Source organism: Microcoleus sp. D3_18a_C4, from assembly GCF_036702415.1.
In the GTDB taxonomy this organism is placed as follows: Bacteria; Cyanobacteriota; Cyanobacteriia; order Cyanobacteriales; family Microcoleaceae; genus Microcoleus.
Window position 1 is genome coordinate 1 of sequence record NZ_JAUBTI010000049.1, and the last position, 47,798, is coordinate 47,798.

Consider the following 47,798-nt stretch of genomic DNA (forward strand, 5'->3'; position numbering starts at 1 on the left):
GGGCGTCCCGCCCGTCCTTTTTGGACGGGCGGGACGCCCATCCCACAATAACAATTAAAATTGTAAGTTATTTAATTTGCGATCCTAAATAACTTTAATTGTTAGCGAGCTTTCAGTAGGGTGCGTCAGCTAGTTAAATGGTGAAGTAGGAGCGAAAAACTGAGAACTACTGACGCAGCCTAAGCTGTTGCGTGTTTAAATTGCATATTCGGGACGGGCTAGAAGCCCATCCCACAATAATTTGAGTGATTTTTGACACACAATTTAAATGGAGAACAGCTTACTGTAATTTAATTAATTAGGTTCTCTGCCCGAAGCACTGAGCCTCTCGCGGGCAAAACTCTTCCAAATACTTAATTCTGGAAGTTTCCACGCCACACCTTCTTGTTGTTGGCCTTGTGTCGAGCAATTAAGGCATTTTTGCCAGCAAGAAAGAGCTGCTGTTGTATCCCCTTTTGCTTCGAGAACTTGTGCTAGCAAGCAGTGTGCTACAGTATAGGATTTATCTAATTCAATTGCTTTTTGCAAGTGAGTCTCGGCGTCACTGTAAAGTTGCAGCCCTAGATAAGCCCATCCCAAATTTTTGTGGAGCGTGACTTGCACCATTTTGTCATTAACTTTTGGCAAAATGGAGAGAATTAGCTCTACCGCTATGTCAAAATTTTCGCTCAGAATTTCCAATCGCGCTAAATTATTGACAGCAGCACCGGCAGCGCGACTGTTTTTATATTCTGCTGCTTTTTTGTAGTGCTGGCGAGCGTTGGACAAATCTTCGAGTTTTTCGTAGGTTGACCCTAAATTGTAGTTAGCTGCTGGCAGTTCTGGATTGTAGCGAAGGGTTTGTGTTAAATAACATTTTGCCGTCTGTAACTCACTCTCTAAGTATTTCTTGTAACCAATTTGATTCAGGTATTTAGCGATTAATTGATGGGTGACAAATAGCCTAGCCTGCGGGCTGACTGTCAGGCGTTCTTCCCCAGACTCGGTGAGGGCTTGCAGGAGCGATCGCTCGATTAGAATTTCTACAGCCAGTTTCAATTCTGATAAGTCTTCAGCAAATAGTAGACTCGATTGCAACTCGCTAAGGGTGGCGGGTTTATTGCTCGCCAAACAAGACAATACTTTTACTTCTAATTCATGAAAATCCTGAAATTTCTCCTCAAAATAATCTCGGACAATGCCCTCAATAACCGACGGAGTTTTTTTGACGAGTTGTGCTAAATTGCCCGCTAACATATCTTGAGCGTGAGTGACGGCTATTTTTAATAGGAGGGGATTACCGCCATATAGGTAAATGAGTTCTGATAGTAAATTACTCTCTGAAGTAGAAACGTGGGGGGCGGATAAAATGATTTCTTTGGCATCCTTTTCAGGTAATTCTCTCAGTTCTAAATCTCGACAATGTAAGGTTCTTTCTGCTAAATTATCGAGTTCTATAGGGTGAGTCCAACTGATGAGAAGCAGGCAACTTTGGTGAGAGGTTTGTGCTATTTGTTGGAAGAGTTCCCCGTAACTTTCGTATCCGGGACGGTATTGTCCTGGTAGCTGTCCGCTTTCGAGGATAGTTTCGACTTCATCGAAGACTAATAAACAGCGGGTTAAACGCAAATATTCTATTAACTGGGAGATGAGTGAGTTGCTGGGTTTGGGAATGTCGATTTCTGAATGATGAGAGAGGAATTGCAAGATGTCTGGCAATAGTTTTTCAAGGGGGCCAGATGTGGCGATATTTCGCCAGATTATGGTTTGAAATTCCCCTTGAATTTGTTGTAGAGTTTGGGTAGCTAATGCTGTTTTGCCAATCCCTCCCATGCCACAAATTGTGACTACTCGACAACGGTTTGTCACTATCCATTTTTTGAGAGTTTCTATTTCGTAATGCCGCCCGTAGAAAGGTTCTTTAGCTGGGACTTCTTCCCAATCAATACGCGGTGAGAATTGAGGGATAGTTGTGTCTTGGAAGCGGGTATTCTCTACGACGGTTGGATAAACTTCGCGGTCGGTTGTAGCATCGTGACGGTTATTGGCAACTTGTTTCTGGTATTCAGTTACGAGAATTTGCTGGAGTTTGGCTAATTTTCCAGGCCCGGCACCTTGAACTTCAAATTTTTTATATACTTCTCCCAGGCGTTTTTGTAAGGCATCTTTGCGAACGCGAAGCTGGTCTGAAATATCAGACATGGATTCGCCTTTGATTGCTCTTGATAAGACCTCAAATTCGTTTTCGGAAATGCCAACTTTAGTGGCTAAAGTTATTAAAAAATCTTCGGGAAGTTTCATACTACGTTGAATACAGGTATTACAAAGCGGGCGGTTCTATTCAAAGATAGCTGGGAAAGGACGGGGCGATCGCGCGAAATCAGCGAACACAGAAATTTTGGCATTGGAAACAGAGGTTTCTGGGCTGTAACTTGATTATATGGGCTTTTTTCTCACTTAGAACGCGATAAACGAGATAGACAACAGAAGAAATGAGGGGTGGGGCCAACCAAGACTTCTGGGCTGTAACTTGATTATATGGGCTTTTTTCTCACTTAGGACGAGGTAAACGAGATAGACAACAGAATCATTGAGGGGCGATCGGCTGAAATTTGGAGCAGTTGCTCGATCGGGATACTTGATTGGTGGAGGTTTAGAGCTTGTTTCAGTTGCCGTTAGAGGCAGGACTGTTTCATTCTCCTGTAGGGGCAAACCCCCCGTGGTTGCCCCGATCGCTGAAATGCCCAATTTATCCTGTCTGGGTCAGGGCGGGCACGGGGGCTGGGCGGGCACGGGCCTGGGCGGGCACGGGCCTGGGCGGGCACGGGGCAGGGCGGGCACGGGCCTGGGCGGGCACGGGGCAGGGCGGGCACGGGGGCACCGCCCCTACAAAATCCTGGTTTTTCTGAGAAACCGCCCTGCCATTAGTGGGGCTAGAGCCTTTTGAAATCGACTTTTGAGGGTTTTATCTCACTTAATGAGATGTTTTTGAGCATTAGCTTGACAAACTAGAACTTAGCTTGATACATTAATCTCAGTTAGGCGCGGTGGATGTTTCAGAAAGTCGGCGCAGCCGGAGAGCTTTCTGAGTTCAGCGAACCTGAATACAGTTTCCCCCTCAGCTTTGCATAATTTTTGGGTTTGACCCTGGTTAATCAGTAGATGTCGAAACCAGATTTACCTGTGAAAACTGCTGGACTAAAACAAATGATGAGTATCGTTACTCGATTGGAGAGTAAAAAGCCATGTTTAGGTGCGTCAAGTTGATAACCGCTTTACCGACGATCGCGCTTCTGTCTCTTTTCAATCTGTTCCCGAGGGCGATCGCCCAAGAGTATCCGGGGTGTTTTCAGTTGAATTCTCAAAGAAAACAGTATCAATCTCTCGATGAGCTTTGTCGATTTCCCAAACCACCTGAAAACACGCGGAAGCCAGACCCTTTTAGGGTTCAGCTCGTGAATGGACTGGAGTTAACTGGATTAGCGATGGAAAATACAGGAACTCAGCGATTTCTTGTAGGGCGGTTAACCAACAAGCAAAGTAAGACGGCTAAAGTTCGGTCTATCAGCGTTCAATTTATCGATAAACGAGACGGAGCAGTAGTCGAATTTTTGACTGTTCGGCTTGGCGGTGTATTAGCTCGCAATCAGGGTTATGAATTCAGGAGCATCATGGACAATGCTCTTCAACTAGGCGATCGCAGTAACAATGATTTGTCAATCAAGTTTTTGGAGTGGGACTAGGTAAGATCCTAGAGATCAAACTTAAACCCATACCAAATCATTCAATAAATTAGAAAAAATTAATGAAATGAGTAAATAAATTTTTGGGCTGGTTTCATTGAATCCCTTTGTTAAACGGAAGTCAAGACCCAAAAACCCAATTCTCTGATTTTTAATTCCTCTATATACAGACTAGGAGCGACATTATGGACGAGTTTGTTAGGAAAGCTGCTGGACTAGGATTGCCTGTAATTTTACTTCTAATTGTGATGGCAACTACAGGTTTTGCAGGAGCGGCCGCAATTACGACGGCTTTGGCAATGTTAGGTGGGCCAGCAGGAATGTTCGGTGGCATTGCTTTGCTAGGCATCATCGGTTTAGCGACAGAAATGTTATCTAAGTACGGTCTTGAAGCGCTGTTAATTGGAATTTACAGGCAGCGCATTCAAAATGGAGAATCTCATGCTGCAATTTGCAAAGAAATCCGCCAATTACCACTATCTGGAGATTTGAGGCGGAGACTTGGGGAAGAGTTTGGCTTTTAGTAAACATGAGATGAGCAATTGTATTTGTAAATTGCCCAAGATAGATCGCTGCTAATTGCTTAGAGAATCAAATAGGAGGAACAGATGGAGAGCGAATTGATTGGAGAGGTTAGATTACGCAACTGCCACCTAGTCTACCGTGAAGGCTCAAACTATCGAGTAGATGTGATTAAGGATCAAAGACCTACAATCGTATTTACAAAAAACATTACTTGTGAAGTAGTGGAGTATTTGTACAATCAACTCAAGGGACATCAAGTTAATAAAGATGAAGCAGCAGATGTCCTCAAACCAGTTGCCAGCAAGTTAGATTTACCTTACAGCTATGGCCATCAGCTTGCCTATTATACGCAGGAGGTTTTAGTGGTACTTGTGGCGATAGGTAGAGCAAGTTTGAGTCAACAAATAGGTCGAGGTTGTTGTTATACAATTTTTCGGACGTGCTAAATCCTAAAAGGAGGCGATCTAATAGCTTTTCCGAACCGCCAATAGACAATAAATATGAAATCTAATCAACTCATCCAAATCAGCGGTACACCTGGTCAAATTGTGGGGATTGTTCCCGTTCAAAGTAATGGCACAATTACGGTTAAATTGGCTGGCGAAATGTTACAAATCAGCTCGGAATCTTTTTTCGGATTAGAAACAAAAGAGGTGTTTATTCCGATTGAGGATGTTAGAGCGATTGAAACAGGAGAGGGTTGTACTTGGTGGCTGTTTTGGTTAGGAATTCCGACTCTCAGTATTTTTATCGGTGTTGTCTTTATTATTCTTGCCTTCATTGTCAAACAGCGGTATCTGACTATTTACAGCAGTCGGGTTAATGTGATAGTATTTCACAGGAAGGGAGAAAAAGTGGCTCAGTTTAGAACTGGTGTTTTAGAGGCTCGCTATTCTAAGTCTCTGGCGATCGCTAAACCGCCCATGCCACCACCGCCATCACGTCCTTTGAATATTTGATTCAAGAGAGTAGATATCATATCAAATCCGCGCTTGATCGTCGGGCGTAAAATCGAGTAGACCTCTTGCAAAAATCCTTTCATCAATTAATGGGACGGGCAAGATGCCCGTCCCACAAGAGTTATTTTTCTTGTGGGATGGGCATCTTGCCCGTCCTAATTATTTTTGCAAGAGGTCTAGTCAACATTCAACACTCAACCATCATTGAGTTTTGCGACCCCGATTTAACAGTTAACAATTAACAGTCAACTATTATGAGGAGTGCAACCGGAATTGATATCATAATCCAAATGTCCTGAGTTTATGGTGCTCAGCAAAATAAAAATGCTCGTGGTGCGGGCCCCATATCCCGGATGAGGAAGACGCTTATACTCTCATTTCTACCACAAATCCAGGAGAGCCAATCTTTTATAAAAAACCGGATTTTTTAGAGTAAGTCTTATTTAAATTAACAAAACTACGCCTGCTGTTGCTAGCAATAACAGAATTCCGGCTGCACCTGCTAGCGGTTTCGCTGCTATTCCTGTAATCCATTCTGGTACGGTAGAAGTAGGTTTAATTGCGCCTTCTGTATCTACGGTAGTTATACCCCAAATCCAAGCTGCGTGAATGCCGATCGCCAATCCTAAACTGCCATTGTCGGCGATGCGGGCTAATGTTAAAACCATCCCCATCAGCCACAATCCTGGCAGTTGCGGTAGAGTTTCTTTGGCGGCCCAAATTAGGTGGGCGATCGCGAAAATGAAACTGGCGATCGCTGCTGCGATTAGCACTGAGTAATCTTGCTGGAGGATTGTTTGCAAGCAGCCGCGAAAGATTAACTCTTCTGTGGCGCTAATCCACAGTCCTAATAACAGAGTCAGCAGACTAGCAGGGTTAAAAATTAAAGTCCAAACATTAATTTTTTGTTCGCCTGTTTCTGTGGAAGTTTCGCTTTTTTTTAGCTCGACCCAGCCTGCGGTTAATTGCAGACCGAATAAAATTACTAAGCTGATTATTCCTAATCCTAATCCCCGCATTAATGACATCAAAACTGCGGGTTTCCAATCCCAACCCCAGTGGGCAAAAGATGCGTTTTCGATCCAACTTGTCGCCCATAAAATGAAGGGGACAATCACGTAGAGGGAAGCTAGTAAAGGTAGTTTTTTGTTCCCCAGGGGTTGGGGTGGATGCCATTTGAGGGCGATCGCCAGCACAATCGCTGCGGGAAGCCACACAACAATCCAAGTCGAGAAAAAGAAGATTATTTTAACAAGGGCTGGTATTGACGGCGACATCAATTGCAGGTTGTTTATACTATTCCACATTTAAGGAGTTGCAACTATACTACTGTTGGCTGTTGGCTGTTGGCTGTTAACTGTTAACTAATGACTGTTAACTAATGACTACTGCCAACTGCCAACTGCCAACTGACTACTGCCAATTGACTACCGATCGAGCTTGCGCTGAATTTGCCTCAGAGACTGGTACATTTCCGGCAAGCGGTTGTAGACGGCTGCGGCTTTGAGAAATAGTTTGTGGGGAATTGCTGGAACGCCCGTCACGATCGCACCTGCGGGCACGTCGCTGTGAATTCCGGCTTTAGCAGTGGCGATCGCCCCATCTCCGATTTTGGCTTGATTAGCAATTCCTACTTGACCTGCCAAAATTACATTGTTGCCAATTTTTACTCCGCCAGCCATGCCAACGTGAGCGGCAAACGCGCAATTTTTCCCGACTTGACAGCCATGACCTACCTGCACTAAATTGTCGATTTTTGTATTCTGGCCGATGCGGGTTTCTCCGACAGCGGGCCTGTCGATCGTGCTGTTGCAGCCAACCTCAACGCCCTCTTCTAATACAGTGCAGCCAGACTGCTCCATTTTCACCCATCCTGTGCCTGTCGGCACGAACCCAAAACCTTCGGAACCGATCGCCGCACCGCTGTGAATCACGCAATTTGCCCCGATGCGAGTACGTTCGTGAATGACACAATTAGCGTGTAAAACAGTGCCTGCGCCTATTTCCGCATCAGGGTAAATTACGACATTTGGATGAATGCAAACGTTGCTGCCAATTTTGACTTTTGCTTGAATAACGACGTGGGGGCCGATATAGACATTTTCACCAATTTCTGCTGAGGGGTGAACGACGGCTGAGGGATGAATTTCCGATGCTGGGCGAAACGGTTGATAGAAAAGGGCGATCGTTTGAGCAAACAGCAATCGCGGATCTGCGGCGGCAATCCAAGCGATATTGCGATCGGTACATTGAGCTTGGAGGCTTTCATCTAAGGGTAAAATTAAAGCCGAAGCATTTGTAGTGGCTGTATGAGGGGCAAATTTAGCACCTTCTATGTAACTGATTGTGCCGGATGCAGCTTCATCAACAGGGGCCGCGCCTGTAATTTCTGGATCGGTAGCAACCGACGCTGTGAGGGTGCGACTGGTGGCTAAGTTAAGTTTTTGTACTATTTCGCTAAACTTCATCTATAAAAATTTTTTGTTAACACAGATGGATCATAGTTAAAATTACCAGCTTTAGAGCACGATCTGAGCAGTTGCCATTGAAAAAACAAAAACCCCGATTTCTGTAAGAAGTCGGGGTTGTAGCGATCGATTATTTTTGGCAATTATTTTACAGAAACAGCATCTACGTCAACGGTGCTGCCTTTGGCTTCAGAATAAGGGGCACCGGTGGCTTCGGATGCTGAAGCTGTCTCTGTTTGACGAGATTTAAAGTAGTCGATCGCCATTTGGGATACTTCGGAAATCAGCAACACAGCAATTGCCACATCGTCAATTTGTCCGATGACGGGGAGAAAGTCTGGGGCTATGTCGATCGGGCTTACCAGATATGCCAGGGTTCCCAGAATAATCCACCAGCGGTATTTGGGGTTGCGGAGGGTGTCGCGATACCAGTTGTAAACAGATTGTATAGAAAAGTTCATGCGGTTGTCCTCTACTTATATTTTCAATCTTGACAAATTCTCGCTCGAAATGCTTGTGGAGATATCCCCCCTAGGGTTGGCAAGAGACTTCTACCTGGGAGTATAGGGAATTGGGCTGGAGGGATTTGTCAAGCTGTGTCGGAAGGGCGGGGACTCTTGACAACGCCCCTACAGAAACCTGACAGATGAAAGCTGATGGAATTTATCTGTGTTTATCTGCGTTGATTTGCGGTTGCAAAAAACATTCATATTGTTGACGGTAGATTCGGCATCTATTACTTGTATATCGTGATTAAAGCAAGTTACTTAAATTGGGATTTTTTCACCGCAGATGTCAGCAGATAAACACAGATGAACGCTGATGGGATTTATCTGTGTTTATCTGCTGTTTCAAATAACTTCATATTTTTATCTCACGAATTTTGAAAGATCCATTTTTGGTCGCCGATCGCAATTTCGCAGCCATTTGGTAGCCAAAAAGGCTCGTTAGCAGCCAGCCTCTGCCCACCCACAAAAGTGCCGTTGGAACTGCCGCTATCGACAAGCTGATACCGCTGTTTGCCAATTTCGTCAGTGGCCCGGCGGATTTGAGCGTGGTAGCGCGAACTTTGCGGATCTTGCAATACTAAAGTGTTGGTTGGTTCGCGTCCAATTGTAAAGGGATTGGCTGTTAGGGCGATCGCTTCTCCAGAAAGTTTGTAGATTAAATATGCGGTTGTTTGCCGATCGCTGCTTGCGAGTACGGTTGGTGCAAGTTGGGGAGGATTTCTGTCAGGAGGGAGGCTGTTTTGAGCAAGTTGTTGTGTTAGTTGTTGTAAATCGCGATCGAAACCCGCTGCTGTGTCTGAAGCTGGAAGACTCGCAGGAGAATTACCTGAAATTAAGTTTAACTGCTGTACGGGAGATTGAGGAACAATCGGACGGCCTGCTTCGGCAATTCTCATTTGCAGGGCGGCGGCATTTTCTGCTTCCTGTCGGGCACTCATTCCCTCAACTTGGCGAATAACTCCGTTGGTTTCGGGAAAGCTGACATCGCCAATTCGCACGTCTTCTAAGTTAAAACCTAGGGTATAAAAATCTTGGACGCGATCGAGCAAATTTTGGCGCAGCAACAGCCGTCCTTGACTGATAAGCTGTTGTAGGGGTATTTGCCCGATCGCTAATCCCATACAATCCTTAACTGCACTTGCTAAAACAGCTAAAGGATCGGACAATTCCAAAGCTACTCGTTTCGGATCTATAACTTGATAAATAACAGTCAGAGTGGCATCAATTAAAAACCGATCCTTAGACAAAAAATCTCCGTGCGACTGTACATCCAAATTGCGGAGTTTGGTGTCTACGATGACAATTTGACACTGTTCCAACAGGGGAAGGGCGAAGCTGAAATGCCGCCCGGATTTCAGGGTACGCACGGCGCGGCCGTTTTTGACCAACAAACCCGTGTAACCCGCCCCTATAAAGTCCATACTAAACCCGGCCCAGCGTTCTGGAGTTATCGTTTGAATCAGGGGAGAAGCGTTGTTCATGGGAGGGAGTTGAGGGAGGGGAGATTCTATTTTTAGGGTAACAAATTGCTGCGGGCGAGCGATCGGGCGGTGTGCCGGTTCCGCAACCTCTATTCTATACTTCTGGACTCCCCACGATTCAGGCCGGACTGGATCTAGCTTGCATCTAGTTGATGGTGGGGGCGATCGAAATACTGTTTGTAGGGTGCGTCTGATCCTTCCAACCTGTTGAAATCGAAAGAATTAATGTCTAACGCACCCTACAATTTGCTGCAACTGTGACTATTTGTGCTAATATTAAAGAGCTTAAACATTACTGATTAAGAGCATTTAACTAAGATGTCTAAGGAATCAGTCATCACAGAACATATCGAAATTACGCCTGGGGTACTTGGTGGTAAGCCACGCATTGCTGGCCATCGAATTGCTGTAGCACACATCGCCGAAATGGATCTGAAAATGGGAATTTCTATAGAAGAAATTGCCGGCAAGTATGACTTACCACTTGCCTCTGTTCATGCTGCAATGACCTATTATTACGATCGTCGAGAAGAAATCGATCGTCACACTGCTGAAAGTCGAGCTATTGTGGAAGAATTAAAGCGTAATAGTCCACCATCTCCGTTACAAGACAAATTGAGGGCAATTAGAGGTGAGTGAGCAAATTCGTTTTCATGTAGACGAACATATTGACTCTAATATTGCGCGCGGTTTACGTCGTTACGGGATAGATGTGACGACAACAGTTGATGCAGGGTTGCGTACTAAAAGCGATGAGTCACACCTAGCCTTTATTCGCGAATAGCAGCGCGTGATATTAACTCACGATGATGATTTTATAATTATGGCAAGTTATACCACCGATTATCCGGGAATTGTCTATTGTCCTCCTAATTCTCGTTCTGTTGGCGAGATTATCCGTAGTTTGATTTTAATTTATGAAGTCTATACACCTGAAGAAATGATCGGGAGGATTGAATATATTTGACATTATTGTAACGCGATCGCACTTTCGGAAAATAAGGGCGATCGTACTTTAAGATTGAGGAGGGGAGAGGGGCGATCGCATCTCGATTTGCTCACTGCTTGTTAACGCCAGCCTAGCTCGTACTTCTACTGCTGAAAAGGTTTTTGTTTGTTGTCCGCGCTCGTTGATAAATGCCATCAAATCTTAATTCTAGCGAGTTAGTTCAATTTGTTGATCAAAGTTATTAATTTCTGTGCGCTTCGCTTTAGTTTTCATTAACTTCTCTGCCTTCCAAATTTTCAACTATTTTAGCAATCAGTGGACGATAAATGGTGTTATCTAAGTGTCCCTTGTACCACTCCTTATAATCTCCACTATTATATAAATGTTCTTCAATCAGTCGAGCCTCTTCCAGTAGAATCCACAAGTTATGAGTAGCTCGATTACAAAAACCTTCCATACCACTTATTTTAAGTCCATTTAATTTATACTGACGACAAGCTGGACAGAGACATTCCTCTAGTTTTTTTTCCTCTTCTTGACTGACTTTACGACCTCTCCAGTTTCCTAAAGGAGCGACAATTCGCTCTCCGGTTCCAGGCAATTGTATCATCCCCCGCGCCGCCCGACTGCGCCAACCGCTTGAGTCTACTGAGTTAATGCTCAATAAAGCGGCTAAATGTATAGTTGCTGTCCCACCAATGCCAAAAACATGAAGTTTTGTATTTTTAAATTCTTCGCGTATATGTTGAATGCTAGATAGAATTTTCTGATAAGGTATTGCTTTAGGAGCGCGTAGTAAATTTGGTACAATGCCACCCAACGCAATATATGGTTTTGCTAAGAATTCCTGATGTGCTTTGATTTCATTTACATAATCTTCAAGCAATTCGCTAATGTGAATAACAGGAATGTATGATGGATGGTCTTTATAAGCCAGATTCATTTCCATTGTCCGCTTAAAACATTGTTTCTGCTCCTTAAATGTCATTTTGGGAGTAGGAATAAAGTCTTGAGGAATTGGATACCAGTCTGGTTTAGCTTTTTCTACAAACTCTTCATACTCTTTTCTTGGCGTTTCACCATCACGTTTTATAAAGTAAAAAGCACCGTTATCAAGATAAATTTGAACCTGAGTAGGAATACCCAGAGATTCGTGCAGTCCCTTTTCCATTGCCTCACGCCTGCGTTTAGGCATTTTGTGAAAATCCGCGTAGGAAATCATTACCGCGTGTAGCTGGGGAAGGTAATACTCTGAGGTTCTATCCCATACACGCGGTTTGATCCCTTTTAAACTGATGCCAGCGACAATTTCCAAATAGTTTATCCCTTTGTCTGTTTGGAAGATTTTGCTTTTTTGGAAGTTTCCGCGTGGGCTTCCTCCAAAGCATCGAAAGCATCTTTTTCTTCTCGTTCGCCTTTGGAAGCAGGTTCTTTTATTTTTACCAGGACAGGAAAGCTCGTAAGTTGTCCAGATAGAATTGCTTCACCATTTTCTAAATCTGGAAGCATCTTTACTTCTTCCTCACCTAAACTTTCAATTACCCTACGGACAAAATTTTGGTCAGCAGGGTTAACCATACGCATGATGATGTATGAGTTACACATGGCGAGAGTGGTTTCATCCAGTCGGGAAGGGCGCTGACTAATTAAAATCAAACCAACACCAAACTTCCGTCCTTCTTGAGCAATCTGTCTGGTAACATTAATAGATCGTTGTTGTGCTGGTGTATTGGCTTTTCCAGGGGCAAAGTTATGAGCTTCTTCAAGTAGTAGAAGCACTGGTAATTTCAGCTCATCTCTTACCCTTGAATCAAAAATGTTGTCAGAGATAATACTGTAAATTGTTGCTTGAAATTCCTCTGTATAGCCAGCTAAAGAAACCACACTTATTTGACCATATTTAACTAATTCTTTTCGGTCAGTTGGTAACGGTTCAGCACCAGTACGAGCTATTTTTTGATTTGTTTGTTCCATACGTCGTAAAGCCCCTGCTGCTGCATAAGTGCGCTTTTTAATTGCTTCTAGTGTGCGTATGTCATTTTTTGAATAGCTTGTGAATCCATTCCAACCCCAGTCTTCTAATTGTTGTCTATCATTTTCACCATCATTGTCACGCAATGCTGCTTCACCGGCTTCTGCCATCTGAGCAATTAACCACAAATTAGGTTGCACACCATATTGCTTTAAATCAGGTTTGTTAATGCGTGTAGCCAACCAATCGACTCGCTCAATCATCTCTTGTGATTTGTCTTTTATATAAAAAGACTTAGCTACCTGAAAGACATCGCTAAAACGAGTCAGCATGGTAGACGTTAGTTCATATCCAAGATTACTCACAATTTGAGCTACTGTATCGCTGTCTTCTTCAAAAATAGGAAACTGTGCGTAGTAGCGATGCACTCGTTCTTTAAATTCTGGAACATCTGCTAAACCCGTGTAATCTCCATGAGGGTCAAATATTACTATGGGATAATTTTTCGCAGCCAACTGCTCGATAACTCGCCTCGCTGCCCAACTCTTGCCAGCACCAGTCATGGCTAAAATTGCTAGGTGACGGGTGACAATGGCATGACCATCTACTGTGACATTTACTTCAGAACGGTTGGAAAGAGTAGCAATGTCTAAAGCTCGATTTTTCTTGTCTTGCAGTTCCCCAAGAACCACGCGAGCAATGTCTACTGATTCAGGCCGGTAAGCAGTGGAAGCCGGTTTAGGAGGATAACGAAGTTTATTTAGCTTACCACCTCCCCTACGATCCGCAGGTTCAGCACCTAATACTTGACAAACCGCTGTCACCATTTCCACAGTTAATGAAAGCACTGTATCTAATGGATTTGTCCGGGTAGCAGCCAACTCATGTCCTGCTTCAGTTGGGAAAAGAGGATTTATCCGTTCAATCGTTTGAACTTTAGCCCAAATACGAATTTGTTCTACAGTGGAATTATTTTCTGATTGACGCAATTCAGCATCTACAGCGATGATGTCTTGTTCGCGGACAGATTCAGGTGTTACAGCTAGTCGAAACTCGCGACTTGTACTTTCGCCTACCAACGTCCCGACCGAACGATTAGGTGCGACAGAATTAGGAGATGAATTGTTGGGTTGCGGTGTTTTTTTTGCAGATGTTGCCATAAGTTTTGTTCTCTTCTAAACGTTAGGACGGAATAACCAATCCCGCTTGGTCATGTAAATTGACTGAACTATGATGCGTCGCATTTGAGCGTCAGTAATCTGTCCATTTTGCAAGCTAACACTCAAATGATACTTGATTAGCTTACTATAAGACTCAGTTAGCCAGTTGGGAATCTTAGCGTATTTGTCAGCAATGTCTAATCCTACGGGAAAAGCATATCCAGGCAGCACGCGAGCATACAAATAAGCGCGTCGAGCAGCTTCTATAATCTGGTCTTTACCTAAATCAGCAAAAACTTCTACTCTAAATGGTTCAGTAGTTTCAGAAACTTTTACATAGCACCCTTGAACTTTAGGAAATCCAATTTTATTAGATGATTTCAGGCAACTCCAATCTGCATCGGTTGTATAAGACTCATCAGGTAAGGAAATTTTACCTTTAGTTAGTCCGGCATATTTATTTTTGATGTCCCAAGGTTCTGAAAACTGACCGGGTTCCAACAACATAGATAGCAGGAGAGCATCTGTATAGCCTAGTCTGTCCAACAAAGCTTTCTCTGATGTTATATCTTTACGCTCATATAAATTATTAAAGTAATTTTCATTTCCTTTATCTCGTAAATTTCGGAAGATTCTTTTAAGCAAAATGGTTTCACTGAATTCTCTTAATTCTCCCCCTCGTTCAACTACGCCAACAATAATTGTTTTGGGTTTTCGTTTCCTGGCTTCTTCAATTAATTGACGATACAGAAATGCCATCCATGACAAAGGTTCAAATAGTCTTCTTTTTACCCAATCATTAGATCGGTCTGGCGCAATTTGTGAATAAATATCTAATTTTGCTTCTCGCATAAACTTTTCCTTAAGCTCAATAGCTAATTCAGGTTGTGCGTAGTGGCTCAAAAAAAGGTCAATGTCTTTTTCCGTAAAAGGAGTATGTCCAGCATAGGCACTCATCATGTAAATCAGCGGGCCATGAAACATTAAAACTCGTAAATCAGGTGTCCGTTTTAAAGCTGATAGACCCCCTAAAAGTTCGGCAGTAATTCGGACAATATCAGGGAAATCTTTGCGTTCTTTACTACCACCTTCTAAATCGCCAAAAATAACGGGATAATAACCAAACTGTTCGCGTTCAGCCAGATTACGTTCCCCAGTTCGTACACGATAAGAACCTACTCGTAGAAGAACAGGAACAGGACTTGACATTTGAACCTGACCTAGACCCCCATCAATAAAGGTGACAACTTCACCCTGAACCTTCTCCCAATTTAGATCGTTGATGGCTTTAGCATTAAGTATTTGCTCTCTTGTTCCTAAATCCGCCTCGCGCATTGCTCGTCGCAAGTGTGTGACAAATTTTGCAGTATTTGCAAAATAGTGATCCCGCAAACTCTCCGCAACAAGAAGCGCATTTTCCTGTAACTTAATCATCAAGTGAGGCTGACTTTGTAAATCTGCTCTCACGCCTTCCTCAGTTAAACGATAATCTGGGCTATCTGGTTGATTCATTCACTTCTCACTTCAATACCTAACTGGATTAGCATTCGCCTAGCCGCACTTGAATGAAAATCACTGACAGGCAATCCTGTCAAGAGACTTACCACCCACTTCGGCGATACTCGTTGATCGCCAACTAACACATACCACGACTGGTAACAACCAGGGTTGCCCTTGCCTTCCACCAACGCTTGACGCACTAAATCAAGCACTTTTCCTGGTGTCAAAACAACCTCAATCCCTTTAAGACTTGCTTTCCCTTGGGGGACAACAGCCTGTCTACTAGCTAGTTCCGGGGGCTTCCCGTACAGCCAATCATGCAAGGTTGCCAGCTTTTTACCCAAAGAGCCTGTAGCAATTCGCACAGCTAATCCTGATTTAATTAGCATATCGTATTTATCCAGTGCAAGGAAATAATCTTGACCTAGACAAATGCAAAGTTTCTGGTATGACTTTGCGCTGAGGATATCTTCAAATTTAGCAATGACCTCTGGCTGCAATTGACGCGATCGCATTTTTGTCATTCGTTGGTCATAATTTGGAATCTGATAGTCACTGGGTATCAAGCCAAACTTCGCTGACAAAATATATATCTCTAACCGTGCTGATGGTTGTTTCCGCAGAAAACGACGCAGCAAACGGAATGTTGGGCCATCATAGCGCTCAATAGCAGGCAGCGAATCAGCATCCGAACGTTTACGCTGCGAGCAAGCCAAAATTAGCAGATGTCGCAAATTCAGAACTCACTATATGTTATTCATGTTATTTACCACATTATTCTATTTCTTGCTTTACAACTAGCGTGATGAAGTAGAGGTAGCAGATGCGATCGCCCTTTCATTCCCTAAAAGCGATCGCCCTTGTGACAAGACATTATAAGTGCGATCGCCACATCCTAAGCAACACCATAGCTCGTAAACTGCCTTGCATAGGGAGGCTGAAGCCCCAAAACAATATCCTCCCGCGCCACACCCATCAGCACTAACTCCTCAGCAATCAGTTCATCGGTTTGATTGCGTTGAATCCAGACTTTCCCATCTTTGATGTCTAAGTGGATCGGGCAACTATAAATCCGATTGTGACCGTCCCAACCTAAATCTAATATCTGATAATGGTCATGTTCGGTGTCAAACAAAACCTGGATTTCTATGTCACCATTGATGGGTTTACTTTTGCTATATTCCATCAGAAAATTGCGAACAATCTGCCGATATTTAGTTAATCTATCCATTCCACAATCACCTCATTAGTAGGGTCATATAGCAAAACCATTTGATTTGTAAACAATGGATTCAATCATCACAAGCGTTTCAGGTTTTTCTACATTGACGACTCAAATAGACTTGCTATATACTAACAACTTTAAATCGTACTCAGCTATGGCCGCTTGGGGCAAAGCACGAGAGAAAAATGAATTATAAGCAGCGATCGGAACTGCCAAATAGAGCGATCGATCTGGCTCCAAATTTCTGAGTGCTAGTCGATAATTCAAAAATTGACCGAGGGCTAGGTGGAAATCAAACATAGCTGATTCGCTCAGAAAGCTTTTAACCTCCACCGCAATCTTCTGCACACCTCGCTCTGCGGCTAAAAGCTGTTCCGCCCCCAAGTCAATCCTGAGCCGATCGTCTTCGCTAAACTTTAGCTTCAGCGGATCGTGGGTAATTACCCAATTATCCTTCAGGAGAGCGGATTTCACAGACTCATGGAAAACATCCCTAGCCGACATAGACTTTACTCAAATACCTAGTTTCCATTCTATCCAAACCCACGCACTTAGGAACTTATACCAATTTTTTATGAGGCTGCATAGAATCCGATCCCCCCTAGCCCCCCTTAACAAGGGGGGGACAAGATTCCGATCAAAGTCCCCCTTCTTAAGGGGGATTTAGGGGGATCGAGATATGTGCAACTTCACATTAAATTGGTATTAGCACAAATAGTATTATAACACTCAACCAAAATGCCAAGAATCAAATAAGCGCGATCGCCCTTTCATTCCCAAAAACCGATCGCCCTTTCATTCACCTGACCAAAAAAGCCGCACACTCAACATGAGAAGTCTGAGGAAAGAAATCCGCCGGCTGCACTCGCGCTAACTTATAATCCCCATTTTCGCACAAAATCTTCAGGTCGCGAGCCAAAGTAGCAGGCTTGCAGCTAACATAAACAATGCGATTTGGCTTGATTTCCTTGATAGCTTCCAAAACCGCGCGATCGCACCCTTTCCTCGGCGGATCTAGCAGCACAATATCCGGTGTCAATCCCAAGGAAGGCAGCAAACTCTCTACAGTTCCCGCCTGAAACTCGACATTTCTCACGTCATTTAACTCAGCATTTAATTGGGCTTGTTCGATCGCCGCCAGTTGCACTTCTAAACCTATGGCTATTTTTACTTGTTTTGCCAGGGGTAAAGTAAAAGTACCAATGCCACAGTAAGCATCAACCAAAACCTCGTTTCCCTGCAAATTCAATTCCCCTACCATCACCTCTAACAACGCTTCAGCAGCCTCTGTATTTACCTGAAAAAAAGTATCGGCCCTTAGCTGAAATTTCAAACCAGCAAAGCTTTCTCGCAGATAAGAACGACCCGCAATGCAGCGAGTTTCTGCACCAAAAATCACATTAGTTTGAGCGGGATTTATATTCAAACAAACCCCTGCAAGTTGAGGATATTGTTTCAGCCACTCTGATGCTTGCTCTTCGATCCCCGGCAAGTCTCCAGTGCGAACTATTAAAGTTAGCAGCATCTCGCTGGTGCGCCGTCCGATCCGCAAGGACAAGTGACGCAATTCTCCTGTATGTTTCTTTTCGTCGTAGACTTGCCAATCCCGCCAGTGGATGTCTTCTTTGACTTCTTTTAACAAAGGATTGAGGCGCGGATCTTGCACCGGACACTGATTGAGATTGACTAATTTGTGGGTGCTTTTTTGATAGTAACCTGCTTGGACTTGACCTGTTGCAGATATGGCCACGGGATAAGTCGCTTTGTTGCGGTATCCCAAAAATTGGGGAAATCCCTCGATTTTTCCCGTTAAAATTTCATCCACTTGGGGATTGCTAAATCCGCCAATCCGTTCTAAGGCTTGAATGATTTGATTTTGCTTGGCTGCAAGCTGATATTGATAGTCTACGTGCTGCCACTGACAGCCGCCGCACTTGTCGGCGACAATGCAGTTAGCTCGGATGCGGTGTTCGGATGCTTCCAGAAGTGTGTCCAGCTTGCCTGTAGCATAGGTGGATTTGACTTGCACGAGGCGGACAAGGACTCGATCGCCCGTCACGGTATCGGGCACAAACACTACTAACTCACCAAAACGACCAACTCCGTCGCCGGTGTCTGTCAAGTCGGTAATCTCTATCTCAATCAGTTGACCTTGCTGGCAAGGGTTTGCCAATTTCGTCGAGTTTGGGGTCGGGAATTTAGATTTGGTCACAAGTAGTCGTGGTAGGATTTAATATGGTAATGCAATATCGCTCTCTCTTTCCTGAGATAAGTCGTAGCGAAGCGGGGCTCCATCCATCGCACTCAAGCTCAATAGCAGCCCGTATTCCTGCTGCTGAACGTCTTGCTGCTAAAGCCAAGCTTCAACCTGCAAGTCAAGCCTGCCGTGAGTTGTCTCGATCGAGCCTGTGCGATATGCTGTTGGGGCGAGCTAGCAAAAACTCGTTAAACAGTCAAAGTGTCTGCCGACATCAAAACTCTCAATCGCAGTTTTTGAGTTTTTCTCGCCGTACCCTGGAACACAGGGAAACTGGCTTGAACATCAAGCATAACGTTTGCGGAGATTTACCCGCTACTTCTAATGTTGATAAATGTTAGAAGCAAAGTAAATCGCCCAACCAAGAATCTCATCTTTAACGGATGAGAATGTCAATTAATCTTACTCTCAAATATCCTCAATTTTTTTGAATAACAATGAGCGTAGTTAGCCAACTAATTCTCCAAGCCGACGACGAACTTCGCTATCCCAGTACCGGCGAACTTCAAAGCATCAAAGATTTTTTTAAAACCGGAGAACAGCGGGTGCGTATTGCTACTGCGCTGTCTGACAGTGAGAAAAAAATTGTTGAAGAAGCTAGCAAAAAACTCTGGAAAAAACGCCCTGACTTTATCTCCCCCGGAGGTAATGCTTACGGCCAACGCGAACGGGCTTTGTGTCTGCGCGACTACGGCTGGTACTTGCGCCTGATTACCTACGGTATCTTGGCGGGTGACAAGGAGCCGATCGAAAGCATCGGTTTGATTGGCGTTCGGGAAATGTATAATTCTCTCGGCGTTCCTGTTCCTGGCATGGTCGAAGCTATCCGCTGTTTGAAGGAAGCTTCTTTGGCTTTGCTCAATCAGGATGATGCTAAGGAAGCAGCTCCTTATTTTGATTATATCGCTCAGGCAATGTCTTAATTGCTTTGGCGATCGCTTTCATGAATGTGGCGGAGCATTCGCGGGTGATTTTTGGGGTGATTTTATCTCGCAATTGCTCGCAAATGTTTCGCTTCTGTTTTTTAGCAAGGAAGAGTTGACAGTTGACAGTTGACAGTTGACAGTTGACAGAATCAAAGGCAAGGGTTTGAGCAATTAACAGCGTCCTCACGGTTGGGTGCGGTTGCTAGTGTTAGGAAATCTGCTTGATTTCGGCTAGGAAGCAATGCTGTTTAAGCTTTCCCAGATGTTGAGTTCGTCTTGTTTTTCAATGCACATTTGATTTAAAAAGTCAAGTGTTTTTGGGAGATATTGTTTTTTGAATTTCCGGCTGTCGTACTGAATGGATGTTTTGAGCTGCGAGAGTTCTCCAAGGGTGGGGCAGGTTTGGATATGATGGGCGATCGCATTTTGCCATTCTTCCAGCCTGCGGTAGCTGACAAACAGGCCGCCTCTATCCCGATGGTGGACGAAAACCACGAAAGCCCATGATTCGACTCGCTTAATCAGGTTTTGGCTGATTTTGAGCATTTGGGCGATCGACCTGACGGTGATGCGGAGCTTTTTCGAGGGTTGGATGCGGCGAAATAGTGGTGTCATGGCTGTATACTCAGGGCTTGAGAGGCAAGTTCTGTTTAGACTCAATTACATCTTACTCTATATCAGATTCTTATCTCACTTGTGCAACAATATTTAATGGAAACTCAGATGTTGTTCGTACAACCCTCAATCATTGATGCTGTGCTAGTTTGAGAGTTAATGTAGGTGGAAAAAATGTCAGCACTCTCTAACAACGCTGTGGTAGACAATCGGCAGGAATTGCGTCCCGTTCGCTTCACGGAGACGGGGCGGATGCGTTTGGGCAAGATGTTAAAGGCTGCAAGACAGACAATAGGTTGGTCTGTTAGCGAAACACAGTTCAAAACAAGGGGGTACGAAGAGGCGCTGTTCACAGCGACAAATCAACCCGTCCCCAAAGATGTGGGTATCAGTGCCGCAACAGTCAACCGTTACGAACGTGGGAAGCTGGATAATTTGGATTGGCGATCGCTCTCTCTGTTATGCTTTGTCCTCAAGCCGATCGATCCGGTGACTGGGGAAGCCCTGGAACCGACAAATGCGCTTTACATCGCGTGCGAACATCCGCCCTACAACGATGCGAAGCTCTACGACTAGATTATTTGCAGATAGGTGATGACTGATGGTGCTAGCAGAAGCTAAGCCAGAAAAAGAATACTTGAGACGGAGATTTACTGATACCGGGCTGCGGCGGTTGGGTAAATTCCTGCGATCGTGGCGGGAAGCTAGGGGCTGGAGCGTTCACGAACTGAGCGAAAAGACCAAGCAGCATGAGGCTCAATTTTATAATCTAGGGGGAGAGCGTTTGCCGAAAGTTTTGGGGGTCAGCATTGCAGGCATTTCGAGAATCGAAAATGGCTATTACAACAAGCCTGCACCCGATATTTTGTGGCTGTTCCTCGATGTTCTCGAACCAGTTCACCCGGTTGAAAAGCGGTTGGTTACTCTAGAAGACTTACTGTTGATCGGAACAGAATTTTGGAACCCAAACGTCGAGGCGTAGGATTGACTTAAGAGTTAAATTGGATCTGTAAAATGCCGGGATTTCTTGACTTTAAGGCTGTCGTCGATCAGGAAAAACTGCGCCCTGTGCGATTTACGGATACGGGACGCGGTAGATTGGGCAAACTTCTGAAAGCAGCTAGAGAGATTCGCGGCTGGTCAATTATTGAAACAGAAATGGTCACAAAAGAATACGAGGCCGCTCTGTTTCGGACAGCCGGAGATCCTGTACCAAAAGATGTCGGTATTAGTAATGCTACTGTTAGTCGCTACGAACGCGGGAAGTTAGAAAGTTTGGATTGGCGATCGCTCAGTCTGTTATGCTTTGTCCTCAAGCCGATCGATCCGGTGACTGGGGAAGCCCTGGAACCGACAAATGCGCTTTACATCGCGTGCGAACATCCCCCATACAACGATGCGAAGCTTTACGAGTAGTTGATTGCTGACATCTGGCAGTATTGTTAATCAGCTTTTCAGGGCGGGCTAGAAGCCCAACCCCTACTCCCCACAAGCAAAATATTGAGTTGTTGTGGAACAGGCATCTTGCCTGTTCTTAACAATAGTGCGGGCTAGAAGCCCAACCCCTACTCCCCACAAGCAAAATATTGAGTTGTTGTGGAACAGGCATCTTGCCTGTTCTTAACAATAGTGCGGGCTAGAAGCCCAACCCCTACTCCCCACAAGCAAAATATTGAGTTGTTGTGGAACAGGCATCTTGCCTGTTCTTAACAATAGTGCGGGCTAGAAGCCCAACCCCTACTCCCCACAAGAGGAATATGGAGTTGTTGTGGAACAGGCATCTTGCCTGTTCTTAACAATAGTGATCGGGAATGAGTTATTACCGATCGCCCTTTTGTTTAGCTATTAAAGCTTTAGCTTGCTGCCACAGAGATTCTAACTCTTCTGCGGCATAATCCGACAAAGGTCGATCGCACGCAGCCTCTACCTTCGCAAACCGCTGCACGAAGCGATCGTTTGTTCCTTGCAAAGCAGCCGACGGATCTAAATCGTACCAGCGAGCTAATTGAATCAACACAAACATAATATCTCCCAATTCTGACTGCTGCGCTGCCTTATCCTCGTGTTTGAGAGCGTGTTCAAATTCTGCCATTTCTTCGTGAAATTTATCCCAAACGCCGTCTACACTGTCCCAATCAAAACTCACTTCCGCAGCTTTTTGAGAGATTTTCATCCCGGCGGCGATCGGCGGCAAAGTGCTGGCATAACGGCTCATTTTCGAGGCTAAAGTTGCGGGCTTTTCCGAAGTTGTGCCTTTTTCTGCTGCTTTGATTTTTTCCCAGTTTTCGTTGACTTCATCGACGCTGTTGAGTTCGACATCGCCAAAGACGTGGGGATGTCGCCGAATTAGTTTTTCTGTGATGCCCGCAGCTATTTCGGCGAAGGTAAACTGATTGGATTCGCTCCCAATTTGAGCTTGCAGAATTACCTGTAACAGTAAGTCGCCCAATTCTTCGAAGATCGCATCTTTATCTCCTTTGCGAATCGCGTCGGCGGTTTCATAAGCTTCTTCGATGATGTGGGGAATTAGAGTTTGGGGAGTTTGAGCTAAATCCCAAGGACATCCGCCGTCGGGCGATCGCAATTTAGCCACAACTTCTATAAGTTCTTTTAATGCTGTGAGCGATCGACTTTCAGAATTAGACATAATAATTTACCTTTTATATCAACCGCCAAGACGGTTATAACGTTGTTACTCCAACTATTGATTTTATTACATCTTCCTTCTTCTTCCTTCTTCCTTCTTCCTTCTTCCTTCTTCCTTCTTCCTTCTATCCTTTACATCCGTTACATCCGTTACAGAATCCGTTGCCGAACTTCCTTCTGCCTTCTTCCTTCTGCCTTCTGCTATAGATTTGCTAGATGTGCGAGTGGGAGCTTTGATTTTGGGCCTCTTAATTGTCTTAGGAGGGCGCAACCCGCTCAATCCTTTCTTTTTGAATCTTTTGTAAGCCGAGCCGCCCCAATCGCTCAGATAGTGGCTCATCGCGCCCAATTCTAGACCGATGTAAACGGCTAAAATTTCGATGTGGTGTTCCCAGATCGATCGCCCGTAACTCAACACCACATCCTGCCAATTCCAGCCGAAGTTTCCGACTTTTTGGGCAATTGCCAATCCCACGATTCCGAGAACCGCGATCCAGATAGCGAGGTACAAGATTCGCAAAGCAGTGCCGATCAGAGGGCCGTGGGACAAAAAAGAGCGGTGGCGCAGGCTTTTTTGGTACGGGAGCCAAATCAGTTTGAACCATCCCCAGCGCTGATACTGGCAGGAGTAGATATCCAAGTCGGGGCCAAACATCAGCCCGCCGAATAAGAAACTGCCGGAAACGAGCAAAGTCAGGTTGCTGCTCTGAGTCTGGCCAAAGGTGAGGGCTGCCACCAGGGGCAAACTCCACATGGTTATTTGATCGTGGGTGCGGCCAGAGGGCATTTAAAGTTTAGGATTTTTTTTACTTGATCTTTCTGAGTTACTGTGATATGATAAATCCCGGTGAGTGCAATTGGGTGATTAGCTCAGTGGTAGAGCGCCTGCTTTACACGCAGGATGCCGTAGGTTCAAATCCTACATTACCCATCCGATAACTCAATATCAACAGTTTCAGCCGTTTTTAGCAGTCAAGCCGAGAACGGCTGTTGCTTTTGACGGTTAACTGTTGAATGGGGTGACGACTAAATTTAACATTCTGTGGCGAATGTCTCAAAAGTTGGCACCCAATGCTAGAAAATTAATTTATTGATTTTCTTTTTTAGAACCGTGTATATGAAGCCTAAGATAACTAGCCCGATCGCGTGGCAGCAAGCTGAACTGCTTATGCAGCCAGCGATGATCCGAGTGATCGACAACATCCGCAAACAATTAGAGGAGTCTGTTTGGACGGGTACTTATCAAGAAGTCCAGATTCCCATTCCGGGCTATCAACTACTTTTAGAGCTTCAAGGCGAGCAAAGATGTATCGATATTTGGGAACTTTGCTATCGAGTCTGCTTTGTCAACTACCAGCCCGCCCACAGTCAAATCCAAAGCCAAGAAGTTGTAATTGATACTAGCTTGATTGAGGATGACACTGGCGATGTGGATTGGAATCGTCTTGATGCCAAAGCCAGTCAATTAATACAAGAAATATTCGCCAATTTGGGCAAATAGTCAGTTGTCAGTTGACAGGAAAGCAGTAGTTAACAGTCAACAGTCATCAGTCATCAGTCAATAGTCAACACTCAACAGTCAACAAAATTTTATGCTGATTCAAGAATTGCACGACATTCAAGCAGCGACAGGTGCTACTTTTGCAGAGTTAACAACCAAAGAAATTGTCCCAGTCAGTTTTGGTAACGACGCAGAAGCGATCGCAGCAACGAAACAAGGTGCGGCTTTGTACGATCGCACTCACTGGGGACGCATTCAAATCTCAGACAGCGATCGCCTGCGGTTCTTGCACAATCAAAGTACCAATAACTTTAATATACTCAAACCCGGTCAAGGTTGCGACACCGTTTTCGTCACATCCACCGCCCGGACGATCGACCTCGCCACCGCTTACGCTACAGAAGATGCCGTACTGCTGCTAGTTTCAGCCAACCGCCGCCGCCAACTGCTGGAATTGCTCGATCGCTATATTTTCCCAATGGATCGCGTCGAGTTAACAGATTTAACCGATACAACTGTTGCTTTCAGTGTCCTCGGCCCGGAAAGCACTCAACTATTAGAAAAAATCGGAGTTACCGAACTTCAAAATCAACCTTACGCTACTCACAAATTGATAAAAACCCCCCCTCTTTCCCCCCCTTACCAAGGGGGGGATGAAGGGGGGGTTCGAGTTGCGGTTGGTAGCGGTTTAGCAACTCCCGGCTACACGTTAATTGCGCCAGCCAGCGATGCAGCCAACTTGTGGCAGGAATTAGTCAAAGCTGGGGCCGTACCGATGGGCGATCGAGTTTGGGAACAACTGCGAATCGAACAAGGACGCCCCGCACCCGATTTTGAACTCACAGACGATTACAACCCCCTAGAAGCCCGTCTTTTACACACGATTACCTATGACAAAGGCTGCTACATCGGTCAAGAAACAATTGCCCGGTTGAACACCTACAAAGGAGTCAAACAGCAACTTTGGGGCGTGCATTTGAGCGGTGCGGTTGAACCCGGAACAGCAGTCACCATCGGAGAAGAAAAAGTCGGCAAACTCACCAGTTTTACGGAAACTGAATCCGGCTTTTTTGGTCTTGCTTACATCCGCACAAAAGCGGGCGGCGAAGGACTGAAAGTGCAAGTCGGATCGGTGTCAGGGGAAGTAGTAAATGTACCTTTCTTGAGTTCGTAGTTGCGATCGGTCGCGTGGTGGCGCCGCAGCGCCAAAAACTTTTTTGTTGAGGTTGATTTGGGAAGGATGCTAACACCATAAATTGACACCAAGTCCTATCTTTAGATAGATTTGCAAACCAACAACAGCAATTATTGTGTATAACAGTCGTCACAGAAAAAAACAGAGTTTTTCAATGAAAAAGTTTACATCGCGCTTAGTTACAACTTGCCTGCGAGTAGGAATAATCTTGGCTGTAGGAATAGCGCTAATTTTTAGCTCAGAATTGGAATTTTCGGGCAACAAAATGCAAGCGATCGCTACACATTTAACCCCTGAAGCTAAATCTTACGAAGTTGCCAGTCCCGATCGCCCGCTAACAACCGATACAGAGAAGGATGCCAAGGGTGTACTTGGCAATATCCGAGAAAAGCTGAATCTCGATCAACCCATTGCCCCCAGTACCAAAAAATTTGTAAAATCGGTAAAAGATAACGTGGGCGAAGCAGTTACGCCGGCACGGGAAGCACTAGAAAAAGCTACAGATCGAGGTAGCAGCGATCGAGCCAACTAATTCCATCGCATCCAGTTTTCAAATATCAAATTCTTAGTCCATCTCTGCTGGGACGAAAGTTTGTGTAGTAGCGATTTCAAGCCGAATCATGGAAGCGATAACGAACCCGGATTTGATTGTTCATATTGGCACTTCAGGTTGGAGTTACGACCATTGGGAAGGTGTGCTTTATCCCCACCAGCTACCGCCTCGCTCTAGGCTCGATCGCTACATCCAGCACTATCAAACCGTCGAAGTTAATAGCACCTACTACCGCTGGCCACCAAACACTACCTTTGCTAGCTGGCGAGAGCGCCTCCCCCAAGGATTTCTGATGACCGTAAAAGCCCCCCGTGGTCTAACGCACTCCAAGCGCCTTTACTCGCCAGAAAAGTGGTTGGAACGCATGAGTCAGGGACTTCAATGCTTGGGCGATCGACTCGGTATTCTGCTCGTCCAACTCCCTCCCCAGTTCGGCTGCGATTTGGCTCGCCTAGCTTACTTTCTAGAGCAGGTGCCCTCCTGGATCAAAGTAGCTGTGGAATTCCGAAACCCAAGCTGGCACACAGAAGAGGTATTTTCGCTGCTGGAACGCGAAGGAGCGGCTTACTGCGTGATGAGCGGCGCCCACCTTCCGTGTATCCTGCGAGCAACAGGCTCATTCGTCTATGTGCGCCTCCACGGCCCCGACGCCAACAATCTCTACGGCGGCTCCTACTCGGATGATGATTTGCATTGGTGGGCCGATCGCATCCATGAGTGGAAAAGCCAGGGGCGAAGCGTGTTCGTCTACTTCAACAATGACGGAGAGGGAAATGCAGTTCGCAACGCTTCAAAGCTAAAAACTTTTGTGGAGAACGGTACTTCCTGACCGACTCTGATTGAGACTGTTTCCATTTTTTTGGGCCCATTCAAAAACGCTCCGCAGTTCCCTGAAGCTGAATTAGAAATCGCAGGTGGCGTTCGTCTAGGTTATTGTTTGACGATCGCACTCACCCCGAACCCGCACATCCCACTCAACATCACCCAGCACAAGCTGATCAAATTCAACTCAACATCAATAGGCTCTTTTAGCTCCATTTCAAACAAACCCCGTAGGGTGCGCTTGACATTGGGAAACACGAAATACTCCGTCAGTTTCTCGATGCGATAATTAAACGCTTTGTAGGGGCGTTTGAAGTACAATTGCACCTTCCCTCGGCGTTCCCACACTCCCAGCAAGTTGATGGCAACCTCTGAGTAATGTACTCTCACATCCCGCTGCACTTCGGCTATCCCTTCCTCCATTAGTCGAGTAGTAATTCCAATTTTATAGAAGCTGTTGCCGTCAGCTTTTACCTCAAGAAAGTAGAGCGAGTTCACTCTTGATGCGCCTCAATTGTGCGCGGTAAATATTCAAATCTGCCCGCCGTTCGTCCAAACAAGATAACTCTTCCGCGCGGCCAACATCTACGGAGCGATATAACTAACAGGGAATTGAAAGCCCCTGCTTATGCTCAGTCAGGAATCCGGGAGTATTGGATTCTAGATATCAATGCCCGTCGATTGTATGTGTTTCCTGAGCCAGGGGCCGAGTGTTATGCTAGCCCGGTTGTGTTGGCAGAGTCGGATTTAATCGCACCTTTGGCATTTGCAGATTGTCAAGTGTCTGTGGAGGATTTGCTCAACAGGAGTGCCGATCCCAGTTGTGAGTGAGGAAACTTTAAAAATTTATGGACAGACTGAAACGGACTGGCAATGCTGTATCAGCCATCCGCTACAGACAGGAATTTTCAAGGCAAGCGTTGTTTTTTTGGACGCTTGCTACACAAATGCCCAACTCTAACTTAACTGCTTGTAGCCAAGTATACACTTGATTGTGGTTATAAGTCCCTCTAAAGAATTATTTGTAGATTCTCCTGAAGACAGATGATAGCAGCGACAAAGGAAAATAACATACAAAGTGTACAGAGTTATTAGGTAATCTAAAGGCAGAATTTAAAAGTAGTCTATTTGCGCCCTGTAGGAAAGACATTCGACTTACGCACTTGCCCAAGCTAAACAAAGTGGCAGTATGGGGCGTACTCTTGTGCCTTAATTCAGGTTAATGACTACTTGATATTTGATACTTAATTAATTAAGTTTACCTAATTTATTGTTGCTCTGTTCTACCTGTCCGACTCTAATTACCCTGTTGTTATAAGTACCTCTAAAGAATGGTTGGTATATTCTCCTGAATACGGAGGATAGCAGCGACCAAGGGAAATAACATCACAATCTACAGAGTTATTGGGGAATCTAAAACCAGAATTAACAGCACTCTATTTGCGCCTTATAGGGCATACATTCGGCTTACGCACCTGCCAAAGTTGAACAAAGTTGCAGTAGGTCGCGTACCCTTGTGCCTTACTTCAGGTTAATGACCAATTGAGCTTTGATTCTTAATTAGGTTGACCTGATTTTTTCTTTCTCGGCTCTATCTGTCACACCCTAACTACCATCTGGTAATACGCTTCTTTGTAGATGGCACAAAGGATACCCGAAATTTTCGCAGTTTGAGACATGTGTGTTGCTTGTAGGTCATTGGGTATACCCAGACTGACCAATTTTCATTTTACCTTATCACACTTATTTAAGAAGTCTCATGGTTAACTTACTCAGACCGCCCAGTGTTTCTTCAAGTTCTCGCTTCGGTACTGTAACTGGTTTGTGGAGGCAACAGTCTCTTTACGACAGGAGGGCGCTTAAAACTGGTATCGTCCATTTCGGGCCAGGTCGTTTTTTTAGGGGGCACCTTGCCTACATAATACATAACTATCTTGCACAGAAGGGGTTCCAAGAGCAGAGATGGGGGATTTGTGGGGTTAGCCTCAAGAGTCAAGAGACCATTACTAGGTTGAAACCGCAGAGATTCCTTTACACTTTGACCAAACATTCTAGTTGCGCTCAAAATCGTGAGGAAGCGGAAGTTATAGGTTCTATTAGGGAAATAGTTAATGGTAGAGAGAAGTGCGAGTATGTGCTTGAAAAGATGGCGTCTCCCTCTGTGCATCTGGTGACTCTTACTATTACTCAAGGAGGCTACCATCTAGACAAGAATTTTAACCTCGACACAGCGAATGAAGACATCGCGCACGATTTGCAAAATCCTTCCACTCCAACAACTGCAATTGGCTTTATAGTAGAGGCGCTGCGGCGACGACGCGATCGCAAAATGACTCCGTTCACCACTCTTTCCTGCGACAACCTCCCAAGAAATGGGGAGATCCTGCGAAAAGCAGTGCTAGCTTACGCTGAAGAGATCGATCCTCAACTTGCAGAATACATCAGGGATAACGCCACGTTCCCGAATTCAGTGGTAGACAGGATTGTGCCTCAAGAACAGGAATCCGACTATAACTACCCCAGCAGACTGTTGCAAGTTCGCGATCGCGCACCCATTGTAACCGAACCATTTTGGCAGTTTGTCGTGGAAGACAAATTCACAGCCGATCGCCCCAAGTGGGAAGATGTAGGGGTGATTATGACTAGCGACATCACTCCCTTCCTGTAAGTAGGTCGGCGGGAAAATCCATAAGTATGTAACAAAATATTAAGTCGGGTGACTGGACTTGAATTTAATACGTTGTGTAGGGTAATCTCCTCTTTTTCCTCTAACTTCTACTCCATGAATTACGGCGTAGGCGAGTTCTAATTCATCCTCAAACATTTGTCCGGCTAATTCATCTTCTTTAATGTGTTGCCACTCTAATTCAATTGGGTTCATTTCGGAACAATATTTAGGCAAGAAAAAAATATATAAACCCTGAGCTTCCCACTTTGACCACAACTGTTTAACCTCCTGACATCGGTGTATTGGACCGTTGTCTTGTACAAGAATTCTAATCCGTTTCATTTGGGCCGCTTCTTCTGCTTCTTTTTCCATCATCTGAATATAAGCTTTTCGATCAACACCTCCAATTACCAAACCATATACAAAGCTACTTAAAGGTTCAAAAATCCCCACAATACTTAATCTACGACCTCGATTTTTAGTTTGCTGTATCCGTTTTTGTTGACCTTTTTTGTAATATGTATAACTTGCTTTACTCCACGCACAAAATCCTGATTCATCTAAATATTTTAAGTCGCTTTCTCCGGCTGCCGCTGCTAATTCCAGCATATCTAGGTCTGATTGCTTTATTGCTCGTTGTTTGGGGTCTTGTTTTCCTTTATGACTTGGACTAGCTCTTTTCCAAATGATCCCTTTTTTTTTAGTACCCGTCTTAGTCGGTCGGGACTTAATTTAATAGAGCGCTCTTTTTCTAATTTATCAGCTAATTGAAAACTGTTATATGTACGTGGTTCTTTTTTTAAGCATTCTGACAAAAACTCTATATCTTCTTCTTTCCATTTGGCTTTTACCCCTCGACCTGGTTTTTCCCAAAGGCTTTCTATACCAAATTCTTCCCATTTATGTAAGACTGCTCTCACTGTTTGTGAAGCCCAGTTAAAGTGAGTAGCTATTTTCTCAACATACCAGCCATTTGCGTTTAACCTGATTACTTCTGCTCGATCTTTGACTTTTTGTGGTACTTTCGCCGTTCTCAGATTAAATAGGGTTTTGTCTTGCTTTTGAGTGAGAAATACTCTTAATCGAGCGCCCATATATTAATTACCTCACTAAATTTCTACCTTTCTTTATGTATCTTAACATAGTTTTGTTTTTTTTCGCCGACCTACTTATATGAAGTCGAGATTCTTGAATGCAGTACACTCCTTCATAGCCTGTTTAGCTGTAAGAGCAGGTATAGAGTATATGCACGAGGCGATCGCGCTACCGGAATTCCAGTTGTTTACTCGACTTCTCATGGACGATATCGCAGCAGCAACACCAGTGCCTCGCCAGATGTGCGAACAATATATGGAGCAGGTGTTACTAAGGCTGAGTAACGAGGCTCTTCCCGATACTACTGAGAGAATCTCTTCAGAAACAGCGAGGAAAGTAGGCAAGTATATATTTCCTATACTTCAGGATGCTTATAGCCGAAAAGTCAGCATGAAGCGTATTATACTTCCTGTTGCGGCGTGGCTGCTTGCAGTCCGAGAAGAGGCGAGCGAGTCTGGTCAACCCTATCATGCCAAGGATACCCAAAGCGCAATTACAGCCATTCAAGAAGGCGCAGTAATTAGCGGGATTCTGGGATTGGAAAATTGCGAACAGACAGAGGTCGTAGATAATGAATGCCACAGGGCTTTGCAATATCTTCAGACCCACGGACTATTGACTACGCTTAAGAATTACAGTGAGGGAGGTCTTTTAAATGAAACCGTTTCAGCATGATTTGGTGGTGCTTTTCGATCATGACGGAACTGTCGTTGATAGTGAAACCATAGCACTTAAGAGCGCATGGAGGCTGACAAATGAAGTTGCTCGTGAGTTCCCTGGCGCTCAATACTATGAGCTTGAGGACTTTGTTAAAAGCTTCGCCGGGAAACCCTACAGGGAAATACTCAAAAAGCTCTACCCAGACTCATTAACCAGTCTTAATGAGCGCGATATGGACAGGCTAGTGGCTGAAGAAGAAAAGAGAGCGATTCAACGGCTTACTATAGAGGCAAAAGCGACGGTCGGAACGCCCCAAGTGCTGTCTTCCCTGCGCGACGACGGAGTTGAATATGCACTTGTAAGTAACAGCAGCTTACAGCGACTGAGTGCTTGCCTTAGTTCTGCAGCCCTGACTGACTATTTCCCAAGCGAGCAGATATTTAGCGCCCACGACTCTCTCCCGGTTCCCCGTCCCAAGCCGCTTCCTGACATCTACCTATATGCAGTGAAATGTCTGGACGCTGAAGTTTCCGATTGCGTGGCAATTGAAGATTCTATCAGTGGGGTAAGGTCTGCCGTTGCTGCTGGAATTGGGCAAATTATCGGTTATGTAGGGGGAACTCATATCAGCGAGGATGAACGAAGCAGCCGTGCAGATGCTCTTGAGTCGGCTGGTGCCCACAAAGTTATCGATCGGATGCACGATCTTATGGGCTTATTATCAGCAACCCCAGTGTAAGGACACGGGGCATCAGGCGATCGCTTGATGCCTTAACAGGATGTCTAAAAAGTCAGATTCGGTCAAGAATAGCTTGGGCGACAACTTCATCGGCGATCGGTTTGGCGATCGACTTGCCATGCAGATTCGCCAAAATAGACTCCACCTTTTTCAACCATCCTGCAATACTGATAATCAGCCGTCATCACAAGGTCATAAATTAATAAGATGAACAGCAATACCAGCACAGACTCAACAATCAAGCTGAATGAAGCATCCCTGTCCCTTTTACCTGGAAACGTGCGCGTACCCAAGTACGATCGCCCTCAAATTACTAATGGAATTGTGCATATTGGGGTTGGTGGATTTCATCGATCGCACCAAGCGCTTTATCTCGATGATTATTTCCATCAGAATCCTGGTAGTGATTGGGGAATCTGTGGTGTTGGATTGCTTGACAATGACTACGATCGGCGAATGCGGGATGCGCTTCAATCCCAAGATTGTTTGTATACCTTAGTTGAGCGATCGCCTGAGTGCGATCGCGCTCGGATCATTGGCTCAATCACTCGATACTTGTTTGCACCAGACAATCGTCAAGCAGTTATTGAAGCATTAGCAGATCCCAAATGCCGAATTGTTACTCTAACGATCACTGAAAGCGGCTACTACTACATTGAAGGAAGTGGCAATTTCGATGTCAACCACCCGACGATGCAGCACGATTTGCAACATCCTGACCAACCACTTGGGACCTACGGTTTTTTGACAGCCGCACTCGAAAAACGGCGTAAACAGGGGTTGGCACCCTTTACAGTCTTGTCCTGCGACAATATCCAGGGCAACGGCAACATGGTGCGGAAAATGCTAACGACATTTGCCCAAATGCGCGATCGGGATTTAGGAAGTTGGATTGCTGAACACGTTGCCTTTCCCAACTGCATGGTCGATCGCATTACTCCGCTGACAACCCCAGCAGATATCAAAATGGTCGCCCAACAGTTTGGTATTGATGATGCGTTTCCCTGCGTCGCGGAGCCTTTCATTCAGTGGGTAATCGAAGATACCTTTTGTGCAGGCAGACCCGATTGGGAATCCGTTGGCGTACAGATGACTAAGGATGTTCATCCCTATGAAATGATGAAAATTCGGCTGCTTAATGCCAGCCATATGCTGATTGGCTATCTCGGCTCTCTGGCAGGTTATAACTACGTTTATGAAGTCATGGCTGACCCTTTGTTTCAGCAAGCAGTTGCTAACCTGATGGATGAGGTGACACCAACGCTTCAACCCGTTCCGGGGATTGATTTAGATGATTATAAAAAAACTTTAATTGAACGGTTTTCTAATCCCAAAATTCGCGATCAGCTTCCACGCCTGTGCCTGAATGGATCGGCAAAAATTCCTAAGTTTGTTTTGGGATCGATCCGCGATAAATTACAACTTGAAGGTGCGATCGATTACCTAAGTTTGACGATTGCTGCTTGGTGTCGATACATCAATAGTCATGATGAACAAGGGCAACCTATTCCCATTGATGACCCATTAGCAGACATCCTCACTCAACGCGCCAGTTTGAGTGAATTAGATCCCAAACCATTACTGGGCCTATCTGAAATTTTTGGAGATTTAGGAGAGTCGCCACGTTTCGTCGAGGCTGTTGGTGATCAGTTGCGTAGTTTGCATGAGTTTGGTGCTCAAGGAACGCTAGCCAGATTGTCGTAGGAACTATCCGCATCCGTGAGGAAACTTATTTGACCGAAAGCATCCAGGATACCCGCCACGTGATTCATCCGTCCAGAAATAAAAAACCTGTATCCGATAAAGGAGCCTCCGAATTTATCCGTGAGATCAATGCTTCAATCTAAAATCTAAAATCTAAAATCTAAAATCGATTGACACTGCCACGGCTGCACTACGTTAAAGCCGTGGGATTCTCCCGTCTAGCCCAGCTCTATGTCTACGAGTGCAAAGGGAAATTCAGCAGCCAATACAGCGCAATATTGATTGAGGTCATTCTTTCCTATGTTCCCTCTCACCAAATCATCTATCTTAAGGCAGATTCTCCTGAGTGATTAACTCAGATTCAACTAAACCAAAAGGAGTCCCGCGCTCTACCTGTACTCAGGTGAGCGTCGGGAGGAATTTGCGTGAGCCAGGAGAGCCGCCCCGAACCAAACCGATAGCTTTAGGTGCCGAAGGTGAGGGGCGGTCGATGAGCGAACAAATTATTTTTGCTACACCACTTGCTTTTGCCATCTTCACGAGATAGAATTTTCTTAGAGTTTGTGAAAGTAATGCCTCAAATAATCACCGCCAAGTTAAAACTAAACCTGAATACCGAGCAAAAAGCTTTGGTGTCTCAGACTACATTAGCCTATCGGGATGCCTTGAATCATACTTCGCGAGTTGCTTTTGATGCGAACAAAACCAGCAATGGTGCTAAGTTGCAAAAAGCTGTCTACAACGAATTGCGAGTTAGATTTGGGCTTGGCGCTCAGATGGCTTGCAACGTACCCAGACAAGTATCGGCAACCTACAAAACTCTCTGGACTAAGGTAAAACAATCTAACGACGCTATTTCCAAAGGGTACACAAAGAAACGATACAAAGGGCTAGATCAACCCCCTAAATACATCTCTCGAACCTGTACCTTAAATTATCAGCGCGACTACTCGTTTAAATCCGAGCAGATGGTGAGTCTTATCACCCTGGCTGGTAGAATAGTAGTTTCCTATGACGGCTACAACAAGTATTTGGATTTAATTGCCAATGGTTCCAAGGCCCTGGCAGCTAAGATTGTCTATCAGCGTTCCTCTAAAGTTTACTATTTGATGGTAGCTGTTGAGGTAGAAACCCCTGAACTTGACCCGCTGAAAATAACCAGAGTTTCGGGTGTTGATGTGGGAATGCGCTACTTAGCCGTAGAAACAGACTTACAAAACAAGTCTAATTTCTACTCAGGCTCAGAAGCTAGACATAAAGCCAACCGCTATCACAAGGCTAGACAAACTCTTCAGCGTAAAGGCACTCGTTCGGCAAAGCGCAGACTAATTGCTTTGTCGGGAAGAGAAAGACGGTTTATCGCTGATGTGAACCACCAAATCAGCAAGGATATTGCAAAGCCTCACAGCATAATTGGGCTAGAAAATCTAACCGGAGTTAGGGATAGAACGAAGTCCAAGTCTGGCAAAAAGGCTAGCAAGAAGCAGCGAAAAGCTAATCGAAATAAAGCTAAATGGTCGTTTGCCGAACTGCACGGCTATATTGACTACAAAGCTAATCTGAACGGCTCTTTGGCTACTAAAGTCCCAGCTCATTATACTTCGCAAAGTTGTCCAAAATGCGGACACACATCAGTAGAGAATAGACCGAGAAAAGGACTATTATTTCGCTGTGAATGTTGCGGACATGAGCTTCATGCTGATTTGGTGGGTGCGAGAAATATTGCCATGAGAACGTTACTCGTCCGGCAGGACTGGACGAGTACGGGGATCTTGTCAGCATCCCCTAATGTGTCGGGCCGTGAAACTAAAGCTGAGATTCTGCAAAGGTTCTCAGAATTGCGGTGGAGCTCAGATACAAGCCCACATCTCCGGCGGTACTCCGCTTGATGCTGGGTAGTTGACTGGAGAAGACCGTGTATGTATACGGATGAATCTGGATGAAGCGCGACGCCACAGGCAAGTTTGTTAGCAATTGGAACTCGGAGATGAAACAACGAGTGAGCGTATCTCTGACTAATACAGCATGGCGATCGCTCGATAAAGAGGCTCACAGGCGAGGAATTTCTCGCTCTGAAGTCATTGAACGCTTTGCCCGCACTCTTGAAGGCGAACAGTTGTTCGCTGCCCAAGAAACTGAGGGCAATGTAGCAACGATTCTGGAAAGCATTACCGATGCGTTTGTCGCCTTCGATCGCGACTGGCGCTACACCTACGTGAATCGGGCGGCGGCTCAAATCCTGCACAAAACACCAGAAGATATACTAGGAAAGCACGTTTGGAATGAGGTTTTTCCTGAGCTGGTTGGTGCAATTCCCTATCGAGAACTCCATCGGGCAATGAAGGAACAGGTTCCTGTTTCCTGGGAAGAATTTGGGGAATCTGTCCAGCGTTGGATAGAGGCAAAGGCCTATCCCTCAACCGCAGGACTAGCAGTTTATTTTCGCGATATTACAGAACGCAAGCAAGCAGAGGCAGAACGAGAACGGTTATTGCACGAGCTTGAAATTGAACGCGCCCGATTTGAAGCCGTTTTACGACAAATGCCTGCAGGTGTAATGATTGCCGATGCAGCATCTGGTAAGTTGGTTCTGGCTAACGAACAAGCCAAGCAGATTGTTGGATATGGCTACGAACAATCGCTTGAGCTTAACGAATATGATCCCGTCGTTTCATACATTCCACTTCGTTCTAACGGTCAGCCCTATGCCCATGAAGATATGCCCTTAGCGCGATCGCTAAAAACAGGTGATGTCGTTACCAACGAGGAGATGGAAATCGATCGAAATGATGGTAGCCGCATTTTCATTAACGCCAACTCAGCACCGATTTTAGATAAGCAGGGGCAGATTGTTGCAGCCGTTGTTATCTTCCAAGACCTGACGGATTACAAACAAGTTGAACAGTCATTGCGAGAGAGCCAAGAACGCCTGCAATTGGCACTGACGGCGGCTCAGATGGTGGTCTGGGATATGGATTTGCCGACCAATCAGGTCGTGTGTTCTGCAAATGCTCTAGAAGTTTGGGGTCTTCACGAAGGCTCAGGAGAAGACTTTTTTGCACTCATTCATCCAGACGATCGACAACGGGTGATCCAAGCGGCCCAACGGGCAACTGCGGTCGAACAGTCCTACGTGCAGGAGTATCGGGTAATTAGTCCCGACGGCGTTGTGCGCTGGATCAACAGTCAGGGGCGAGTTTATCTGGAGGAAACCGGACAGGGAGTTCGCATGGTTGGCGTTTCGGTTGACATCACCCAACGCAAACAGATCGAAGCAGAGCGCGATCGCCTTTTAAAACGAGAACAATCTGCCCGACGGTCAGCAGAAACCGAACGCCAGCGGTTGCATGACATCCTGATGCAATTGCCTGCCATGATTGGCATTGTTAAAGGTGCCGATCTAGTGTATGAATTTGCCAATCCAACCTATCTGCAAGGGACTGGGCGCACTCCAGACATTATCGGGAAATCTATGCGGGACGTTTTCCCGGAAATAGAGGGACAAATTTACTTTGAAGCGTTTGAACAGGTTTACCGGACGGGAGAAACATTTATTCGGGAGGAGTCACCTACTTACTGGGATCGGAACGGCGATGGAGTGTTGGAAGAAGCATTTTTCCACTGCATCTTTGCAGCTTGGCGGGATGCTGAGGGAACCATTCAGGGTGTCTTGATTTATAACATTGAAGTGACAGCCCAGGTGCGGGCAAGGCAACAAATTGAACAACTGCTCAAGAACCTCCAGCAGAAAGAAGAAATTCAACAATTCCTAATCGAATTGAATGACGCGATTCGTGCCATTCAAGACCCACAAGAAATTATGTGGCAGGTGGTTTGTGCCACAGGGCAACATTTTCATGTCACTCGCTGTACCTACGGCGAAATTGATCCAACGCAGGAATATGTCATTGTCGATCGCGATTTCTGCAATGGTGCAATCAGCGTGGTGGGTAGACATCACCTGGATTCGTTTGGCCGTGAACTCATTGCTGAATTAAAGCAGGGCAGAACAATTGTCGTGGATGATGTCGATCGCGATTCTCGGACTGCAGGAGCGGGGGCTGCTGCCTTCGATGCAATTCAAACCAAATCTCTTGTGTGTGTTCCCTTGGTGAAAGAAGGAAAATTTGTCGCATTGTTTGTGTTGCACCATGTGGCTCCGCGACGCTGGACGGAGGAAGAGGTGGTCCTGATGGAGCGAATTGCTGAAAAAACCTGGCTAGCCGTGGAGCGATCGCGCGCAGAAGAGGAATTGCGAGAAAGTGAAGCTCATCTGCAACTGGCGCTGAAGGTCGGACGCATGGGAACGTGGGACTGGGATATGCAGACCGATGCCTTGCTTTGGTCAGAAGGACATTTCATGGTACTCGGTCTGCAACCGAATGAGTGCGAACCGGGCTATGAAGTTTGGGGAAGTCGGGTTCATCCTGATGACTTAGCAGAAACCGAAGGAAAACTTCAGCAAGCCATAGCAGACAAGAAGGAGTATCACCATGAATATCGCCTGCGTTGGTCAGATGGCTCGATTCACTGGGTCGAAGCCAGAGGACAGTTTACTTATGATTCTCAGGGAAATCCCAAGCACTCGATCGGAGTTGTCATTGATATCACAGAACGCAAGCAAGCAGAAGAAGCGTTGCGTCAAGCCCTACAAAAGCTTAACTTCCATGTTGAAAACTCTCCAATGGCAGTCGTTGAATGGAATCGAGACTTTCAAATCATTCGCTGGTCTGCTGGTGCAGAGCGGATTTTGGGCTGGAGGGCCGAAGAAATTCTGGGCAAATCTTTAACAGAGATACCTTTTGTCTTTGAGGAAGACCTCGAATCGGTGACTGAAGTCTGCCAACGGCTGGTCTATGGTGAAGAACCCCATATTTTTTCATACAACCGCAATTACACGAAAGCTCGCAACATTGTGCATTGCGACTGGTATAACTCCAGTCTCAGGGACGAATCGGGACGGATGATTTCGGTGCTATCGCTGGTGCTGGATGTGACGCAGCGCAAGTATGCAGAACAAGAACGAGAACAACTGTTAGAACGCGAGCGCCTCGCACGATCGGAAGCCGAAGCCGCACAGCGCCAACTGGCAACTATTTTTGACACGTCTCCGGTTGGACTTGCCCTGTTAGATGCACAGCAGAGATTTATTGCCATCAACGAAGCATTAGCAGAAATTAATGGATTAACCCGCGAGCAACACTTAGGCTATTCAATTCCAGAACTTTTTGGTCAATCCGATCCCAAATTAGTTGAAGTCTTCCATCAGATTTACGCCACAGGGAATCCTTTCATTTCACCGAACTTTGCGGTGAATGTTCCCGGACGCGGAGATCGCCGTCCCGGTTACTACAACGTTTACTATCTTCCAACTGTTAACTCAAATGGTCAGGTCGAAGGGGTTTTAGTCTATGTGGTAGATGTGACGGAACGAATGCAGTTAGAACGTGCACAACGTTTTCTCTCTGAGGCAAGTGCGGTGCTTGCATCCTCACTTGATTATCAAACTACTCTAGAGCAAGTCGCGCAGCTTACAGTGCCGGAATTAGCGGACTGGTGTACGATTCACATGAGAGAAGAGGATGGTGCGATCGAGCAGATTGCAGTTGCTCACATCGACCCTGCCAAGCTGGAATGGGCATATCAGATTAGAGAAAAGTATCCGCTGAATCCGGATGACCCTCGCGGTGCTGCATTGACCTTGCGAACTGGGGAATCTGATTTGGTGCCGGAGATTCCCGATGAATTGTTGGTACAGGCAGCGCTTGATTCAGAGCATTTAGAGATGCTGCGGCAGGTTGGATTCAGCTCTGTAATGACGGTGCCACTACGAACTCAGGCACGAATTCTAGGGGTCATTTCCTTTATCTGTGCCGAATCTGGACGACGGTATACCTCAGCAGATTTGCAACTGGCAGAGGAATTGGCCCGTCGTGCTTCCTTGGCGATCGACAATGCTCAATTATACCGATTGGCTCAACGCGATCGCGCAAAAGCAGAAGCCGCTAACCGGATTAAAGACGAATTTTTAGCCGTATTGTCCCACGAATTGCGATCGCCCCTGAATCCGATTCTGGGCTGGACAAAATTGCTACGAACTGGGCGACTAGATGCCACAAAAACCCAGCAAGCCCTAGAAACGATCGAACGCAACGCCAAGCTGCAAGCGCAATTAATTGAGGACTTGTTGGATGTCTCGCGCATTCTGCAAGGAAAAATGACGTTAAACGTCGCGAGTGTGAATCTAGCAGCAACGATTGAAGCCGGCATGGAAACGGTACGACTGGCGGCCGAAGCCAAACACATTCAAATCCAGACCACGTTTAATCCTATTTCAGGAACGGTTTCAGGTGATACGAATCGCCTCCAACAGGTAGTCTGGAACCTCCTTTCCAATGCCGTGAAGTTCACCCCAGCCGGAGGACGAATCGAGGTGCAACTAGAGCAAGTTGGCACCTATGCTCAGATTCAAGTCAAAGATACTGGAAAAGGCATCAGTCGAGACTTCTTACCCCATGTGTTTGACTACTTCCGTCAAGAAGATGGGACAACGACTAGACAATTTGGCGGATTGGGATTGGGGCTGGCGATCGTCCGCCATTTTACCGAACTGCATGGAGGAACCGTTCAAGCAGACAGCTTAGGACAGAACTTAGGGGCTACATTTACCATCCGGCTACCGTTAAACATCGTAGAGCCGCAACCCTCGGACGATCGCAGGCACCCAGAAAGTGCGGCAGACTTAGCAGGTATTCAGGTCTTGGTTGTGGACGACGATGCAGATATGCGGGAGTTGGCAGCATTCACCCTGATGCAATCTGGCGCACAAGTTACGACAGCCGCTTCCGGTGCACAGGCGTTGACTCTCCTGAATCAATCTGTCCCCGATCTGCTGTTATGTGACATTGGGATGCCAGAGATGGATGGTTATGCCCTGATTCGGCAAATTAGAAAATGGTCACCTGAACAGGGCGGCACGATTCCTGCGATCGCACTTACTGCCTATGCTGGAGAAATCAATCAGCAGCAAGCCTTAGCTGCGGGATTTCAGATGCATATCTCCAAGCCTGTCGAACCTGATGAATTGGTAAAAGCGATCGCCCGTTTGCTAAGACATTAAGCTAAGAATGCTTAATATCAGTCAAATTCAGTCAAATAAAAGAAGAAAATTTACTAACATAACCTCTGCCATTCGTAAACCCTCATCTCTAATGTTTTTAGCTGCATTGATGTTTCTATCATGGTGAGGCTCGCATTAGGGCATTCCCACTTTCTGATATCCAATGAAAGCCTATTTACAGCAGATTGCAAGCTTATAGAGGACAATAGCAGCCTTTAGAAAACCAGTTTGTGAGAGGTTGAGGATTAATTAAATAAGCGTGCGAAGTGCGACTCGGATTTGGTATCAGATGGAAGCAACTTGAGTTAAATGATGACATAATCTTCGCCCCAAACAGGTTGAGTGACCTGTGGTTCCGGCTCTATGGGGTCGCTGTAATGAGTCTCAATGTGTTTGATGAAACTTTCCCGATAAGCTTTCAGATGCGAGTTAAGTGCTTCGATATCCTGCTGTCCTGTTGCGAAACTACTATCTCTTCGGAAGTGACCCGATTCCTTAACAAAAGCCATGTCAACTTGCCACAAAGCTGAATCAGTCGGGCGATAGGACAAATCAACTATATCGTAAGCTGCGAATCCTTGGGACTTCATAAAACTCATTACATCATACATCTGACCGAATAAAGTAACTTCTACAATTACATATTCAGTCTGCTGCAAAATCTCAGTTGCTCCCGCTAAAACATCTACTTCCTTTCCGTCTACATCAACTTTAATTAAATACGGGCCTGACAAGTTTCTTTCCCTGCATATTCCATCCAGGGTAATTGCTGGTATGTTCCTCAAATAAGGGTTGCTGCTGTCACTAACGCGATTTTCAGAAAGTGAAGAATGCACCATACCGGGACTGACGTTGAGGGTGAAAACTCCCGATTCTTTGGTGGCTGCTGCAATAATGTATTCTGCACTTTTGAGATGGCGGCAAATTTTGGCGAGGTAAGGTTCATTTTCGGCGATGGGTTCAATTAGCAAATGTCGCGCATCGGGGAAAGTTTCGTAAAGGCTAAAAGTTCCCAATGCCGCACCGACATCAATCACAGTTCTTGGTTGAAAACCTAACTTTTTAGCCAGCAGCAAGCTGCCTGACATCGAGTTTCTGAGAATTCCTGTTTGTTGGTTCACAATTTTTATCCTGATTTCAATGTGGATAAAGTTAATATTATGTCTTGCAGCAGAGTTATTGTATGTCCGAATAAAGAAACGAAGCAATCGCCGAGGTTTGCGAGTGCTTCGTTTCGGCTCGCCATGACAGAAATAGGTTTCAACTGAGATATTGCACCATTCTCAATCAGTTTTTTAGGAACAGGCTTTTCGGCCTGTTCCACGAGTTAATTTTCTTGTGGAACAGGCCGAAAAGCCTGTTCTTGAGAATGGTGCTAGATGTGAGTTTTAACACAACCTGTTACTATTTCGCCGACTTCTGCGCCTTGTTTTCCGGTTCGACAGATTGCAAAGCTTCGTCGAGAATTGCCCGCGCTTCTTCGGCTTTACTTCTAGCTTCTCGATAGCGGACGTTAGCTTGAGCAAAGTTTTTGAGAACCTTGAAACCATCTTTCAAACGACTAATTTCCTCGGCCGTCACAGCCTCATCTGTAAACAAAATGTCGATCGCCGCCCGGACTTTGAGTGCTTCTTCGCGGGATTCCATCACTTTCAATTTGAGACTTGCCAAATTGCTCAAAATCTGCACGGCTTCAGTAATCGCGTCCTCGCCGTCAGACGCAGCATCTTCGATATCCTTAACTTCAACAAACTGCTTGGGCCCAAATCCCTCCACGAGCTCCGTAGGCAGCTTTCCCTCATCCATGAGCTCCATCAGCCGATCCATCGCTTCTTCGCGGGCTTTGGCTGAATCTTTCCCCTTGACAGTTAAAATAATTTCGGGGCTTTGAGGAAGTGTATAGCGAACCATATTTTGACAGCCTGTGCGCGAAAACAATTGAATGATATTTTATCTTTATTCGATCGCCAGTTGCAGCTATCAATCCGCTCCATTACCAACTGCTTGCCAAAACTTGACACATATACACTCAAAAGGAACCCTAGACAATGAAAGATAAATTTCTTAACTTTCTCAACTTGCTTTTAGTAGCTGATGTATTTTTCGTCTTTGCCAGTTTTGGGTGGTTTGCGATCGCAGTAGCAGGTCGATCGACCGGGGTGAATCTCGGTTTTGATTTGTGGTACAGTCTCTGGCAGCCCGTATTTAATCCCGCCCTGGGAATTCTTATGGGCGGTGCTATTCTCAGCGGTATAATTAACCAAGTTTCTAAACGCCTCAATCCCAAGTAAAATTGATGTTTTGTTGGAGACGGTGATTGGCGATGCTACTTAGTTGGCGATCGAACTTGTGGGATGCGTCAATCGATTTTAGATTTTCGATTTTAGATTTTAGAGGCGACCCCACGGATAAATGCGGGGGCTGGAGGATTTTCGATTTTAGATTTTGGATTTATTCCACGGATAAATCACGTGGCGGGTACCACCTTTGAAATTCCTGGTCAGAGATGACGCACTCAATTAGGTCGATGAAGCTTGAAAATACATTAAGTAGTCAAAAACGAGTGAAACGCTCCCCAAAGGAGCGATATCTTATGAAAGCAATCACAAAAGTTATGATAGCGGGAGCATCTCAGTTTTGCATTTACAGTGCGAGCGTCCCCGCTCGCGTATTGTACAATACGCGAGCGGGGACGCTCGCACTACAATAAAAAAAATGCTTTTTACAAAACTGAGATGCTCCCATGATAGCTTTACATTCTGTTACAGAGTAAAGTTTATTTTCGCCTACCTATTTACGTCTAAAATCAGGATTGGACGATCGGCATCTTAAAATATCAACTCATATTCAGAGTAACAAAAGTCGGGCATTAATTATGGGAGAACAAAAATGTATCGGTATCCTCACTAGCGGGGGTGACTGTGCAGGCTTAAACGCAGTTATTCGAGCCGTTGTCTACCGCGCCACGGGAACTTACAATTGGAAAGTGATGGGGATTCGTCAAGCCACCAACGGATTGATGAGTCGTCCCCCTGAAGCAATTCCCTTGGATATTGAGAAAGTAGACTCGTGGCTCACCATTGGCGGTACGATGCTAGGCACGACAAATAAGGGCGACCCTTTTGCTTTCCCGATGCCTGATGGGACTTTACGCGATCGGGCTGAGGACATTATCGAAGGCTATCATCAACTAGGTCTCGATGCCTTAATTGGCATTGGTGGCGACGGCAGTCTCGCCATTCTCAGGAAGATTGCTCAACAAGGTAATTTGAATTTAGTTGCTATTCCTAAAACTATTGATAATGATGTCGGCATTACCGAGCGTTCCATCGGTTTTGATACTGCGGTCAATATTGCCACTGAAGCACTCGATCGCTTGCATTTTACTGCGGCAAGTCACAGTCGCGTCATGATTGTTGAAGTCATGGGGCGCGACGCTGGACATATTGCGATCAGTGCCGGAATTTCTGGGGGAGCTGATATAATTCTGATTCCCGAAATCCCTTACACAATTTCCAAAATCTGCGCCCAAATCCAAGAACGCCAAGACCGGGGAAAAAACTACTGTTTAATTATAGTAGCGGAGGCAGTTCGCACTGAAGAAGGCGAGTTAGTAATGCAAACAAATCGCTTAGGTCAAAGTCGATTAGGCGGAATTGGTCAGTATTTAGCTGATACAATTTCTGAGTGCAGCGGTGCAGAAACTCGCGTCACTGTTTTGGGACATATTCAACGCGGAGGAACTCCTTCATCGCTAGAAAGGTTAATTGCTTCTGCTTTTGGCGTAGCAGCAGTTGATTTAATTGCCGAAGAGAAATACGACTGCATGGTATCTTGGCAAAAGCGGGAAGTTGTGAGCGTTCCTCTGTCCAAGGCGATCGCCAAATACAGACCTGTAGACTTCGATGGTACTCTGGTTAAAACGGCTCGCGGTTTGGGAATTTGTCTGGGAGATTAAACCATTACCCGTCCGATTTGTCAAAGATTTAGTGCGGGACGCACTCAGAACCAAGAAACCGGGTTTTTCAACCGAGAGTGAGGGTTTTAAGCCAGTGTATTGTCGTAAAAAAACCAAGGTGATGACCGTCTGTGCTTCTAGGACTAAGATTAACCTGGAAGCAGTGATGTTTCAACTATTTAGTGTAACTTGCAATCAGTTCCGAGCGAGTATCGACCGAGAGCATCTCAGTTTTGCATTTACAGTGCGAGCGTCCCCGCTCGCGTGTACAATACGCGAGCGGGGACGCTCGCACTACAATAAAAAAAATGCTTTTTACAAAACTGAGATGCTCCCGTATCGACCCAGAGTGCGATCGCACTCGGAACTACAAAATACCGCAACAAGTGGAAAGGGGAGAAATTGACACCATTTACTACAGAAATTAGAGTGCGACATTATGAAATGGATGCTCTCGGTCACGTAAATAATGCTGTTTATCAGCATTATTTAGAACACGCTGCAATCGAACATTTAGAACACTTGGGATTTACTCTCGATCGCTACCGGGAATTGGGCGGCGTCTTTGTAATGCGACGGATAGAGATTGACTATTTGCGATCGGCCGCATCGGGCGATCGATTGGAGATATCCACTTGGATCGAACAAATGCGCGGCCCGCGCGCTGTCCGCCGCTACGAAATTCGCTTAGCTGGAAGTGACGAAATATTGTTAAAAGCAGAGGCGCTTTGGGTGTGGGTTGAAGTTACCACTATGCGCCCGCGAGCAATTCCCAAACAAATAATTGATATTTTTGAATCACAATCTCAAGCATTACCAACCTAGAGAAAAAATCAACTATTATATTTGCAAAATCCTGTAAAAATCTATTGGTTTGTAGTGAGGACTTCAGTCCCCTATTCCCCGTTTGTAGAAGTGCAAAAAGTTGATTGTCGCCGGGGCCGGAAATCCCGATCGCAAAAAGTCGGATCGCCCGCCTGCCAGTTTGGATGCCACAGAGGTACGATGGAATAGAGGGAGGGAGGCCAAGCCCGGTAAGGTTAAGCTTGGCGACAATACCCAGAGGAAGGGAAAAATGACACTTAACTTGCGGCGACCGATTTTGATAGGCGGAATAGGACTTTCAGCAGCGCTGTGGCTGCTGGAAACTCTACAGCATTCGGGTTCAGAAATGGGCGAAACGGCACTCATCGGCTTGGCGGCTGCCGGTGCGGGGTATTGGTGGTGGAAGCAACAATCCCCCAAACTCGAACTCGCACTCCCGCAACCCCTGGCCAACAGGGAAGCAGCCGAAAAAGCGATCGCGACTTCCGAAGCCGCCATTAAACTGCTAGCTTCAGAAGCTCAAAACTCCGCCGATCCTGCTAATCTAACAGCAAAGCTCGATCGGCTCAGAGCCGAATTAGACAGACAAGATTTACGGATTACCGTAACTGGCGGCAAAGCTGTCGGCAAAACTGCCTTAATTCAAGTTTTAAATTCTAATTGGGCCTCTCAAGACCCGCAAAAGCTTAGTTTACAAGAAACAGCAGCGCTGTTTGCTAATACAAATGCCGATGCCAAAATCAACGGTGATTTAGTGCTGTTTGTAACAGCGGGCGACATCACAGATTCGGAATTTAAAACATTATCTCAGCTAGCGTCCGCAGGTCAGCGCGTGTTGCTAGTCTGGAACAAACTAGACCAATATTTACCAGAACAGCAGTCGCAGGTTTTGCACTCTTTGCAGCAGAAAATGCAAGGAATATTGGGAACAGAAGAGATAATTGCGATCGCAGCTTCTCCCAATTCTATTAAAGTGCGCCGGCACCAAGCGGACGGCACAGTTCAAGAACGCATCGAAAATCAAGTCTCTCAACTCGACGGGCTGACGGAAAGATTGACTAAAATCTTAACTGAAGAACGGCAACAGTTGGTCTGGGCGAGTGCAGTGCGCGAGGCTGCAAGTATCAAGCTAGAGGCAAAAACCTTATTAAATGGAGTCAGGCGCGATCGGGCAATTCCCATTATCGAACAATATCAGTACATCGCCGCCGCCGCCGTCTTTACTAACCCGGTTCCCGCTTTAGACTTGCTAGCAACAACCGCCATCAGTACCCAACTTGTAATCGACCTCGGCGCTATCTACCAGCAAAAGTTTTCCTTAGACCAAGCTAAGACAGTAGCGGCAACTTTGGCAAGTCAAATGTTTAAATTGGGATTAGTAGAAATGTCTACCCAAACTATTACTGGACTGCTGAAAAGCAATGCTGTCACCTACGTAGCCGGAGGCGCGGTGCAGGGAATTAGTGCAGCATATTTTACCAGAATAGCAGGACTGAGTTTAATTGAATATTTCTCAACTCAAGAATTGGAAAATGCTAAAGGCATCTTCAATCTTACGGAACTGACGAAAACTTTGCAAGCAGTATTTCTGCAAAATCAGCAAGTTTCCTTCTTGCAAGGTTTCATCAATCAAGTGGCGAGTCGCCTTTCCTCTCAGGTATCTGGGCCCGAAACCGTTAAGTCGGCGGTCAATTAAGTAAAATAAAGGAACAGGCTTTCCAGCCTGTTCCACAAGACAGTTTTTTTGTTGTGGAAGAACAGGCAAGATGCCTGTTCCACAAAATTTTGTTATTGTGGAAGAACAGGCAAGATGCCTGTTCCACAAAATTTTGTTATTGTGGAAGAACAGGCAAGATGCCTGTTCCACAAAATTTTGTTATTGTGGAAGAACAGGCAAGATGCCTGTTCCACAAAATTTTGTTATTGTGGAAGAACAGGCAAGATGCCTGTTCCACAAAATTTTGTTATTGTGGAAGAACAGGCAAGATGCCTGTTCCACAAAATTTTGTTATTGTGGAAGAACAGGCAAGATGCCTGTTCCACA

The 47,798-nt window shown here is 45.5% G+C and carries 47 protein-coding genes and 1 tRNA gene; 28 read left to right on the forward strand and 20 right to left on the reverse strand.

Features of this window, described 5'->3' with window-relative positions; all coding sequences use genetic code 11:
• Nucleotides 1–294: 294 nt before the first annotated feature.
• Nucleotides 295–2,280: an NB-ARC domain-containing protein gene (locus QUB16_RS20150; protein ID WP_333318804.1), complete on the reverse strand. Its 1,986-nt coding sequence runs from the start codon at nt 2,278–2,280 to the stop codon at nt 295–297.
• Between the two features lie 944 nt (nt 2,281–3,224).
• Between QUB16_RS20150 and QUB16_RS20155 the strand changes: the two genes are divergently transcribed.
• The 4 genes from QUB16_RS20155 to QUB16_RS20170 all read left to right on the forward strand — a co-directional run bounded on the left by QUB16_RS20155 (nt 3,225) and on the right by QUB16_RS20170 (nt 5,206).
• Nucleotides 3,225–3,722 carry a hypothetical protein gene (locus QUB16_RS20155; protein ID WP_333318806.1) on the forward strand — a complete coding sequence of 166 codons (498 nt, stop codon included), beginning with the start codon at nt 3,225–3,227 and terminating at the stop codon, nt 3,720–3,722.
• Between the two features lie 185 nt (nt 3,723–3,907).
• Nucleotides 3,908–4,246, forward strand: a complete 339-nt coding sequence (locus QUB16_RS20160) for a hypothetical protein (protein WP_333140654.1) — start codon at nt 3,908–3,910, stop codon at nt 4,244–4,246.
• Nucleotides 4,247–4,330: 84 nt separating this feature from the next.
• Nucleotides 4,331–4,693: a hypothetical protein gene (locus tag QUB16_RS20165; RefSeq protein ID WP_333318808.1), complete on the forward strand. Its 363-nt coding sequence runs from the start codon at nt 4,331–4,333 to the stop codon at nt 4,691–4,693.
• 54 nt (nt 4,694–4,747) lie between these two features.
• The gene (locus tag QUB16_RS20170) at nt 4,748–5,206 is read left to right on the forward strand and encodes a hypothetical protein (protein ID WP_333204951.1); all 459 of its coding nucleotides are present in this window, start codon (nt 4,748–4,750) and stop codon (nt 5,204–5,206) included.
• 443 nt (nt 5,207–5,649) lie between these two features.
• On the opposite strand, the gene QUB16_RS20175 is transcribed toward QUB16_RS20170, so the two are convergent.
• The 4 genes from QUB16_RS20175 to QUB16_RS20190 form a co-directional block, all read right to left on the reverse strand.
• Nucleotides 5,650–6,513, reverse strand: a complete 864-nt coding sequence (locus QUB16_RS20175) for a CPBP family glutamic-type intramembrane protease (RefSeq protein ID WP_333318810.1) — start codon at nt 6,511–6,513, stop codon at nt 5,650–5,652.
• Between the two features lie 120 nt (nt 6,514–6,633).
• Nucleotides 6,634–7,674 carry a UDP-3-O-(3-hydroxymyristoyl)glucosamine N-acyltransferase gene (gene lpxD, locus QUB16_RS20180; RefSeq protein ID WP_333318811.1) on the reverse strand — a complete coding sequence of 347 codons (1,041 nt, stop codon included), beginning with the start codon at nt 7,672–7,674 and terminating at the stop codon, nt 6,634–6,636.
• A 143-nt stretch (nt 7,675–7,817) separates the two neighbouring features.
• A complete protein-coding gene (locus tag QUB16_RS20185) occupies nt 7,818–8,135 on the reverse strand; it encodes a YkvA family protein (protein WP_333154981.1) in 318 nt (105 codons plus the stop codon).
• A 413-nt stretch (nt 8,136–8,548) separates the two neighbouring features.
• The gene (locus QUB16_RS20190; RefSeq protein ID WP_333318814.1) at nt 8,549–9,664 is read right to left on the reverse strand and encodes an SPFH domain-containing protein; all 1,116 of its coding nucleotides are present in this window, start codon (nt 9,662–9,664) and stop codon (nt 8,549–8,551) included.
• A 318-nt stretch (nt 9,665–9,982) separates the two neighbouring features.
• Here QUB16_RS20190 and QUB16_RS20195 point away from each other — a divergent pair, with 318 nt between their 5' ends.
• Nucleotides 9,983–10,303, forward strand: a complete 321-nt coding sequence (locus tag QUB16_RS20195; protein ID WP_333154983.1) for a DUF433 domain-containing protein — start codon at nt 9,983–9,985, stop codon at nt 10,301–10,303.
• A 184-nt stretch (nt 10,304–10,487) separates the two neighbouring features.
• A complete protein-coding gene (locus tag QUB16_RS20200) occupies nt 10,488–10,631 on the forward strand; it encodes a hypothetical protein (RefSeq protein WP_333154984.1) in 144 nt (47 codons plus the stop codon).
• Between the two features lie 244 nt (nt 10,632–10,875).
• Here QUB16_RS20200 and QUB16_RS20205 read toward each other — a convergent pair whose 3' ends face one another.
• From QUB16_RS20205 to rlmD, 7 genes are all read right to left on the reverse strand, one after another.
• Nucleotides 10,876–11,928, reverse strand: a complete 1,053-nt coding sequence (locus QUB16_RS20205; RefSeq protein WP_333318816.1) for a hypothetical protein — start codon at nt 11,926–11,928, stop codon at nt 10,876–10,878.
• Nucleotides 11,929–11,933: 5 nt separating this feature from the next.
• Nucleotides 11,934–13,745, reverse strand: coding sequence for an ATP-binding protein (locus QUB16_RS20210; RefSeq protein WP_333318818.1), 1,812 nt, complete (start codon nt 13,743–13,745; stop codon nt 11,934–11,936).
• Between the two features lie 15 nt (nt 13,746–13,760).
• Nucleotides 13,761–15,257: a DNA double-strand break repair nuclease NurA gene (locus QUB16_RS20215; protein ID WP_333318819.1), complete on the reverse strand. Its 1,497-nt coding sequence runs from the start codon at nt 15,255–15,257 to the stop codon at nt 13,761–13,763.
• Complete coding sequence (locus tag QUB16_RS20220) at nt 15,254–15,979, reverse strand: DUF6884 domain-containing protein (RefSeq protein WP_333318821.1); 726 nt, start codon at nt 15,977–15,979, stop codon at nt 15,254–15,256. Before QUB16_RS20220 ends, QUB16_RS20215 begins: the two co-directional genes overlap by 4 nt.
• Nucleotides 15,980–16,140: 161 nt before the next feature.
• A complete protein-coding gene (locus QUB16_RS20225; protein WP_333318822.1) occupies nt 16,141–16,476 on the reverse strand; it encodes a XisI protein in 336 nt (111 codons plus the stop codon).
• 102 nt (nt 16,477–16,578) lie between these two features.
• Nucleotides 16,579–16,974 carry a XisH family protein gene (locus QUB16_RS20230; protein WP_333318824.1) on the reverse strand — a complete coding sequence of 132 codons (396 nt, stop codon included), beginning with the start codon at nt 16,972–16,974 and terminating at the stop codon, nt 16,579–16,581.
• A gap of 295 nt (nt 16,975–17,269) precedes the next feature.
• On the reverse strand, nt 17,270–18,682 hold the full coding sequence (gene rlmD / locus QUB16_RS20235; RefSeq protein ID WP_333318826.1) for a 23S rRNA (uracil(1939)-C(5))-methyltransferase RlmD: 1,413 nt from the start codon (nt 18,680–18,682) through the stop codon (nt 17,270–17,272).
• Nucleotides 18,683–18,705: 23 nt separating this feature from the next.
• Between rlmD and QUB16_RS20240 the strand changes: the two genes are divergently transcribed.
• Both QUB16_RS20240 and QUB16_RS20245 read left to right on the forward strand, forming a co-directional pair.
• Nucleotides 18,706–19,068 (forward strand): hypothetical protein, encoded by a 363-nt coding sequence (locus QUB16_RS20240; RefSeq protein ID WP_333318827.1) that lies wholly within the window; start codon nt 18,706–18,708, stop codon nt 19,066–19,068.
• A gap of 96 nt (nt 19,069–19,164) precedes the next feature.
• Nucleotides 19,165–19,650 carry an allophycocyanin subunit alpha-B gene (locus QUB16_RS20245; protein WP_190746013.1) on the forward strand — a complete coding sequence of 162 codons (486 nt, stop codon included), beginning with the start codon at nt 19,165–19,167 and terminating at the stop codon, nt 19,648–19,650.
• Nucleotides 19,651–19,884: 234 nt separating this feature from the next.
• Here the strand turns inward: QUB16_RS20245 and QUB16_RS20250 are convergent, their stop codons facing one another.
• Nucleotides 19,885–20,268 carry a hypothetical protein gene (locus QUB16_RS20250; RefSeq protein WP_333318829.1) on the reverse strand — a complete coding sequence of 128 codons (384 nt, stop codon included), beginning with the start codon at nt 20,266–20,268 and terminating at the stop codon, nt 19,885–19,887.
• A 174-nt stretch (nt 20,269–20,442) separates the two neighbouring features.
• On the opposite strand from QUB16_RS20250, the gene QUB16_RS20255 reads away from it, so the two are divergent.
• Genes QUB16_RS20255 through QUB16_RS20265 form a run of 3 tightly spaced genes read left to right on the forward strand, consistent with a single transcriptional unit; the run spans nt 20,443 to nt 21,684 of the window.
• On the forward strand, nt 20,443–20,844 hold the full coding sequence (locus QUB16_RS20255) for a helix-turn-helix transcriptional regulator (RefSeq protein WP_333108046.1): 402 nt from the start codon (nt 20,443–20,445) through the stop codon (nt 20,842–20,844).
• A gap of 25 nt (nt 20,845–20,869) precedes the next feature.
• Entirely contained in the window at nt 20,870–21,250 is a 381-nt protein-coding gene (locus QUB16_RS20260) for a helix-turn-helix transcriptional regulator (protein ID WP_333318831.1), read from the forward strand.
• A gap of 32 nt (nt 21,251–21,282) precedes the next feature.
• Nucleotides 21,283–21,684 (forward strand): helix-turn-helix transcriptional regulator, encoded by a 402-nt coding sequence (locus QUB16_RS20265; RefSeq protein WP_006634106.1) that lies wholly within the window; start codon nt 21,283–21,285, stop codon nt 21,682–21,684.
• Nucleotides 21,685–22,087: 403 nt separating this feature from the next.
• Here QUB16_RS20265 and mazG read toward each other — a convergent pair whose 3' ends face one another.
• Together mazG and QUB16_RS20275 are read right to left on the reverse strand one after the other, a co-directional pair.
• Complete coding sequence (gene mazG / locus QUB16_RS20270; RefSeq protein ID WP_333318834.1) at nt 22,088–22,915, reverse strand: nucleoside triphosphate pyrophosphohydrolase; 828 nt, start codon at nt 22,913–22,915, stop codon at nt 22,088–22,090.
• 66 nt (nt 22,916–22,981) lie between these two features.
• Nucleotides 22,982–23,701, reverse strand: a complete 720-nt coding sequence (locus QUB16_RS20275) for a metal-binding protein (RefSeq protein ID WP_333318835.1) — start codon at nt 23,699–23,701, stop codon at nt 22,982–22,984.
• 72 nt (nt 23,702–23,773) lie between these two features.
• Between QUB16_RS20275 and QUB16_RS20280 the strand changes: the two genes are divergently transcribed.
• The 5 genes from QUB16_RS20280 to QUB16_RS20300 all read left to right on the forward strand — a co-directional run bounded on the left by QUB16_RS20280 (nt 23,774) and on the right by QUB16_RS20300 (nt 26,992).
• Nucleotides 23,774–23,845, forward strand: a tRNA-Val gene (locus QUB16_RS20280).
• A gap of 186 nt (nt 23,846–24,031) precedes the next feature.
• Nucleotides 24,032–24,415: a hypothetical protein gene (locus QUB16_RS20285; protein WP_333318837.1), complete on the forward strand. Its 384-nt coding sequence runs from the start codon at nt 24,032–24,034 to the stop codon at nt 24,413–24,415.
• Between the two features lie 94 nt (nt 24,416–24,509).
• Nucleotides 24,510–25,589, forward strand: a complete 1,080-nt coding sequence (gene ygfZ, locus QUB16_RS20290) for a CAF17-like 4Fe-4S cluster assembly/insertion protein YgfZ (protein WP_333318875.1) — start codon at nt 24,510–24,512, stop codon at nt 25,587–25,589.
• Nucleotides 25,590–25,764: 175 nt separating this feature from the next.
• On the forward strand, nt 25,765–26,142 hold the full coding sequence (locus tag QUB16_RS20295; protein ID WP_333318839.1) for a hypothetical protein: 378 nt from the start codon (nt 25,765–25,767) through the stop codon (nt 26,140–26,142).
• A gap of 88 nt (nt 26,143–26,230) precedes the next feature.
• Entirely contained in the window at nt 26,231–26,992 is a 762-nt protein-coding gene (locus tag QUB16_RS20300) for a DUF72 domain-containing protein (RefSeq protein ID WP_333318841.1), read from the forward strand.
• A gap of 101 nt (nt 26,993–27,093) precedes the next feature.
• Here QUB16_RS20300 and QUB16_RS20305 read toward each other — a convergent pair whose 3' ends face one another.
• Nucleotides 27,094–27,483: a hypothetical protein gene (locus QUB16_RS20305; RefSeq protein ID WP_333318842.1), complete on the reverse strand. Its 390-nt coding sequence runs from the start codon at nt 27,481–27,483 to the stop codon at nt 27,094–27,096.
• Nucleotides 27,484–27,597: 114 nt separating this feature from the next.
• Between QUB16_RS20305 and QUB16_RS20310 the strand changes: the two genes are divergently transcribed.
• Both QUB16_RS20310 and QUB16_RS20315 read left to right on the forward strand, forming a co-directional pair.
• Nucleotides 27,598–27,816 carry a Uma2 family endonuclease gene (locus QUB16_RS20310; RefSeq protein WP_445251146.1) on the forward strand — a complete coding sequence of 73 codons (219 nt, stop codon included), beginning with the start codon at nt 27,598–27,600 and terminating at the stop codon, nt 27,814–27,816.
• Between the two features lie 928 nt (nt 27,817–28,744).
• A complete protein-coding gene (locus QUB16_RS20315; protein WP_333318846.1) occupies nt 28,745–29,653 on the forward strand; it encodes a mannitol dehydrogenase family protein in 909 nt (302 codons plus the stop codon).
• 39 nt (nt 29,654–29,692) lie between these two features.
• Here the strand turns inward: QUB16_RS20315 and QUB16_RS20320 are convergent.
• A protein-coding gene (locus QUB16_RS20320; RefSeq protein ID WP_333318848.1) for an IS630 family transposase occupies nt 29,693–30,747 on the reverse strand; the annotation gives its coding sequence in 2 pieces (ribosomal slippage) (nt 29,693–30,352 and nt 30,355–30,747; 1,053 coding nt in all).
• Between the two features lie 79 nt (nt 30,748–30,826).
• Here QUB16_RS20320 and QUB16_RS20325 point away from each other — a divergent pair.
• The 5 genes from QUB16_RS20325 to QUB16_RS20345 all read left to right on the forward strand — a co-directional run bounded on the left by QUB16_RS20325 (nt 30,827) and on the right by QUB16_RS20345 (nt 40,971).
• Nucleotides 30,827–31,423, forward strand: a complete 597-nt coding sequence (locus QUB16_RS20325; protein WP_333318849.1) for a hypothetical protein — start codon at nt 30,827–30,829, stop codon at nt 31,421–31,423.
• Nucleotides 31,404–32,147 (forward strand): HAD family phosphatase, encoded by a 744-nt coding sequence (locus QUB16_RS20330; protein WP_333318851.1) that lies wholly within the window; start codon nt 31,404–31,406, stop codon nt 32,145–32,147. Before QUB16_RS20325 ends, QUB16_RS20330 begins: the two co-directional genes overlap by 20 nt.
• Nucleotides 32,148–32,354: 207 nt before the next feature.
• Entirely contained in the window at nt 32,355–33,851 is a 1,497-nt protein-coding gene (locus QUB16_RS20335) for a mannitol dehydrogenase family protein (RefSeq protein ID WP_333318853.1), read from the forward strand.
• Between the two features lie 572 nt (nt 33,852–34,423).
• Nucleotides 34,424–35,740, forward strand: a complete 1,317-nt coding sequence (locus tag QUB16_RS20340) for a transposase (RefSeq protein ID WP_333318856.1) — start codon at nt 34,424–34,426, stop codon at nt 35,738–35,740.
• A 50-nt stretch (nt 35,741–35,790) separates the two neighbouring features.
• The gene (locus QUB16_RS20345) at nt 35,791–40,971 is read left to right on the forward strand and encodes a PAS domain S-box protein (protein ID WP_333318858.1); all 5,181 of its coding nucleotides are present in this window, start codon (nt 35,791–35,793) and stop codon (nt 40,969–40,971) included.
• A 305-nt stretch (nt 40,972–41,276) separates the two neighbouring features.
• Here the strand turns inward: QUB16_RS20345 and QUB16_RS20350 are convergent, their stop codons facing one another.
• The 3 genes from QUB16_RS20350 to QUB16_RS20360 form a co-directional block, all read right to left on the reverse strand.
• Nucleotides 41,277–42,092, reverse strand: coding sequence for an FkbM family methyltransferase (locus QUB16_RS20350; RefSeq protein WP_333318860.1), 816 nt, complete (start codon nt 42,090–42,092; stop codon nt 41,277–41,279).
• A 5-nt stretch (nt 42,093–42,097) separates the two neighbouring features.
• A complete protein-coding gene (locus QUB16_RS20355; protein WP_333318862.1) occupies nt 42,098–42,295 on the reverse strand; it encodes a hypothetical protein in 198 nt (65 codons plus the stop codon).
• 80 nt (nt 42,296–42,375) lie between these two features.
• Nucleotides 42,376–42,882, reverse strand: a complete 507-nt coding sequence (locus QUB16_RS20360) for a hypothetical protein (RefSeq protein WP_333318864.1) — start codon at nt 42,880–42,882, stop codon at nt 42,376–42,378.
• 137 nt (nt 42,883–43,019) lie between these two features.
• Between QUB16_RS20360 and QUB16_RS20365 the strand changes: the two genes are divergently transcribed.
• The 5 genes from QUB16_RS20365 to QUB16_RS20385 all read left to right on the forward strand — a co-directional run.
• Complete coding sequence (locus QUB16_RS20365) at nt 43,020–43,262, forward strand: hypothetical protein (RefSeq protein WP_333318866.1); 243 nt, start codon at nt 43,020–43,022, stop codon at nt 43,260–43,262.
• A 584-nt stretch (nt 43,263–43,846) separates the two neighbouring features.
• Nucleotides 43,847–44,929: an ATP-dependent 6-phosphofructokinase gene (locus QUB16_RS20370; RefSeq protein WP_333318868.1), complete on the forward strand. Its 1,083-nt coding sequence runs from the start codon at nt 43,847–43,849 to the stop codon at nt 44,927–44,929.
• 402 nt (nt 44,930–45,331) lie between these two features.
• Complete coding sequence (locus tag QUB16_RS20375; RefSeq protein ID WP_333318870.1) at nt 45,332–45,754, forward strand: thioesterase family protein; 423 nt, start codon at nt 45,332–45,334, stop codon at nt 45,752–45,754.
• Between the two features lie 250 nt (nt 45,755–46,004).
• Nucleotides 46,005–47,450, forward strand: coding sequence for a slr1306 family protein (locus tag QUB16_RS20380; RefSeq protein WP_333318872.1), 1,446 nt, complete (start codon nt 46,005–46,007; stop codon nt 47,448–47,450).
• 114 nt (nt 47,451–47,564) lie between these two features.
• Nucleotides 47,565–47,798: hypothetical protein (locus tag QUB16_RS20385; RefSeq protein ID WP_333318873.1), on the forward strand; the 234-nt coding region annotated here is incomplete at its 3' end.

Bases quoted from the DNA above. Each gene is read 5' to 3' on its own strand.
- mazG (WP_333318834.1), bottom strand. From the start codon at position 22,915: ATGTCTAATTCTGAAAGTCGATCGCTCACAGCATTAAAAGAACTTATA.
- QUB16_RS20285 (WP_333318837.1), top strand. From the start codon at position 24,032: ATGAAGCCTAAGATAACTAGCCCGATCGCGTGGCAGCAAGCTGAACTG.
- QUB16_RS20190 (WP_333318814.1), bottom strand. From the start codon at position 9,664: ATGAACAACGCTTCTCCCCTGATTCAAACGATAACTCCAGAACGCTGG.
- QUB16_RS20210 (WP_333318818.1), bottom strand. From the start codon at position 13,745: ATGGCAACATCTGCAAAAAAAACACCGCAACCCAACAATTCATCTCCT.
- QUB16_RS20215 (WP_333318819.1), bottom strand. From the start codon at position 15,257: ATGAATCAACCAGATAGCCCAGATTATCGTTTAACTGAGGAAGGCGTG.
- QUB16_RS20335 (WP_333318853.1), top strand. From the start codon at position 32,355: ATGAACAGCAATACCAGCACAGACTCAACAATCAAGCTGAATGAAGCA.
- QUB16_RS20340 (WP_333318856.1), top strand. From the start codon at position 34,424: ATGCCTCAAATAATCACCGCCAAGTTAAAACTAAACCTGAATACCGAG.
- QUB16_RS20230 (WP_333318824.1), bottom strand. From the start codon at position 16,974: ATGTCGGCTAGGGATGTTTTCCATGAGTCTGTGAAATCCGCTCTCCTG.
- QUB16_RS20275 (WP_333318835.1), bottom strand. From the start codon at position 23,701: ATGCCCTCTGGCCGCACCCACGATCAAATAACCATGTGGAGTTTGCCC.
- QUB16_RS20380 (WP_333318872.1), top strand. From the start codon at position 46,005: ATGACACTTAACTTGCGGCGACCGATTTTGATAGGCGGAATAGGACTT.
- QUB16_RS20330 (WP_333318851.1), top strand. From the start codon at position 31,404: ATGAAACCGTTTCAGCATGATTTGGTGGTGCTTTTCGATCATGACGGA.
- QUB16_RS20295 (WP_333318839.1), top strand. From the start codon at position 25,765: ATGAAAAAGTTTACATCGCGCTTAGTTACAACTTGCCTGCGAGTAGGA.
- QUB16_RS20265 (WP_006634106.1), top strand. From the start codon at position 21,283: ATGCCGGGATTTCTTGACTTTAAGGCTGTCGTCGATCAGGAAAAACTG.
- QUB16_RS20360 (WP_333318864.1), bottom strand. From the start codon at position 42,882: ATGGTTCGCTATACACTTCCTCAAAGCCCCGAAATTATTTTAACTGTC.
- QUB16_RS20365 (WP_333318866.1), top strand. From the start codon at position 43,020: ATGAAAGATAAATTTCTTAACTTTCTCAACTTGCTTTTAGTAGCTGAT.
- QUB16_RS20155 (WP_333318806.1), top strand. From the start codon at position 3,225: ATGTTTAGGTGCGTCAAGTTGATAACCGCTTTACCGACGATCGCGCTT.
- QUB16_RS20170 (WP_333204951.1), top strand. From the start codon at position 4,748: ATGAAATCTAATCAACTCATCCAAATCAGCGGTACACCTGGTCAAATT.
- QUB16_RS20300 (WP_333318841.1), top strand. From the start codon at position 26,231: ATGGAAGCGATAACGAACCCGGATTTGATTGTTCATATTGGCACTTCA.
- QUB16_RS20185 (WP_333154981.1), bottom strand. From the start codon at position 8,135: ATGAACTTTTCTATACAATCTGTTTACAACTGGTATCGCGACACCCTC.
- QUB16_RS20160 (WP_333140654.1), top strand. From the start codon at position 3,908: ATGGACGAGTTTGTTAGGAAAGCTGCTGGACTAGGATTGCCTGTAATT.
- lpxD (WP_333318811.1), bottom strand. From the start codon at position 7,674: ATGAAGTTTAGCGAAATAGTACAAAAACTTAACTTAGCCACCAGTCGC.
- QUB16_RS20370 (WP_333318868.1), top strand. From the start codon at position 43,847: ATGGGAGAACAAAAATGTATCGGTATCCTCACTAGCGGGGGTGACTGT.
- QUB16_RS20165 (WP_333318808.1), top strand. From the start codon at position 4,331: ATGGAGAGCGAATTGATTGGAGAGGTTAGATTACGCAACTGCCACCTA.
- QUB16_RS20245 (WP_190746013.1), top strand. From the start codon at position 19,165: ATGAGCGTAGTTAGCCAACTAATTCTCCAAGCCGACGACGAACTTCGC.
- QUB16_RS20150 (WP_333318804.1), bottom strand. From the start codon at position 2,280: ATGAAACTTCCCGAAGATTTTTTAATAACTTTAGCCACTAAAGTTGGC.
- QUB16_RS20250 (WP_333318829.1), bottom strand. From the start codon at position 20,268: ATGACACCACTATTTCGCCGCATCCAACCCTCGAAAAAGCTCCGCATC.
- QUB16_RS20260 (WP_333318831.1), top strand. From the start codon at position 20,870: ATGGTGCTAGCAGAAGCTAAGCCAGAAAAAGAATACTTGAGACGGAGA.
- QUB16_RS20240 (WP_333318827.1), top strand. From the start codon at position 18,706: ATGGTAATGCAATATCGCTCTCTCTTTCCTGAGATAAGTCGTAGCGAA.
- QUB16_RS20315 (WP_333318846.1), top strand. From the start codon at position 28,745: ATGGTTAACTTACTCAGACCGCCCAGTGTTTCTTCAAGTTCTCGCTTC.
- QUB16_RS20195 (WP_333154983.1), top strand. From the start codon at position 9,983: ATGTCTAAGGAATCAGTCATCACAGAACATATCGAAATTACGCCTGGG.
- QUB16_RS20325 (WP_333318849.1), top strand. From the start codon at position 30,827: ATGAAGTCGAGATTCTTGAATGCAGTACACTCCTTCATAGCCTGTTTA.
- QUB16_RS20175 (WP_333318810.1), bottom strand. From the start codon at position 6,513: ATGTGGAATAGTATAAACAACCTGCAATTGATGTCGCCGTCAATACCA.
- QUB16_RS20255 (WP_333108046.1), top strand. From the start codon at position 20,443: ATGTCAGCACTCTCTAACAACGCTGTGGTAGACAATCGGCAGGAATTG.
- QUB16_RS20200 (WP_333154984.1), top strand. From the start codon at position 10,488: ATGGCAAGTTATACCACCGATTATCCGGGAATTGTCTATTGTCCTCCT.
- QUB16_RS20225 (WP_333318822.1), bottom strand. From the start codon at position 16,476: ATGGATAGATTAACTAAATATCGGCAGATTGTTCGCAATTTTCTGATG.
- QUB16_RS20345 (WP_333318858.1), top strand. From the start codon at position 35,791: ATGAAGCGCGACGCCACAGGCAAGTTTGTTAGCAATTGGAACTCGGAG.